Source organism: Massilia sp. TWR1-2-2, assembly GCF_049897565.1.
Taxonomy (GTDB): Bacteria; Pseudomonadota; Gammaproteobacteria; order Burkholderiales; family Burkholderiaceae_D; genus JAFCUW01.
This window is the reverse complement of record NZ_JAFCWM010000021.1, coordinates 1-52,764: the sequence shown is the minus strand read 5'-3', so window position 1 is coordinate 52,764 and position 52,764 is coordinate 1. Positions and strand designations below refer to the sequence as shown.

Sequence of the window (52,764 nt, the reverse complement as noted above, 5' to 3'; positions counted from 1 at the left end):
CGATCTTGGTGGTGCGCGAGGTCGCGCGGGAAGCAGGCGGGACGCTGCTGGGCTCTTGGCGGTCAGGCATGACGATCCTCGGTGTGTGGCTGAAATGAAGCGCTCAGCGTAGCGCAAAGGACAAGTTGTCGATGTGCGCTGACGCACCGAGCGCCGGTGGAATGGACACATTGCTATGTGCGTCAGCGAACCGAGCTTAACAAAGAAACAGCATATAACGTTAATATCACATCAATTAATTGCCACCGGAGAGAACCCATGACCACGCAAACGAAGACCAATCAGTTGTTCAAAGTAGTGTGCGCCGGCGCGCTGCTGTCGCTGGCTGCCTGCGGCACGTCGCAAAAAGCGCCTGCCACGGCCGACGTCGCCGTCTCCCGCAATGCGGTCGAGAACGCAGTGAGCGCCGGCGCGGCCGACCTGGCCCCGGCCGAAATCACCGCGGCGCGCTCGAAGATGATGCGCGCCAACGAGGCGCTCGCGGCCAAGGATTACACCCTGGCGCGCACCCTGGCGACCGAAGCGCAAGCCGACGCCAAGCTGGCCCAGAGCAAGGCCAATTCGACCAAGGCGAACGCCGCCGCCAATGCCCTCGACGCCGACCTGCGCATCCTGCGCGACGAAGTCGAGCGCGCCAACGGCGTCCGCTAACACGCTGCCGGGCAGGGCGGCCGTCGCCGACTGACCGCACAACAACTCGAAATCGACCCTGCGCACAGCACGCGCTTTCTACAAGGACTTGAACATGAACGCCAAATTTTTTAAAGCCACCATCCTCGCCAGCGCCGTCATGCTGGCCGCCTGCAGCTCCACGCCGACCACCACCAATATGCTCGACCAGGCGCGCAACGAGTTCGTCGCCGCCAACAGCAATCCGGCAGTGTCGAGCTACGCGCCGCTCGAATTCAAGCAGGCCAGCGATGCCTTGGACGCCGCCAACGCCGCCGCGGCGCGCCGCGAGAGCCTGGCGCAGATCGACCAGTTGGCCTACCTGGCCAAGCAGAGGATCGCCACCGCCCAGCAGGTCGCCAGCCAGAAGGCAGCCGAAGCCGACATCGCCAATTCGGGCCGCCAGCGCGACCAGCTGCGCCTGGAAGCGCGCACCGCCGAAGCGGACCGCGCCAAGATGGACGCCGAGCGCGCCAAGATGGAAGCGAACCGCGCCAAGATAGATGCGCAATCGGCCCAGGCCCAGGCCAACGACGCCACCCGCGCCGCCCAGAGTGCCGAAGCCCAGACACGCGAAGCACAGGCGCGCGCCGCCCAGCTGGAAGCCCAGATGGCCGATCTGCAGGCGAAAAAGACTGAACGCGGCATGATCATCACCATCGGCGACGTGTTGTTTGCCACCAACCAAGCGACGCTGACGGCCGACGGCGTCAATAACGTGCGCAAGCTTGCCGACGTACTGAACCAGAACCCGAACCGCACCGTGCTGGTCGAAGGGTTTACGGACAGTACCGGCAGTTCGGCACACAACCAGGAGCTGTCCGAGCGGCGCGCCGCGTCGGTGGCCAGCGCGCTGACCGGCATGGGCATCGGCCGCGAGCGCGTCGCCATGCGCGGCTACGGCGAAGCCTATCCGGTCGCCGGCAATGTCTCGGCTGGCGACAGGCAGCTGAACCGCCGCGTCGAAATCGTGCTGTCAAATGAAGGCGTCGCAATTCCGCCGCGCCGTTAATCAACGTAACCGAACAAGGAAATCATCATGGAAGACAATAAAACGCCGCTCGCTCACGGGTTTGACGTCGCCGCGATCCGCGCGGCCGCCGCCAACCTCGACGACGGCGCAGTGACCGACGGCTACCAGGCTGACCGCGAAGCCGTCATTGCCATGCTCAACGACGCGCTGGCAACCGAGCTGGTGTGCGTGCTGCGCTACAAGCGCCACTACTACACCGTTAGCGGCCCCGGCAATGGCCAGGCGCGCGCCGAATTTCTCGAGCACGCGACCCAGGAGCAGGAGCACGCCGACTGGCTGGCCGAACGCATTGTCCAGCTGAACGGTTCGCCGAACTTCAATCCGGCCACGCTGACCGCGCGCAGCCACGCCGAGTATGACGATTCGGACAATGTCGGCGCGATGGTCCGCGCTAACCTGATTGCCGAGCGTGTGGCGATCGAATCGTATCGCCAGATGATCGCCGCGATCGGCGACAAGGATCCGACCACGCGCGACCTGCTGGTCAGGATCATGGCCGTCGAAGAAGAGCACGCCGACGACATGCACGACCTGATGCCAGCCTAAAACCATTTAATAATTTTTTCACCCACCAACAGGAGTTCATCATGTTAGACAACAATACCCGTTCCGCCAGCGCCGCCGCCAACACCGTCAATGGCGCCATGAACAACGCGTCGGCCGACGTCAAGACGCTGGTCAAGGATGCCCAGACCCTGCTGACCGCCGCTGCCGCCCTGACGGGCGAAAAGGCCGAAGAACTGCGCGGGCGCGGCATGGAAATGCTCGACGTTGCAATGGGCAAGGCGAGCCAGGTGCAAGGTCAAGCTATGGTCAAGGGCAAGGAACTGGCGCAGTCGGCCGATGTCTATGTCAAGGACAACCCATGGCGCACCATCGCCGCGGCGGCCGGCGTCGGCCTGCTGCTCGGCGTGATCCTGGGCCGCAAATAATCTTAGCCGGGGGAGCCATGGAAAAAGCTGAAACTATCGTTCATGGTCCCGGCCTGATGAGTGGACTGACCGGCCTGGGGAAGAACCTGTTGGGCCTGGTCGTGTCGCGCGTCGAGCTGGCAGCCATCGAACTGACGGAAGTGCGCAACCACGCCATCGAGCTGGTGGCCTTGTTTGCCGGCGCCGTGCTGGCCATCTGCTTCGCCATCCTGTACGGCACCGCCATGGTGGTGGCGCTGGCATGGGATGCGATGGGCTGGAAAATCCTGCTGGTGATGTTCGCCGTGTTCCTCGCCATAACGGCTATCCTCGTGTTCAAGGGCCTGGCCATGCTCAAGCAGGGCAAGCTGGCGTTCCCGGAAACGATGAAAGAACTTAAGAACGACCGCGACATGCTGCTGTAACGGCAGTCACGAATATCGGAGGTTGCATGGAAACACAAACTGTAGAAGTGATAGCGCCGAAGGAAGACATGCAGGAGCGCAAGGCTCAGCTGATCCGCGAAGGCGAGTTTTACCGCGTCGCGCTGGTGCATGTGAAGGCGCAGGTCAAGCATGCGGCGCGGCCGGAAGTGCTGTTTCACTCGGCGCTCGACCACGCCACGTGGGCGGTGCGCTCGCGCGTCGACAGCCTGCTCAAGCCGACCGGCGCGAGCATGGCCACGCTGGCGCCGATCCTGGTGACGGCCGTGCGCATCTTCCGCAACCGCCGCATGGGCATCGCCGGCATTGCCTTGGCAGTCGCGATGGCCGGCTTCGGCTGGTACATGCAGCAGCGCCGCCTGAAACAGGCGACGTGAATCGTGCGGCGGCCGCGGCAATGCCACGGCGCCGCATCTGATTCCGGCAGCAAAGCCGGAAAGCAGATATGGTGGGGCTTGAACGGCGTCGCAATCGCAGATTCGGCGCCGTTTTTTTTAACCTGTGCCGCGCCAGCGGCGCGGTGTGTCTGAACGGACCACGATGACGGCCAACAAGAATTCACTCAACCCCGAGAATCTGCGCATCGTGCTGGTGCTGCAGGGCGGCGGCGCGCTCGGCGCCTATCAGGCCGGCGTCTACCAGGCCTTGCACGAACACGACCTGGTGCCCGACTGGATCGTCGGCACGTCGATCGGCGCCATCAACGCCGCGCTGATCGCCGGCAATCACAAGCACGACCGGCTCCAGCGCGTCAAAGCGTTCTGGGACCGGGTGGCCCATCCCGACAGCGTCGACATGGGCAACGTCAGCGACGATCAGCGCCGGCGCAGCATCATGCTCAACACCGCCGACGCCTTTGTGCGCGGCGTCCCGGGCTTTTTTGCACCGCGCTATTTCAGCGGCTTCCCGTTAGGCATGACGGTACCGCCGGAGGACGCGTCGTTCTACGACACCCGACCGCTGCACGCCACGCTCGAAGAACTGGTCGACTTCGACTACCTCAACGAAAAAGGCGGCGTGCGCCTGACGGTCAACGCGATCAACGTCACCACGGGCGAATTGCGCGCCTTCGACAGTGTCGACGGCGACCTGTGCGCCTCGCACGTGCGCGCCAGTTGCAGCCTGCCGCCGGCATTTGCGCCGGTGCGCGTCGACGGCCAGCTGTACTGGGATGGCGGGCTGTATTCGAACACCCCGCTCGAGTCGGTGCTGAAAGAGCTGCCGGAAGGCGACACGCTGTGCTTCATGGTCGACTTGTGGAGCGCCAAGGGCGGCGAGCCGGTCACGATGGACCAGGTCAACACGCGGCAAAAGGATGTGACGTACGCGTCGCGCTCGACGCGCCACATCGACGACTACGTCAACGCGCACCGCATGCAGCAAAAGCTGCGCGAGCTGTATGCGCGGGTTCCGGCCAGCGAGCACAGTGAAGCGGACCGCGCCGAACTGGCCGCGCTCGGGGTCGGCTCGACCATGCACATCGTGCGCCTGCCTTACGCCGGCCGCGACTGGAACATGGCGGCCAAGGACGTCAATTTTTCAAAGGGGTCGATCGAATGGCGCTGGGACCAGGGCTACCGGGACGCGCTTCGCGCGCTCAAGCATGCCGGCTGGCTCAACGCGTTTACCGACGACACCGCCGTCGTCGTGCACGAATTACCGAGCCACGACGCCGGCAGCCGCCAGGCCGACTAGCGCCGTTCGGCTGAGGCCAGCGAGGGGGCCGCCGCCATTTCTTGCTGGTAAGTCGCGCGCGCTTCCTTCATGCAGCCGGCGCGCTCGCCGGCGGCCATCTTGCGGCAGGCGCCCTGGGCTTCCTGCAGGCCGGCGGCAATTTCCTTTTGCAAGGTGCGCAGGCGCTGGGCCGCGGTAGCGTCTTCGCGGAACCAGCGCGCCGGATCGCCCTGGGCGATTTCGCGCGCCTGCTTCTGGGCGGTCGCCGGCGGCACGTTCGAGTCGGTCGATTCGGGCGTGACCTGGGCGTGGGCGGCGCCGGCAAGGGCGAGCGCGGCGCAGGCGGCGGCGACGGCGACGGTACTCAGGGTCGAGCGGTGAGGCAGATTCATGGCAGCTCCTATTGTTGTTGTATGTGCGTGCAGTGAAAAAAACGGCGAAAAAAAACCGGCGCGCGGCCGGTCTTGCGAGTGCTGTTACAAGCGCCCGGTGAGGAGCATGATGATCAGCACAATGACGAGTATGCCGGTGATGCCGACCGGGCCGTAGCCCCAGCTGCGGCTGTGGCCCCAGGTTGGCAGGACGCCGATCAGGATGAGAATAAGTACGACAAGCAGAATGGTTCCCATGGGGAGCTCCTAAAATGAATCTAAATTGGTAATCCCGGCGGGAACTAGCGCGCCCGAAGGCGCGCCGGCAAATCAATAACGGTAGACGCGGCCGTCGACCATGCGCACGCGGTTGCCCACGCGAAGGTCATACACGCTGTCCTGGGTGATGCTGCGGTATTCGCCGTTGTCCATGCGGATGTTCAACTGGTACATGTCCTGGCCGTTGTTGTTGCGGTTTGCTTCGACGCTGTTGCCGATCGCTGCGCCGCCGACTGCACCGGCGACGGTCGCTGCCGTACGGCCCGAGCCGCTACCGACCTGGTTACCGACCAGTGCGCCGACGAGGCCGCCGACGACGGCGCCGCTACCGGACGTGCCGCCCGAGCCGCGCACGACCTGGATCGAATCGATCGTGCCGTAGCCCGACGAGACGTTGGTGTTATAACCAGGCTGGCTGTAACCGTTGTTGTACGGGGTCGAGGTGGTGGTGGCGCAACCGCTCAGAACTGCGGTGCTGGCAACGATCAGTGCGGCGATGGTGGATGTGGATTTCATATTGTTCTCCTGGCAAATGTGTAACGTCAGGATAGTCAGCAACATTTCTACGGTCTGTGCGGTGCCGCACTGATTGGTGTTAGTTTGATATTTTACGAAATACACGCTCTGGATGCCGGTTTGGCGAGGGGGATAGGCGTGACCGCAAACTTTGTTGTAAAAATGGCAGCGCGGCGGGAATAAATAATGATGTGTTCGCCAGCGAACAGATGGGGGCTGCCAATCCACGTAAAACGGTAATCAACCGAATTACCTATTGGAGCCGTAACATGAAACAACGCCTGACACCTCGCCACGCCATCGTCCTGCTCGCCGCCGCGCTGTGCTGGAGCGGTAGCGCCAGCGCCGCCACGGCGGAAGCGAAGGCAGCTTACGTGCAAGCCAAGGACGGCGCTGCCGCAGCTTACAAGGCCAGCCGCGCCAGGTGCGACGCCATCACCGGCGCGCCGAAAGATGTCTGCGTCGCCGAAGCGAAAGCGGCGCGCGTGCGTGCCGAGGAAGAAGCCGGCGCCTATTACAAGAACACGCTGAAGGCCTACACCTCGTCGCGGATGAAAATTGCCGACGCTAACTACGACCTCGATAAAGCCAAGTGCGGCGCGCTCGCCGGCAACGACCGCGATGTCTGCGTCAGCCAGGCCAAGGCGACCCTGATCGCGGCCCAGGCCGATGCCAAGGCCGACAAGCGCGCCATTGAAGCGCGCACCGACGCCCGCGACGACAAGCGCTCCGCGCAGTACAAGGTTGCAATGCAAAAATGCGACGCCTTTGCCGGCGCGGCCAAGGACAGCTGTGTCGCCACCGCCAAGGTCGATTTCGGCAAGTAATTCACTGAATAGCAGTTCCCGCAGTAAGCTCATCCCGAGCATGCAACAGATTTTTTTGACCAACCACCCAAGGAGTCCAACATGAAATTCCCACGCCGCTTTGCCAGCATGCTGTTTGCCGCTTCGCTCGTCGCCACCCTGGCCGGTTGCGCGTCGACCCCAACCAAGGAAGGCACTGGCGAGTTCATCGACGACACCGTCATCACCGCCAAGGTGAAAGCATCGATCTTCAACGAGCCGACGCTGAAGGCGACCGAGATCAACGTCGAAACGTTCAAGGGCGACGTCCAGTTGTCCGGCTTCGTGGCCCAGCCACAAGATGCCCAGCGAGCAGTCGAAATCGCCCGTGGCGTCAAGGGTGTAGTATCGGTAAAGAACGACGTCCGCGTTAAATAACAGACCGTCCGCGCCGGCCCCGCCCGGGGTCGGCGATATGGTCGGCGCACTTTGTAAAGTCTCCAATGAAACTTGCAGATCTGAACCTGCCGCCTGCCAAGGATGAATCAGTCATCGTCTCCGCCGGCGTCGCCGCGCACGATGGCGAGATTGCTCCTCCTGGTCACTCCGTCAAAATCCCCATGCATGTCAACGCACGCGGCATGGCGCTCGGCGTTATCGCCACCGTCGCCTTCGTTTGGGCGCTGCAATGGTCTGAAAAATTCCTCGTGCCGCTGCTGCTGGGCGTGTTCATCGCCTATACGCTCAGTCCCGTCGTGCAATGGCTCGAACGCCTGCACATCAAGCGCGTCATCGGCGCCACCCTCGTCACCGTATTCATCCTGGCCGTGCTGGCTGGCGTGCTGTACCGCGTGCAGGGCGAGATCCTCAACATCGTCGACGAGCTGCCGACGATCACGCACAAGGTCACCAAGCTGCTGACCGACAACACTGGCGGCCAGCCGAGCACGATCCAGCAGATGCAGGCCGCCGCCAGCGAGATCGAACGCGCCACCGCGAACGTCGGCTCGGACGCCTCGCGCGCCGCCGCGCGCCGTGCCATGCCGGCCGCTGCCGGCGGCGGCGGTTTCAAGGTGATGGACTGGGTGCTGGCCGGCTCGATCGGCATGGTCACCTTCGTCAGCCAGGCCACGATGGTGGTGTTCCTGGTGTTCTTCCTGCTGCTGGCCGGCGACACCTTCAAGCGCAAGCTGGTCAAGCTGACCGGCCCTTCGCTAACGCGCAAGAAGGTCACCGTCCACATCCTCGAGGACATCAACACGTCGATCCAGGCCTACATGTTCATGCTGCTCGTCACCAACGTGCTGCTGGCCTTGCTGATGTGGCTGGCTCTGTCGGCGATCGGCCTGGAAAACGCCGGCGCCTGGGCCATCCTGGCCGGCCTGCTGCATATCATGCCGTACTTCGGGCCGATCCTGATCACCGCCGCCACCGGCGTGGTCGCCCTCATGCAATTCGAACAGCTGAGAATGGTGCTGCTGGTTGCCGGCGCCTCGCTGGCGATCGCCACCCTGGTCGGCACCATCGTCGCTACCTGGATGACCGGGCGCATCGCGCGCATGAATCCGGCGGCCGTGTTCGTCAGCCTGCTGTTCTGGGGCTGGCTGTGGGGCGTCTGGGGCCTGCTGCTGGGCGTGCCGGTGGTGGTGATCCTGAAGGTCATCGCCGAGCGCGTCGAAGGCATGGAAGTGGTGGCCGAACTGCTGGGCGAGTAAGCTGGGCCGATACTGTCTAGACAGACTGACGCGGCGCCAGCGGCGGATATGCCGGGCAACCGTTTATCTCTTCCAGAAAGCCTTCAGCCAGGTAACGCCGGATCTTGTCGTATTCGCTGAGCACGCGGGCTCGGAACTCCGCGTGCTCGTGCCAAAGCTCGTCAGGAATACCAAAATAGTTCACCGGACACACCGACAAGCGCACGCCAGGCCAGTGTCGCTGCATGGTCATCAGGTAGCGTCGGGTCGAGCACATCTTCCCGATGACGACGACACTGCGGATTGCCGCCAGGTCCATCACCTCGGCCACCCTGGCGCGGCCGAAGCGCACGTTCGCGCCGGTGTTGGTTGCCGCCGTCGCGAGGATGAACGCGGTTTCAGGCACGCCGAGCCCGACCAGTCGCTCAGCGATCATGTCTGCCTCCGCCAGCGGCATTGATCCGGTCCGCCCACCGGAAATCAACAGCCGGTTAAAGATGCCTTTCTGCCAGAGCCGTTGCGCTACCGTGCAAAACTCCGGGACGCCATGGCGGGTGCCGAAAAGAAAACCAAGATCCGAGGCACACGCGGGCAGCGACGGCATGATGTAGGCCGCAATGCGCTGCAATTCGTCGCTCGACATCGGAGTGGCCATAGGGTCGGGTGCAGATCCGTTAGCCGGCGCGCACGGCGCCCTTGTTGTCGGCGCCGGTTTCGTCGGCCGGCTTGTGGCGCAGGCTGCCTAGCTGCAGCGCGTACTGGCGGGCGAACTCGGCGCCAAGGAAAAATATCTGCGCCGAGTAGTACACCCACAACAACATCGCGATGGTCGAGCCGGCCGCGCCGAAACTGTTGGCCACGCCGCTGTTGCCGATGTACAGGCCGATCAGGAATTTGCCCAGTTCGAACATGGCCGCCGTGCCAAGCGCGCCGATGGTAACGTCGCGCCATGACAGCTTGATGCGCGGCAGCAGCTTGTAGATGACGCCGAACAGCGCCGCGATGACGCCGAAGCTGATCAGCCAGGCGATCCACGACAGGATCACGGTGGCGTCCTTGTACAAGCCGCCGACGAAATTTTCCAGGATCGCCAGTGCCGCGCTGACCACCAGCGAAACCATCAGCAAAAAGCCGAGCACCAGGATCAGGCCGAACGAGAGCAGGCGCGTGCGCAGCACTTCCCACCAGGTCGGGCCGGTCGGTTTCGGCACGCCCCATATCTCGTCGAGGCTGTCCTTCAGTTCGGCGAACACGCTGGTGGCGCCGAACAGCAGCAGCGCGGTGGCGATGATGGTGGCGCGCAAGCCGCTTTCCTCGTTGCGCGCACCGGCCAGCACGAGCTGGATCGCCTCAGCGCCTTTTTCGCCCATCAAGCCGCGCAGTTGCCCGAGCAATTGGCCCTGGGCCGCCTCGGCGCCGTAGAAATAGCCGGCCACGGCGATCACCAGCACCAGGATAGGCGCCATCGAAAACAGCGTGTAGAACGCCAGCGCAGCGCCGCGGCTGGCGTCGCGATGGTCGAACCATTCGCTCACCGCGCAGCGCAGCACGTTGAGCACGCGGCCCGAAAAAGGGATCCATTGTTTCACATCGATCATGCTTGTCTCCAAAAAAAATGGGCCCAAGCAGGGCCCATTGAGAGGTCTATTGCAACGTTGTACTTATTGTACGCGTTTCTCGATTGTGATCTGTTCCACTTCAACGCGGCGGTTCGGCTCGAGGCACTTGATCAGCTCGGCCCGTTTCTTCTGATCGCATTGCACCACCGGATTTTCTTCGCCGCGGCCAGACGCTTTCAGGCGACCGCCTTCGATGCCTTTCGACACGAGATAGCTGCGCACGGCATTTGCACGCTTTTCCGACAGCGCCTTGTTGTACTTGCTTGAACCGAGGCGGTCGGCGTAACCGACGATGTCGACGTCGGTGATGCTCGGATCGGCCTGCAGCGCCGCGGCGATCTCGTCAAGACGGGGCTGCGGCATCGTCAGGTTGGCGCTGTTGAAGCCGAACAGTTCGGTTGCCGACAGCGTGACCTTTTCGAAGCGCGGCGGCGGCGGCGCTGGTGGCGGCGGCGGCGGCTGGACGGCCGGCTCCGGCGGTGGCGGCGGCGCCGGTGGCGGTGGCGGTGGCGCCGGCTTGTTGAAGGCGTAGTTGAAGCCGACCGTCAGGTATTTGTTATTGCTGCGGCGAAAGCCGAAATCCTCGCGGTCGAGGAAGCCGCGCACAGAGCGCAGGTCAGCCTGCATCGACCACTGCTCCGACAAGCCCAACTGGAAGCCGAGGCCGGCGGTCAGGAAAGGCGAGGTGGCGCTGCGGCGCAGCAGCGTTCTTTCGAGCTTGTCGCGCTGGGCGCCGATGCCGAACAGGATGAACGGACGGAAGTTTTTGCGCGACAGCATCATCAGCGCATCGGCGCCGACCAGCGTCTGCTTGTAGTCGGTGCCGCCATCTTCGGCGCGGATGTGGCTGGCGCCGATCTGGATATCCCAGCGCTGCGAGATCGGCTTGCCGAACTTGACGGCGCCTCCATAGTCGCGCTCGTCCAAGCCGAACTCGCGGTCTACCTTCACGCCGACCACGCCCGGCTGGATATACCAGGACGGATTGATTTCTTGTGCCAGGCTGATCCCGGCGGAGCATAGCAGCGCAGCTGCCAAGGCAACTTTTTTTGAATTATTCACAGAAAACTCCCGTAACGTTAAAAGAATAAATTGTTCTTCAGCCATCGGAGATGTTGGACGAAGATTTGTCTCGGGAGTTCCGTATCTTGGCGATCGTCTCGCCGTGTTTTGCGCTGGCGCGCCAATTTACATCTTCGCCTCGATGTAGCCGTACAAGTAGTTCGAGCCGCCATTGATATTGCCGAGAATTTGCGAGGCGCCGAAGATGCCGGAGCGATGCGAAATGCCGATCCCCAGGTAGGTTTCCTTGAACCGCTTCGAGCCGAGCAGGTCGCCCACGCTGACGTCGAGCGAAGGGTCGAGATAGTTGAGAAAGCGCGAGGTGTCGCGCCCGCGCCGGGCCTGGTCCTGGAGCTCGACCAGCGGCACCCGTTGCGCCATCGAAAAGCCGGCGCCGAAGCCGACCCGGGTACGCACCGCGGCGCTCCACGGGAAGCCATAGTAGTACGCCTTGATTTGGGCGTCCAGCTGCACGCGGTCGGCGGCGCGGCCGCGTTCGTCGTGCAGCTGCACGCCGATGTAGCCGACAAAGTCGAGCGGCCAGCCGTTGACCCGCTCGACCAGCGGGCGGCCGACGTCGAAGCCCCAGATGCGCGTGTCGTCCGGGGTGCGGGTCGAGCCGCAGCGGAACGTCGCGGCCGGCAGGAAGTTGCACTCGGTGGCGCGCCCACCGTAAATCTTCAGGTGCAGCGGCAGGCCCGGCTCGGAATACGGCTTGTGGCTGCCGAAGTCGTACGCCGCGCCGACCATCGCGTTCGGCTGCAGCTTGTCCTCGACGACCGGGCTGTGGCGCACGCCGTCGGACAGGCGGGTGACGCCGATGCCGCCGAGCAGGCGCCAGCGCTGGCTCAGCTCGTAGTAGCCGTACAGGCTGGCGGTCCAGTCGACCCCGCTGCCGGGCAAGTACGCGGGCCGGTCGGCGCGCGCCTCGCTGGCGCGCACGCCGTAGTAGTAATTGTTCAGATTGGCGCTGCGGCGCGCGATCGCCACGCTTGGGCGCAGGTGCAAGCGGCCGTTTTGCAGGTCGAGGCTGTAGCCGAGCCGCGCTTCGGTGCCGTGGCTGGCGTTGTTGGCGTCATGCAGCACTTCGACGTCGAGGTTGCCCCAGCTTTTGCGCTTGCGGTAGGCGATGCCGACGTCGACGCCGGCATTGCGGCGCGCCATGCCCTGCAGCAGCGGCGGCGTCTGGTCAGCCGGAAAACCTTCGAAGCGGTAGTCGACAAACACTTCCAGGTCGTGCTCGGCGCGCTCGCTGAGCTTCCAGCCGGCGCGGGTGGCGTGCAGGTAGACCTGCTTGCCTTCATACATGTACAGCGGCACCAGGTCTTGGCTGACGGCGGCGCCGCGGTAGGGCGAGTACGCCCGCCGCTGGATGGCGCCCAGGCCGGCGCTGCCGGGGATGGAAAGAAAGTCGACCAGCACGTCCGAGCCGGCCGGGCCGGCGCTGGCCGGTAGCGGCATCAGCGAGATCAGGGGGCAAAGCAGCAGCAGGCGGGTTCGCATAGGTAACGCTTTAATGGTTCAGGTCCGCAAGTTTAGCTCTTTTGCAATGTCGACGAAGAAAAACGCCGCGACGGACCAAGTCCGCGGCGGCGCTTTTTGCAATTCACAGCCCCGCACAGGGGCCGCAGTTACTTAGCGGGTTTTTTCGGGAACGACGATGACGGTGTCGCCAGCTTTGCCAGGCTCACCGGCTTTGCCGTCGGCGCCAGGGGCACCAGGAGCGCCAGGCGCGCCCGCAGGACCTGGAACAGGCACTGCGACTGCTGGGCCAGGAACGGCAACCGGCGTTTCAACCGTTGGGGTTACGACGGTGGTCGTTGCAGGTGGGTTGACGGTGGTTTTTTCGCATGCGGTCAGGCCGATAACGGCGAACATTGCTACGAGCAGGGTAGTTTTCATGGTGGGTCCTCTATATAAGTTATGACATCTGTATCGATGCGCACGCAATTTCACGCGAACGGCCCCATCTTAAACAGCTACGTACCGCCGATCTGTACGCCAACGCACAGTGCAATTGCCCGAACGCCCTTTTTACACGCCAAAACATGAATCATATGAAAATGTTCGATGGCGCACAGACCAGTGTCCATGACACAGGCAATCTGGGTACAACGTAAGGGGAACCGCGATGTTGTTGTGCTGGTCAAACACCATAACCGACGCGATCCCGGACCAATGAACAATCTCTTTCATGGAGCACTTAACATGCATGCACCGACAAACCATAACGCAAAGCAAGGCGACCTGGGCGCAATGCACAATTCCGGCAATTCGGCCCTGATCGAGCGCATCGCGCCACAGCCGACTGAACGGGCGCCGATCTCGATGGCACCGATCGAGCGTGTGCGCTCGACCTCGGCAACCCAGCGCCGCATCGAAAACATGCAAAAACTGATAGGCGAACTGTCGACTCACGAAATGCTGGCCGACGAAATTGCCTGGTTCCTCAAGTTTTCGCCGTCCGGCGCGCGCAAATACATCCGCGACCTGCGCGAAGCCGGCGTGATCGAACTGGCACGCTACATCGAAGGTACCGCCACTTACCTCGGCAAGGCGGTGTACCAGATTTCGCCCGATCCTGACCGGGTCAAGGCATTCCTCGCCGCCATCGTGCAGCCAAAGCGGGAAGGCGCCGCCCCGCGCAAGGAGCGTCCAGGCCTGCGCGAGCAGAGCATGGCAGGCACCGGCCGCCACTTCCACATCCTGGCCGACGACACCCACTATGCGATCCGCGTCAACCGCAGCCCGGTTGCGCGCGATCCGCTGGTGGCCGCGCTGTTCGGCGCGGCGCCGTCCGCCAACAAGGACCACGCGTAACGATTTACCGGTAGTTCCCCGGGTCGGCACTGTCCGACCCGGCCTTCCAGACCAACTTGCGCCGGTTTGCCGGGCCGCCTCCGCTTCGCTCTCCTGATTGAAAATACAATAACGATCCCCACTTGCTGCGAGTGTGGCAGGCCGTGCCTGTCTTTTCCCTCGCTCACAGAAAGGCCACCCATGTCACCGACTTCGCCCTCGTGGAGCCGCCGATGCAAGCGCTGATTGTCACTGTCGTCATCGTGCTGGCGCTGGTCGCCGCGATGCTGGCGCCGGGCTGGCGCCTGAAGCGCGCGCTTGGCCGGCCGATGCCGCCGCAGCACGTCGATATCTTGCGCCGCAACATCCCGATCTACGCGCGCTTGCCGGCGCCGCTGCAGGAACAGTTGCGCCAGCGGGTACAGCAATTTTTGTATCAGAAAAAATTCGTCGGCTGCGACGGCCTGGTCGTCGACGAAGAAATGCGGCTGACGATCGCCGGCCAGGCGTGCCTGCTGCTGCTGAACCGGACCAGCCGCGTGTATCCGGGGCTCGACACGGTGCTGGTGTATCCGAGCGCGTTCCTGGTGCCGCGCAACCAGGTCGACGACGCCGGCGTGGTGACCGAAACGCGCCAGGACCTGCTGGGCGAATCGTGGGGCGACGGGCGCGTCGTGCTGTCGTGGGACCACGTGCGGCGCGGCGCGTCCGACTGGACCGATGGCCAGAATGTCGTGTTGCACGAGTTCGCCCACCAGCTCGACAGCGAGTCGGGCAGCAACAACGGCGCCCCTTATCTGGGCAGTTCGGCGCGCTACCGCGAGTGGGCGCAGGTGCTGTCGCGCGATTTCGCCAGCCTGCGCAGCGACGCCTACTACCAGCAGCACAGCGTGCTCGACCACTACGGCGCGACCAGCCCGGCCGAGTTCTTCGCCGTCGCTACCGAAACGTTCTACGAAAAACCGTGGCAGATGGCGGAGCATCACCCGGCCCTGTTTGCCGAATTCCAGAAATATTACCGTGTCGATCCGCGCGAGTGGCAGGACGCGCCGCCCGCTGTCCCGGAGCAAGAGGCCGGCTATGGCCAGTGGCGCTAGGCGATCGGCGTGCTAAGTACGCTGGCGAACAGAGTTTGTGCGCAGGGTGGCGCATGCTTGCCACATCATTAATGCAGGAGGAATACAGCATGTCGACAATTATTGCAGGTCATTTTCAGACGCAGGAAGAAATCGACCGGGCGCGCAGCGAACTGGTCGGTGCCGGCTTTCGTGACGAGCACATCAGCGGCTTTTTCGTCAACCAGCCAGGTCAGCACGACATGACGCCGATCGGCGGCGACAACCTGCAGTCGCCGGGCGCCAAGGAAACACCGGAAGGCGTGCTGGAAGGCGCCGCCGCCGGCGGTGCGGTGGGCCTGGCAATTGGCGCGGCCACCTCGGTCGTCACCGGTCCGGTCGGCCCGATCATCGGCGGCCTGGTCGGCGCGCACGTCGGCTCGCTGTACAGCTTCAGCAAAATGAAAGAAAAAGGCGAAGCGGAAGAGGGCGGCGAAAATTACGTCGAGCCGCGCAAAGCGGGCATGTTGCTGGCCGTCGCGCTGAACGATGCCGGCCAGGAAACGCGCGTGCTGGAAGTGATGCGCGACCTGGGTGCCCATCACATCGAACGCGCCGAAGGCAGTATTGTCGATGGCGACTGGGTCGATTTCGATCCGCTCAGCACGCCGCGCATCGTTCCCTGACCTGACCGCGGGCGACGCACCACCCCGTTTCGTTGCGAAGGCGCCATCTTGACGTTGTAGCACCGGCCTTGATATTTCTCAATATTGTCTCGGATGAGCCTCCTAGACTTGATCGTTCGCACCGCACCCGTGGTGTGCAAAGAACAATTGGGGATGGCCGAAGCATGGAAAAGCGCAAGGTAGCACTGGTAACAGGTGGAATGGGCGAGCTCGGAACGGCGCTGTGCAGGCGGCTCGACGCGGCCGGGTTTCACGTCGCAACGACGTACTCGCCGAATAATCCCAGTCCGGAAGGCTGGCTGGCAGCGCAGCGCGATGAAGGCTGCCGCGTGCGCGCCTACAAGGTCGACGTGTCCGACTTTGCCGACACCGAGTGGATGATGCAAAAGCTCCTGGCGGAAATGGGCCGGATCGACCTGCTGGTCAACAATGCCGGCATCACGCGCGACTGCACCTTGCGCAAGATGGCCCGTGCCGACTTGGACCTGGTGCTACGGACCGACCTCGACAGCGTTTTCAACGTCACGCGCCAGGCGCTCGAACCGATGACCGAGCAGTGCTGGGGGCGCGTCATTAACATTTCCTCGGTGAACGCACAGCAGGGCGGCTTCGGCCAGGTCAACTACGCGGCGGCGAAAGCCGGCATGCATGGCTTCACCAAGGCGCTGGCGCTCGAAGTGGCGCGCCACGGCATCACCGTCAACTCGGTGTCGCCCGGCTACTTGCGCACGCGGATGGTGGCGATGCTGCCGCCCGACATCCTCGAGACAAAGATATTGCCGCAAATTCCGGTCGGCCGGCTCGGCGAGCCGGCCGAGGTGGCGGGGCTGGTCGCTTACCTGGCGTCCGACGCGGCCGCATTCATCACCGGCGCCAACATTGCCATCAACGGCGGCCAGCACATGTGCTGAGACCCGTGCTGAGACCCGCGCTGAGACCCGTGCTGAGACCCGTGCTGAGACCCGTGCGGAGACCCGTGCCGGGATTGGCTAGCCGGCGCGGCGCTTTTCGGCCCGCGTCTGGCAGGAGATGCACAGGCGCGCTTCCGGCCGCGCCTGCAGGCGCGAGAAGCCGATCGGCTTGCCGCATTCCTCGCATTCGCCGTAGCTGCCGTCGTCGAACCTGGCCAGCGCGCGCTTGAGAATGAGCATCTGGGCGGCGTTGTGGCCGGCGGCCTCGAGCGCCAAATCGTTGAGCAGGCGCACCGTCGCCTTGTCGGCCGGCGACGTTTCCACTTCCTGCACCGGCAAGTCGCGTGCGCCGGCGTCGGCGCCAACGGATTGCGCCGACAGCGCGGCGAGGCGCTGCTCGATCATCGATTTCAGCAGTGCGAGCTGTCCCGGTTCCAGGCCGTTCATCGTTTGCCTTTCAGGATCGATAGATGGAGCCCGGGGCGGTGACTGGGCTGTCGCAAGTGTAGCGCGTTCGGGGCGCCATGAACATGGCCGCACGCTACGGCGGAGGCGCCCCGCGGGCGGGGCGGGTATCGCGATTGACCGTTCAGGCCGGCTTGACGGGCGGCTTTTTCGGGGCGCTGGCGTTGACCGCATCGACCTGCTTGTCGATTTTGGCCAGCGCGACCAGGATGGGCGCGGCCTGGCCGGTGGCGGCCGCGCCGGCCAGCGACAGCAGGCCGGCGACGAGGCCGACGACGTCGCCGATCCGGGTGATCTGGCGGATTTTTTCGGCCGCCTGCGCCGTCAGTTCGATCACATGCTGCTGCGGCTTGCCGAGCGTCTTGACGACAAAGGTGGCCGCGTCGGCGTACAGGCTGTTGGCGCGCTGGCGCAGCAGCAGCTCGTCGTCGAGCAGCGCGCGCGCGGTCGCCTGCTCGGCGTCGGTGAACGGGCCGCTGTGGCCCTTGATGTCGTCGATCACGCGCGCGTGGATCTGGTCGGCGCAGGCCGACAGCTGGTCGGCCAGTGCCTCGACCTGTGCTACGCTGCCCAGGCCGCCTTGCTCGGTGTCCTTGTTCATCGCCACTCCCTGGATCATTTAATTGCCGGACAGGCCGGAGCGGATCATGTCGATGTCGCGCACATAGCTCGACAGGACGTTGCGCACTTCGACGCTGTGCAACGCGCCGAGGTTCTCGCGCATCTTCTGATGCCCGAGCGATACCTTGGTCAAGCCCTGCGCCGCCAGCTCATAGCGCTTGTCGAGGATCTTGTATTCGGACGACTTGTTCAGGTAGTGCACCTTGGCCAGCGTCACCAGCATGCGCTCCTTCGGCTGGTTGGCGAACGGGATTTCGATGTCGAAAATGCCGAGGATGGTTTTCTTCTCGTTTTCGTGCGTCTTGGCATAAAAGCGGGTCAGCGTCAGCATGCCGTCGAGCAGCAGCTGCAGGTCGTGGTCGCCGTCGCGCACCATCGTCTCGACGCTGCGGTTCTGGTAGCCGGAGGCGATCGCGCGAGTCAGCAGGCGCGTCAGGCCGGTGTAGGCGGTGACGTGGCGCTGGTCGAGCGGGCTGTCGAGGTTGGCCTTGATGCCGTTGCCGAGGCCGTCGAGCTTGTCGCTGAGGTCGTAGCGGGCGTCGCCGGCGAGCATGCTGAGCGTTTGCATGTAGAGCACGACCGCCTTCTGCGCGCTGACGAAGTCCTCGTACACCGCGCGCCGCTTGGCGTCGGTGTCGCGGCCGATCTTTTCGGCCGCCGGCGGCAGGTACAGCTGTTCGCGCGCGTAGGTGTCGCGAAAGCGGGTCGACAATTCGGCGTAACCGCCCAGCTTGGCCGACTGGTCGGCAAAGGCGCGCACTTCCTGCAGGCTGACGTTGTTGGTGGCGCAGCCGCCCAGCAGCAGGCAGACGCACAGGGCAAACCAGGAAAATAGACGGCGGAGGAAAGGCATGGGTCCTTTCTGGCCGCGCGGGAAGGCGAGCCGGAAGGAGACATTCTTGCCCTTCTATCCGGGGGACATCTTGCTCGAAGTCAAGTTAGCGAACCTTGGCCAGGTCGAAGTGGGGATTCTGGACCACGCCGAGCCGGTTGCCGTACGGGTCGAGCAGGACGGCGACGAGGATGCCGCCGCCGACGTCGGCGACCGGGCTGTCGATGGTCGCGCCGAGCGCGGCGATGCGCGCTACGTCGGCGACGATGTCCTGCGTGCCCCAGTAGGCGGTGGCGCCGGTGGCGCCGGGCACGCCGTCGGGAATCAGGCCGAGCTCAAAGCCGCCGACCTCGAAGCCGACATAGAACGGCTCGTTGAAATACGGTTCGCGCTCGAGCACGCGCTTGTACCACGCGGTGGCGTCGGCGATGTCGGTGACGGGGTAGACGACGGTACGCAGGCCTTCAATCATGTTGTTCCTTTTACTGTGATGGTGGCAGCCATGGCGCGCGCCAGGCCAGGCTGTCGGCGCTGTCGCCGCGGGGAATGTATTCGCAGCCGATCCAGCCATCGTAACCGATCTCGTCGAGCAGGCCGAACAGGAACGGATAGTTGATCTCGCCGGTGCCCGGCTGGTGCCGGCCGGGCGTGTCGGCAATCTGGATGTGGCCGATGCGCGCCAGGTTGGCGCGCAAGGTGTTGGCCAGCTCGCCTTCCATGCGCTGCATGTGATAAATGTCGTACTGCAAAAACAGCTTGTCGGCGCCGACCTCGTCGATGATGCCAAGCGCCTGGCGCGTGCCGCTGAGGAAGTAGCCGGGCATGTCGAAGGTATTGATCGGTTCGATCAGCAGGCGCACGCCGCGCGCGCGGCAGGCGGCGGCGGCGAACTTCAGGTTCGCCACGTACACCTCGTGCGCCCGTTCGTGCGGCACGTTCGGTGGTAACTTTCCGGCCAGGCAGTGCAGCTGGCGCACGCCGAGCTCCTCGGCGTAATCGAGGGCCAGCGTCACGCTGGTTTCGAACTCGGCGGCGCGGCGCGGATCGCAGGCCAGGCCGCGCTCGCCGGCGGCCCAGTCGCCGGCCGGCAAGTTGAACAGCACCAGCTGCAGCTGGTGGCGGGCCAGCCGCTTGGCGATCTGTTCCGGCTCGAAGGCGTACGGGAACAGGAACTCGACGGCGTCGAAGCGGGCTGCGCGGGCGGCGGCGAAGCGGTCGAGAAAATTTATTTCCCCGAACATCATGCTCAGGTTGGCTGCAAATTTCGGCATGCTTTATCAGGTCAAGGCGCAGAACCCGATATCGTAGCCGATTTCGCATCGTTCATCACGCGCATCGGTGTCAGCGCGAACGCGCACGCGGCGCCGACGAGCAGGAAGGCGCCGGCGCCGATAAACAGTTGCGCCAACGTCAGGTACTGCATCAGCCAGCCGGTGACGGACGCCGCCAGCGGCGCCAGTCCCAGCAGGATGAACATGAAGATGCTCATCGTGCGGCCCAGCATATTGCGCGGCACGCGCCGCTGGATCCACGTAAACACCGCCACCTGCATGAAGCCGCTCAGCGCGCCGAGCAGCAGCATCAGCGCCGTTGCCTGCCAGGCCGTGTCGACGCCACCCATCAACATCAGCACCAGGCCGGCGGCCGCGTCCGCTGCCAGCAAGGTCGTGCCGAGCGTGCCGATGCGCAGGTCGCTCTTGATCGACGACAAGGTCATGCCCAGCAGGCTGCCGGCCGCGTGGCCGCCCATCACCAGGCCGAGTGCCGCGGCGCCGCCGAGCCGGCTGCTGGCCAGCACCGGCATCGCCACCTGCATGGCGCCGCCCACCACCAGCGAGATCACGCCCCAGTACAGGAAGGCGGCGCGCATTTCCCGGTCGCGCCAGACCATGGCGATGCCGCCTGCGATGGCGCGCAGCGCGCGCTCGGGCGCGGCGCGCACGGCGCTGGCGTGCATCGTGACCCGGTGCAGCGTCCAGATGGTGGCGGCAAACGTCAGCGCATCGAGCGCGAAGGCAATGCCCAGGCCGCGGCTGTCGGCGATGGCGCTGGCGTCGTGGCCGGAAAACGCGATCAGCACGCCGGCCAGCAATGGCCCTGCCAGCGAAGTCAGCACCCGCGTGCTCATCATGATGCCGTTCGCCAGCTGCAGCTGGTCCGGCGCGACCACGCTCGGCAGCATAGCCGTGCCGGCCGGGATGCTGAAGGCCGACGCCAGGCCGATGCCGAGCGCCAGTGCATAGACGATCGGCATGGTGACCTGGTGGCTCAGCACCAGCAGCGACAGCAGGCTGAGCAGGAATGCGTTGGCGTACTTCGACAGCATCATCACGCGCTTGGGCGAATAGCGGTCCACCAGTGCGCCGCCGACGAGGATGAAGATGGCGCGCGGCACGCCCATCACGGCCAGTACCAGGCCGAGCGCGAACGGATCGCCGGTCATCTGCAGTACCAGCCACGGCAGCGCGATCAAGGTGAACTGGTCGCCCAGCATCGAGATCGCGCCGCCGGCCATCAGCCAGCGGAAATTCGTGTCGCGCAGCAGCGCGGTGCGTGCGGGGGCGGCAGGGCGCATGGTGGATCCGGTCAGCAGTTCGAAGCGTTGATGCCGGCCAGCTGGCCGAGCAGTGCGGACATCGCGTCGAGGTCGGTTGCGGCCACGCCTTGCAGCAAGTCGCCGCTGATCAGGTTGGTGGTGGCGGTGGCGTTGACCACCAGCTCCTTGCCGACCGGCGTGATGGCCGCATAGCCGACGCGGGCGTCGCGCGGATCGGTCTCGCGGGCGACGAGGCCAATTTTCTCGAGCGGCAGCAGTGCGCGGGTGACGCCGGAGGCCGTCAAGCCGAGACGCTCGGCCAGGTCGACGCGGCGCAGGCGGCCGGCGGCGGCGCGGCTGAGGTGATCGAGCAGCTGGAAGTCGCCGAAACTGATGCCATGCACGCTGCCGAGCGAGCTGTCGAAGCGGCGGATCATCGCTGCATGGGCCCGCGCCATGCGCAGGCAGAAGTCGGTGGTGGTGGAGCTGGTCATCGGAATATCCTTTATAGATACTGCATATGTGTTTGAGTACGCAAGTATATATCAATTACTTGCGTAGTCAATTGCGACTTTTAAGCTGGGGTCTGGTCTGACAATCGGACAAAAGCTGGGGTCAGGTCTCTTAAGCCCCCTCTGTCAGACCTGACCCCAGCAAAATGTCCGAATGTCAGACCTGACCCCAGTATTGCAAGCAAATTTCCAGGCGAAAAAAAACCGGGCGGACCCGGTTTCTTGTGCGACTTAACGGCCGCGGCCGCCCGAACGGTGCGGCGCTGCGGGACGTGGACCGCGCCCGCCGCCGCCTGGGGCAGCAGTGCCGCCGGCGCTGCGCGGCTTGGCCGTGCTGCGTCCACCGCCGCCGCCGACTTTGACGACCTGGCCGCCGGAGCGACCGCCGCGTCCGCCGTGGCCTGGCGCGCCGCTGCGCAGCTGGATCGCCTGCGCACGCGCAGTCGGATCCGGCTCGAAGCCGGCAATGACCTCGCGCGGCAGGGTCTGCTTGATGAGCTTTTCGATGTCTTTCAACATTTCGTGCTCGTCCACGCAGACCAGCGACACCGCTTCGCCGGTGGCGCCGGCACGGCCGGTACGGCCGATCCGGTGCACATAATCTTCCGGAATGTTCGGCAGGTCGTAGTTGACCACGTGCGGCAACTGGTCGATGTCGATGCCGCGCGCGGCGATGTCGGTTGCCACCAGCACTTGCAAGGCGCCATCCTTGAACTCGGACAGCGCCTTGGTGCGCGCCGACTGGCTCTTGTTGCCGTGGATCGCCATCGCGCCGATGCCGTCGCCATTGAGCTGCTCGACGAGCTTGTTGGCGCCGTGCTTGGTACGCATGAACACCAGCACCTGGGTCCAGTTGTTGGTCTTGATCAGGTGCGCCAGCATCTGGTGCTTCTTGTCGCGGTCGACCGGGTGAATCTTCTGCTGGATCACTTCCACGGTCGAATTGCGGCGCGCCACTTCGATCATCGCCGGCTTGTTCAGCAGGCCGTCGGCCAGCGCCTTGATCTCTTCCGAGAACGTGGCCGAGAACAACAGGTTCTGGCGCTTCGGCGGCAGCACTGCCAGTACTTTCTTGATGTCGCGGATAAAACCCATGTCGAGCATGCGGTCGGCTTCGTCGAGAATCAGGATTTCGACCTTCGACAGGTCGACGGTGCGCTGTTCCATATGGTCGAGCAATCGGCCGGGTGTCGCCACCAGGATGTCGACGCCATGCTTGAGTTGCTTGATCTGCGGGTTGATGCCGACGCCGCCGAAAATGACGGTCGAATTGAGGTGCGTGTACTTGCCGTACGTGCGCACGCTTTCCTCGACCTGCGCGGCGAGCTCGCGCGTCGGGGTCAGGATCAGCGCGCGCACGGCGCGGGTCGACGTCTTGCTGGTGAGCGCGGCGCCGATCTTGTCGGTCGACAGGCGGTTCAGGATCGGCAAGGTGAAGCCGGCGGTCTTGCCGGTGCCGGTCTGCGCGCCTGCCAGCAGGTCGCCGCCGGCCAGCACGGCAGGAATGGCCTGGGTCTGGATCGGCGTCGGGACGGTGTAGCCGTGCTCGGTAACAGCGCGAACGATGGCATCGGACAGGCCGAGTTGGGAAAAGGACATGGGTAACTTTATGGTGAGATCGGCCCGTCGCCACAACTTGGAGGCGCCAGTGGCAGGCAATCAGATTAGGAAATCAAGGCGGCAGACACACTGGATACGTTGCCGCTGATATTGCATTATAGTAATTATCGCCCGGCTTGTCGAGCCGGCGATGCGGGCAGCCGGGGCGGGCAGTTCACTGCGCTAGCCCGGTATCGATGCTTGCCCGTATTCTACGTCATTACGCGAATGGCGACAGCAGGGTGATCATCTGGCCGAACACCTTCGGGCTGGCGGCGATGATGTCGCCCTTGTTCAGGTACTTCGATTCGCCGTTGAACTCGCCGCAAATGCCGCCCGCTTCGGTCACCAGCAGCGCGCCGGCCGCCATGTCCCAAGGCTTCAGGCCTTTTTCGAAGAAGCCGTCGCTGCGCCCGGCGGCCACGTTCGCCAGTTCCAGCGCGGCCGAGCCGGCGCTGCGGATGCCCTGGCAGCGTTCGGCCATGACCTGGTACATGCGCAGGTATTCGTCGAGCGCGCGCGGGCCGGCGCCGTGGCCGGCCGAGATCAGTGTGTTGGTCAGCCGGTCGTGCTTGGTGACGCGGATGCGTTTTTCGTTGAGGAAGGCGCCGGCGCCTTTCGACGCGGTGTACAGGTCGTTACGGACCGGGTCGTAGATGACGGCCTGCGTGATGATGCCGCGCTGCTGCAGCGCGATCGATACGCAATAGTTGGGATAGCCGTGCATGAAGTTGGTGGTGCCATCGATCGGGTCGATGATCCAGGCGAATTCGCTGTCGTCGTTCATGTTGGCCGAAGCGCCCGATTCCTCGGCCAGGACCGCATGGTCGGGATACGCCTTGAGCAGCGTCTCGACGATGGCCTGCTCGGCCGCCTGGTCGACATCGGTGACGAAATCGTTGTGTTGTTTTTCGGTGATCGCGATGCGGTCGACGTCGAAAGCGGCGCGATTGATCACGGTGGCGGCGCGGCGGGCGGCCTTGATCGCCGTGTTGAGCATTGGATGCATGATGGTCTTTTCCGTTGTAAGAACGCTAACGCCACCGCGCTGGCAAGCGCCGGAAACGATAATGAGCAAGAGTGAATTAAAGAGCGGGGCAGCGCCGAAATGGTTAGAATTCGCGGGCCAGTGTGGCCTGCTTGTTAACGTAATCGAACTGCGCGATAGCGCTATTTTAAATGAACCAGCCCGAAACCAACATCTCTGTTTTCAATCGCCTGCGTTTTGTGCTGGTCGAAACTAGCCGCGCCGGCAATATCGGCGCCGTCGCGCGCGCCATCAAGACGATGGGTTTTTCCGACCTGGTGCTGGTCAATCCGCGTTTTCCGCACGCCTTGCAAGACCCCGAGGCGATCGCCTTTGCCAGCGGCGCCCAGGATGTGCTGGAAGGGGCGCGCATCGTCGGCGACATCGCCCAGGCGCTCGAAGGCTGCAACTTCGCCGCCGCGGTGTCGGCGCGGCTGCGCGAATTTTCGCCGCCGGTGTGGACGCCGCGCGCCTTCGCCGGCCACGTCGCCGGCCACACCGAGGGCGAGGGCGCCCTCACCACGGCCCTCATTTTCGGCAACGAGCGTTTCGGCCTGCCAAACCAGATCGTCGAGCAGTGCAATGTGCTGATCAACATCCCGGCCAACCCTGCCTACTCGTCGCTGAACCTGGCGCAGGCGGCGCAGGTGCTGGCCTACGAGTGCCGTGTCGCCGCCGACAGCGATGCGGCGCCCGCCAGTCCGGTGGGCTTTCACGGCGACGCCGCCAGCCGCGCCCAGGTCGACGGCATGTACGCCCACCTCGAACAGGCGCTGGTGGCGATCGACTTCCTCGACGCCGACAATCCGAAAAAATTGATGCCGCGCCTGAAGCGCCTGTTCGCCCGCACCGAGCTCGAAACCGAGGAAGTCAATATCCTGCGCGGCATCGCCAGCCACATATTGAAGCTCGCCAAACGGTAGATGGCCGGGTGCTTTCGCGTACACTGGCTATCACCGACAACATAAGAAGATCGACATGGCGCTATCGCGCAGGCGTTTCCTGACAATTGGTGTGGCGGCGGCGCTGGCGCTGGCCGCCGGCGGCGCCGTCTACCGGCTGGCGGCGAAGCAGCCGGGCCGCTTCGTGCTCGACGGCGAAGCGCGCGCCGCCATCGACGCCATCGTGCCGGCAATGCTGGCAGGCGCGCTGCCGCCGGCCGACGCCGAACGCCGCGCCGCGATTCCGCTTGCCACCGAACGCGTGCACCAGGCCATCCTCGGCTTGCCGCTCGCTACCCAAAAAGAGATCCAGGATTTGTTCGGCCTGCTGGCGCTGGGGCCGGCGCGGCGCTTTCTGGCCGGCGTGCCCGTCAGCTGGTCCGATGCCAGCGCGGCGCAGGTCGGCGCCTTCCTGCAGGACTGGCGCGCGCACCGCTTCGCCACGCTGCAGGTGGCCTACCACGCGCTGCACGACCTGGTGCTCGGCGCCTGGTATGGCGACCCGTCGGCGTGGGCCGCGATCGGCTACCCCGGCCCGCCGAAGGGCTTGAGCGCATGAGCGGGCCGATTGCCGATCCGATCCAGGCCGGGCTGGCGCGCGGCTGGGACGTCATCGACGGCGCGCGGCTTCGCGCCGGCCGCACCATCGAGGCCGACGTCGTCATCGTCGGCAGCGGCGCCGGCGGCGGCGTCAGCGCCGAGATGCTCGCGCAGGCGGGCCTCAAAGTAGTCATCGTCGAGGAGGGCGCGCTGAAGTCTTCCAGCGACTTCAAGATGCGCGAAGCCGAGGCCTACCCGGCGCTGTACCAGGAGTCGGGCGCGCGCAAGACGCGCGACAAGGCGATCAACATCCTGCAGGGGCGCACCGTCGGCGGCTCGACCACGGTCAACTGGACGTCGAGCTTTCGTACGCCCGACGCCACGCTCGCGCACTGGCAGCGGCGCTTCGGCCTGGCCGACTACTCCAGCGCCGCGCTGGCGCCGTGGTTCGCCCGCATGGAGGCGCGCCTCGGCGTGGCGCCGTGGCTGACGCCGCCCAACGAAAACAACGACCTGCTGCAGCGCGGCGCCGCCAGGTTGGGCATCGCCACCGGCGCCATCCGGCGCAACGTCAAGGGCTGCTGGAACCTCGGCTATTGCGGCATGGGCTGCCCGACCAACGCCAAGCAATCGATGCTGGTGACGACCATCCCGTCGGCGCTGGACCACAAGGCCACCCTGATCACCCGCATGCGCGCCGAGCGGCTGGTGTTTCGCGGCGACGCCGTCGATCACCTGGTGTGCAGCGCGCTCGGCGCCGATGGTCTGGCGCCGACCGGCCACACCGTCCTGCTGCGCGCGCGCCACTTCGTCGTCGCCGGCGGCGCCATCAATTCGCCCGCTCTGCTGCTGCGTTCCAGGGCGCCCGACCCGCACGGCCTGCTCGGCCGGCGCACCTTCCTGCACCCGACGGCGGTGTCGGGCGCCGTCTTCGCGCAGCGCGTCGACGGCCACGCGGGCGCGCCGCAGACGATTTATTCGGACCATTTTCTCGACAGCGTGCCGCTCGGCGGCGCCATCGGCTACAAGCTCGAAGCGCCGCCGCTGCACCCGCTGCTGCTGGCCACCACATTGGCCGGCTTCGGCCAGGCGCACGCGCAGATGATGCAGCAGTTCCCGCACGTGCATGCGTTGCTGGCGCTGCTGCGCGACGGCTTTCACGCCGAATCGGCCGGCGGCAGCGTCGCCTTGCAGGCCGACGGCGCGCCCGTGCTCGACTATCCGGTCACGCCCTACGTATGGGACGGCGTGCGCCGCGCGCTGTTGTCGATGGCCGAGATCCAGTTCGCCGCCGGCGCCACATCGGTGCAGCCGATGCACGAGATGGCCGCCAACTACACCAGCTGGGCGGCGGCGAAGCAGGGCATCGCCGGTCTGCCGTACCGCAGCCACGTCACGCGCCTGGTGTCGGCCCACGTGATGGGCGGCTGCGGCATGTCGCCCGACCCGCGCCTCGGCGTCACCGGGCCGGACGGCCGCTACCACGGCGTGCGCAACCTGTCGGTGCACGACGGCTCGCTGTTTCCGACCTCGATCGGCGCCAATCCGCAGCTGACGATTTACGCCGTCACCGCGCGGCTGGCCGACGCGCTGGCGCGTTCGCTTGCCAGGGCGCGCGCCTAGGCCATGCGCGCCCGTTCGTTGCTGCGATGGCTGCTGCTGGTGCAGGCCGTGGCCGCACTCGGCATCGGCGCGGCCGCGGTCAGCTGGCTTGGCTGGAACCGCTGGGCGGGCCTGGCCGCCGGCCTCGCCGCCGTGCTGCTGGTGCGCTTGCTGATCAACGCCAACAACTTCCGCCTCAGCAGCCGCTCGGCCAGCGCCACGCCGGAGCGCTTCCGGCTCGGCGCCGCCGCCCGCCTGCAGCTGTTCGGCGAAGAATTCACCGCGTCGATGCTGCAGTCGTCGTGGACCATGCCGCGCGCGCTGGCGCGCCAAGTGGTGTTTGCCGAATCGACCGCGCCGCCGGTGCTGATGCTGCACGGTTACGGCTGCAACAGCGGCTACTGGAGCGCGCTGGCGCCGCGCCTCGACGCCGCCCGCATCAGCTACGCCACGCTCGACCTCGAGCCGATCGGCGGCGCCATCGACGACTACGCGCCGCTGGTGCAGCGCGCCGTCGAACAGCTGTGCGAGCGCACCGGCGCGGCGCAGTTGGTGATCGTCGCCCACAGCATGGGCGGCCTGGTGGCGCGCGCGTGGATGCGGCGCCACGGCGCCGGGCCGGTGGCGCGCCTCATCACGCTCGGCACGCCGCACCACGGCACCTGTCTGGCCAGTTTCGGGCTTGGCCAAAACGCCGCGCAGATGCGCCGCGCCCGCGCTGCCGACGGCACCGCAAACGACTGGCTGTGCCAGCTCGCCGCCAGCGAAAGCGATGCCACCCGCGCGCTGATCACGTCGATCTACACCCACCACGACAACATCATCTCGCCGCAGACGTCGAGCCGGCTGGAAGGGGCGCGCAATGTCGAATTCGGCGGCGTCGGCCACGTCGCGCTGGGGCGCAACCGCCGCGTGCTGGCGATGGTGATGCGCGAGATCGTCACGGCGGCATGGACAAAACCGCACTCGCGCAGGTAAGCTGAAGGTCCGTTCCCAGTTTCAGGATCCCCGTGGCGCGCATTCTTATCATCGAAGACAATCCCACCAACATGGAGTTGATGTCTTACCTGCTGACCGCGTTCGGCCACACGCCGCTGATGGCGTTCGACGGCGAGTCGGGGGTGCGGCTGGCGCAGGCCGAACTGCCCGACCTGGTTTTATGCGACGTCCATCTGCCCAGGCTCGATGGCTACGGCGTGGTCGCGCAGCTCAAGGCCGACCCGCGGCTGCGCCGCACGCCGGTGCTGGCGGTGACGGCGCTGGCCATGCTGGGCGACCGCGAGCGATTGCTGGCCGCCGGCTTCGACGGCTACATCGGCAAGCCGATCGAGCCGGAGCAGTTCGTCGGCGAGCTGGCGCCGTTCCTCGCGCCGTTCCCCCTTGACGTGGCGGCCGCCGGCACCTTGCTGATCGTCGACGACGACCCCTTCATGGTCGACATCCTGCGCGACTTCCTGGCGCGGGACGGCTACACGATCGTCTCGGCCTCCAACGCGGCCGACGCCATCGCCCTCGTTGCCGGCGGCGCGGTGCAGGTGGTCGCCTGCGACCAGTGCATGCCGCTGATGAGCGGCACCGCGTTCTTTGAGCGCGCCCGCCAGCTGCGCCCGGACTGCTACCGTATCATGCTCACGGCGCTGGCCGATTCGGCCGCGGTGACGTTGGCGATCGAGCGCGGCGACATCGACCGCTGCTTTCCAAAGCCTTGGGATGGCGCCGAACTGCGCGCCGCGGTGCGTGAGGGGTTCGAGGTGCAGGCGCGGCGCGCCGCCGCCTAGTTTTGCCGCATTCGGTGTTATGCTTCGGGGAGTAAAAACCCACGTCGCCCGCCATGCTCCAGAAAGCTCCACGCCGCACCCGCGAACGCATCCTCGAATTGTCGTTGCGGCTGTTTAACGAGTTTGGCGAGCCGAACATCACGACGACGGTCATTGCCGAAGAGATGAATATCTCGCCGGGCAACCTGTACTACCATTTTCGCAACAAGGACGACATCGTCAACTCGATCTTCGCCAAGTTCGAAGCCGAGATCGAACGCATCCTGACAGTGCCGGAAGGGCGCCGCTCGAACATCGAAGACGTCTGGCTGTACCTGCACCTGATGTTCGAGCTGATCTGGCGCTACCGCTTTTTCTACCGCGACCTGAACGACCTGCTGTCGCGCAACCGCAAGCTCGAACTGCACTTCAAGCTGATTTTGGCGCACAAGATCAAGGTCGCCAAGCAGCTGTGCCTCGACCTGCGCACCGAGCAGTCGCTGGAAGCGTCCGACGCCCAGATCGACGCGATGGCCACCAACATGGTAGTGGTGGCGACGTACTGGCTGTCGTACGAATACGTGCGCAATCCGCGCAACTACACCGAGCAGCAGGCGATGGCCGACGCGCTCGCGCGCGGCTGCTTCCAGGTGCTCTCGCTGGTCGGCCCGTACCTGCGCGGCGACACCCACACGCTGTTCGAGAAGCTGTCGCAGGAATACCTGAAGAAACTGAAGTGACACAAGGAGACCGCCATGGCATGGACCGCATTTCCGCACCCTGATGACGCCTACGTTCACGAAGCCGCTTCGCTGAAGTCGGCATGGAACCGCCTGCATGTCGGCGACGCCGAGCCGTTTCCCGGCAAGGCGGTGCTGGTGGACGCCTGGATCGCCTTCCACGCCGGCCAGTTCGAACAGGCGATGCGCCTTGGCCTGTCGGCCGGCATCGACGGCTACTCGGTCGCCCACAAGGCCACCTGCACCCACGCCAGCTACCTCGAGCCGAGCGAGAAAAAGCAGCTGGCGCTGTTCGAGGAGGTGGCCGAGCGCTGCGAGCGCCACCAGGCCGAGCAGCCCGACAACCCGGCCGGCTACTACTGGCAGGCTTACGCGATGGGACGCTACTTCCAGCGCATCTCGATCGTCAAGGCGCTCACCCACGGCATCGGCACCAAGGTGCGCAACTGCCTGGACCGCACCATCGCGCTCGCGCCCGGCCACGCCGATGCGCATACCGCGCTGGGCGCCTATCACGCCGAGATCATCGGCAGCGTCGGCGCGATGATCGGCGGCCTGACTTACGGCGCCCGCAAGGACGAATGCCACCGCGCGTTCCAGCAGGCGCTGGTGCTCAATCCGGCGTCGGCCGCCGCCCGCATCGAATACGCCAACGCGGTGGTGCTGCTCGAAGGGCGCAAGAAGATGGACGAAGCGGCCAGGCTGCTCAAGGAAGCGGCGGCGCTTGCGCCGCAAGACGCCAAGGAGCGCCTCGAAGTCGAGGCGGCCAGGGCACAGCTGGAAAACGGATAGGAAAACGATGAAGTCGATCTGTGTGTATTGCGGCGCCTCGCCAGGCGCCGATCCGCTGTACGCCGACACCGCCCGCGCGCTGGCGCAGGTGCTGGTGTCGCATAACATCGGCCTGGTCTACGGCGGCGGCAACGTCGGCCTGATGGGGGTGCTGGCAGACGAAGTGCTGCGCCTCGGCGGCGAAGCGACCGGGGTGATTCCGCGCGCGCTGGTCGAGCGCGAAGTCGGCCACACTGGCCTCACGCGCCTGTTCGTCGTCAAGGACATGCATGAACGCAAAGCGATGATGGCGGAGCTGTCGGACGGCTTCATTGCCATGCCGGGCGGGATGGGCACGCTCGAAGAACTGTTCGAGATGCTGACCTGGTCGCAGCTCGGCATCCATGCCAAGCCGGTCGGCGTGCTCAACGTGAACGGCTTCTACGATGGGCTGGTCGGCTTCATCGGCCACCTGCGGGCCGAAGGCTTCGTGCGCGCCGAACATGCCGCCCTGATGCTGGTCGAGGTTACGCCGCAAGCGATCGTGCAACGGTTGCAGGCAAGCGGACAGGCATCGATACCGCGAACGTAATTTTTGTAACTTATCTCTAACGACGTTGCGTGAACTAAGCGGCCGGCGCCTCGATCGGGATCACCTGGTTGCGCCCCGACGCCTTGGCGATGTACAGCGCGCGGTCGGCGCGCGAGATGGTGCCGGCGAACGGCTCGTCGGCGCTGCGCTCGGCCAGGCCGGTCGAAAACGTCACCGTCAGTTCGCCATCGAGTTCGCCGATGCGCATCGTGCGCACGCGCTCGGCCATCCGCTGCAGCACGGCCGTGGCGTCGGCCGGCGTGGTTCTGGGCAGCATCAGCAAAAACTGCTCGCCGCCACCGCCGCCAGCAGTTCCTCCTTCTGGCGCTTCAGGCGCACCCGCAGCTTGCCCATTTCGCCCGTCAGCTGCGACAGCTCCAGCAGCGACGCGGCGACCAGCGCGAAGTGGACGATTTCGACGTCCAGCGGAAAATGCAGCGGATCGCTTGCCACCAGCCAGTCCATGGTCGCGCCGGACATGGCGGTGGTGGCACCGCACGGCGCCAGCGTCTGACGCGGTCGCAGCGAAAAGGTGCAGGACACGATCATCACCAGCGGCAGCATCAGCGTGGCGCCGCGAATCGGTCCGGTGATCGCATAGCTTGCCGCGTTGCAGCCAAACGCAATGAGCGCCTGCAAGGCCGCCATCACCGACGGCGCGATGCGCAGCGCGTGGCTGGCGCGGATCATCGCATAGCAAGCGGCCACGCACGCCGTGCCGAACCCGATGCGCGCGGTGCCCGCTTCGCGCTCGACGTTCCCAATCCGTATCTGCAGCTACATCAGCCACATGGTGAACATGTAGAACACGCCCGTCGCCGCCCAGTAGCCGAGCAGGCGGCGCAGTTTCGGATCGTCGCCCGTGAGCAGCCGCAGCAGCCGGCGCCGCAAGTCATGCGCCTGCCACATCGCACAGCTGCTCGGCCGACTGCAGCGTCTGAGCGCGCAGCATGTCGGCCACGGCGTCCGGCGGCAGCGGACGGCTGAACAGGTACCCCTGCATCTCGTCACAGTCGTTGCGGCGCAAAAAGTCGCGCTGCTGTTCGGTCTCGACGCCTTCAGCGATGACGCGCAGGTTCAGCTTGTGGCCGAGCGAGATGACCGCCATCGCAATAGCCTGGTCGTCGGCATTGTCGGCCAGTTCGCTGACGAACGACTTATCGATCTTCAGGCTGCTGATGGGGAAAGACTTGAGCGCGGACAGGCTCGAATAGCCGGTGCCGAAATCGTCGATCGACAGCGAGATGCCCATCGCCTTCAGTTCGCCCATCTTGCCGACCGACTGCGCCAGGTCGCGCATGATCAGGCTTTCCGTCACTTCCAGTTCGAGCCCGTCGGCCGGCAGCATGCTGTCCTCGAGCGCAAGGGCGACACGCTCGACCAGTCGCAGCTCCTCGAACTGGCGCGGCGAAACGTTGACCGACATGCTGATCGGCGCCAGTCCGGCGACGCGCCACGCCATGTTCTGGTGGCACGCGGTGCGCAGCACCCAGTCGCCGATGGCGACAATCAGGCCGCTTTCCTCGGCCAGGCCGATGAAGCGCAATGGCGAGATCATTCCGTGTTCCGGGTGGTGCCATCGGATCAGCGCCTCGACGCCGAAAATGAGGCCGCTGCGAAGGTCGACCTTCGGCTGGTACAGCAGGCTGAACTGCTGTTGCTCGATGGCGTTGCGCAGCCCTTCGAGCAGCAACAGCTTTTCTTCCACGCGGGCGTTCATTTCCCGGGTGTAGAACAGCAGGCGGTTGTTGCCCGTCTCCTTGGCGCGGTACATGGCGGCGTCGGCGTTCATCATCAGCGTGTTCGGCTCGGCGCCGTCGCGCGGATACATCGCCACGCCCGTGCTGCACGATACCTGCACTTCCTGGCCGCCGAGCTGCATCGGGCGCGTCACCGCCTGGCGGATGTTCTCGAGCACCTGCACGATCACCAGCGCGTCGTCGCCAAGGTCGGCGAGGATGATGACAAATTCGTCGCCGCCGAAGCGGCCGACCGTGTCGTCGGCCCGCAGGCAGCTTTGCATGCGGGCGCCGACCACTTGCAGCAGCGCGTCGCCGGCGTTGTGGCCGAGGCCGTCGTTGACGAGCTTGAAGCTGTCGAGGTCGATGAAGGCGACCGCCACGCAGCGGCTCTTGCGCTGGGCATGCAAGATGGCCTGGTCGAGGCGATCGCGGATCAGGCTGCGGTTGGGCAGGCCGGTCAGCTCGTCGTGGTGGGCCATGTGGTAAATGCGTTGCTCGGCCAGCTTGCGCTCGGTAATGTCGCGCACGATTGCCACCAAGCCGTCTTCCACCGCCACCACCTGGCGGTGCATCCACATGTTGCCGGTGCGCGCCGTCCCGCCGCTCCATTCGGCTTCGCGCATGCCGCCGGAGCGAACGGCATCGACCAGGTCGTCGAAGATGCCGTTCTGGCGGTAGCTCGGCATCAGCGCCAGGACGGTAGAGCCGATCAGCGATGTGCGGCTGCGCCCAGTGAGCAGCTCGGCGCGCCCGTTGATCGCCTCGATGCTGAAGTCGACGATCGCGCCGCTATGGTCGCGCACGCTGCGCATGACGAAAAACGCATCCAGGCTCGCTTCGGAAGCGGCGGCGAAGGTCTCCTGCGCGCGCCTGCTGCGGCGCTGGGTGCGCGTCAGTTGCCACGACCACAGGCACACCAAGGTCACGATCAGCACCAGCAGGACGCTGCCGATTGCCGCGCCCCACAGGTAGGTGCGCCCGCGCAGGTCGAACGGGGCGACCTGTTCGTCACGGTCGAGCGCGACCATCGCGCTGAGGGGGAAGCCGTGCAGCGGCCGCACGCTGATGTAGCGCGCCACGCCGTCCCATGGGCTGGCGACTGGCGTGGCAGTGCTCTCGACCGCGGCAAGTCGGGTCGTCTGACCCCAGCTGACCTTGTCGCCGCTGCGCATCGCTCGCATCACGCCATCGGCGCCGATCATGGCCAGCACGCCCCGCTCGCCCTGGCGCGACCGCTCGTAGCCGCTGGTGAAGTAGACCGGATCGGCTTCGACGATGACGATGCCGGCGAAGCGCCCGTCGGCGTCGTTGAGGCGGCGCGTGAAATGCATGTGCCCCTCGTTCTTGCCGGCGTCGCGCAGCGTTTCGCTGACAAACACGGTGTCGCTGTCGCTGTTGCGGTGGAACTTGAAAAAGCTGTCGCCCGACAGCTTGGACGGCGGCGCCGGCGGATTGCTCGCCAGCACCATGCCGTCGCGGTCGGCGATGGCGACGACGAACACCAGGCCGGAGGGCAGCAAGCCCTTTTCGTTCAGCGTCGGCAGGGCGGCGCCGGCGCCTTTGAGTTCGACGACGTACTTGAGCACCTTCAGCGTCTGGTCGATGCCGCCCAGGTTGCGCGCCAGTTGCGCTTCATAGGTATCGATCAGTTCGCGCACCGAATCGCGCGCCGCATTATGGGCGGCGGCCTGCTCGATGCGCACGAAATGGCTGGTGACCATCCAGATCGCTGCCAGCAGCGGCAAGGCGAACAGCGGCAGCGAGATGTGGGTCTCGAGGCCGCGGCCGAGCCAGCGCCGCAGCAATGCCGGGAACAGCGCTGGCGCGCTGGTCGACACGGCGCCCACCGATTTGGCCGCTTGCATGCGTCGGTCAGTGCAGCGCCAGCACCGGTTTCACCGACGCGTCCAGCGCGGACCTGTCGATGTAACCGATCAGCGACGGATTGTCGGCCACGAGCTTGCGAATTGCCGCGCTGCTGGGCGCTTCGCGCGGCGGTTGGCCGCGGCCGGTGAAGATCATCTTGCTCCAGTACGCCTTCACCAGCGCCGGCGTCTTGGCCGCCACCTTGGTGTAGAACTCGTCGCGCTGGGCCGAGCCGATGCCCTGGTCGAGGGCGACGGCCTCGCCGCCGTCGGGGAAGCGGCCGACCTGGCCGAGAAAGATATCGGCGACCTGGTCGGCGCGCAGCGCCGCCACCGGACTCTTGGCCGAGACGATCACGACCAGCTCGCCGGCGTTGGCGCCAGGGGAGAGCAACGCCAGCACGACAGGAAACAGCAGGTGCCGCAGGGAGGGAAATTTCATCGGCGCCCTCTTAGAAAACAAAGTCAAGCAGCGCGCTCGCGACGTTCACGGCGCTGCCGGAGCGAAAGCCTGGCTGGACATTGGTGAAGGTGCCGCGCGAGCCGTCCTGCGGGGTCGCGCGATCGAGCTGAAGCTTGAGTGCGACGTCGGTGCCACAGTCCCAGCGGGCGCCGATGCTGATCGTGCGCTGCGCCGGAACGGTCGTCAGCAGCGCGTTCAAGCTGCCATTGAGGATGGTGCCGGCGCGCGCCGCGGCCGGCGGCAAACGCGACAGATCGAGGCCACGCTCGGTGGTGGCGCTGTCGGCCTTGACGCGCGCATAGGCGACGTAGGGCGTGAAGGCGCCCAGACGGTAGCCGGCCGTGGCGTACAGTCCGGTCGTGTCGCCGAGCAGGGAGCGCGTGCGCATGCGCCCCACTTCGCTCATGACGAACCAGCGGCCCGGATCGTAGTTGGCGCCGACGCTAAGCGCGGTCACCTGTTTGTTGTCGAGCGCGTAACGCTCAGCCAGGCCAGCGCCTTGCGGGCCGAACTGGCGCAGGCCGTCGAACAGGTCGCGCAGGATGTCAATCGTCAGATCGGTGCGCAGCATGCTCACGCGCACGCTGGCGGCGCCGTATTCGGTGGTGTTGGCAAAACCGGCCAGCCGCTTCGCCTCGATGGCGCCGCCGGCCGGTAGTGCCAGGCGGGTCTGGCCGAAAAACACCTGGGTGACGTTCTTGACCGCGCCGCGGTTGAAACGGTAGGTCGCGTCGATGCCGTCGCTGCTGGTGAGCGGGATGACGCCATACACTTCCACCGGCGAGCGCGCCCAGGGCAGAGCGTAGCCGACCTTGCGGTAGTCGGCTGCCAGGAACATCGGCAGCGCGATGCGCCCGACCCGCAGCGCCAGGTCGGCACTGGCCTGGTACTTGACGTTGGCCCATTCGATGACCGGCCGGTAGCTGTTGTCGAGGCGCTGTTCGGTGACGGCCTGCACCACGGCGGACCACTGGTCGTTTGCCGTGTAATTGAGTTGCGCACCGAGCCGGCTGTCGAGGCTGGTGCTCCAGCGGCCGCTCGCGCCGACGCCGTCGGGCTTGAGTGCCGACGTGATGTAGTCAGCGTGGGCATGGTTCGAGTACGCCACGCCGGCGCTGCCAAAACCGCTGAACGACCATGCCGGTTTCGCCAGCTCGTCGGCGTGGGCGCACGCCGCGCAGGCGAAACCGATCAGGGCCGCGCCGAAACGCAGAACTGGCCGCGGGCCTCTGGCGCTGGCGGTTATTCGGAGCTCTGCCGGTTGCTTAACGTGCATTGAAATGTTCTCATCAGGACAGGTGGGGCGAAAACTTGCGCCCTCGCGCAGCGGTAATTCAAGCGGCGCGAAGGGTCGTCCTAAGATTGTGACGGGATCGTTGTGCGCATTGCATGGGACACGAAGAGGACACCGCCGACTAGCTATTGCATACACGAAGCAAAGTCTGAATTGCCAAAGTTCACTCAATGTTGCAAAATGGATACAACCCGCGTCAGCTCCACAGGCGCTCGCCCGACGTGTCGAGCACGGTGAGAGCCAGGCGCAAGTCAAATTCGTACTGGTGGTACTGCGGCTCCATGTGGCAGCACAGCTTGTAGAACGTCTTGTCGTGCTGCTTTTCCTTCACGTGCGCCAGTTCGTGCACGGCGATCATGCGCAGCATTTCGAGCGGCACGGTCTTGAAGACGGTGGCGATGCGGATCTCGTGCTTGGCTTTGAGCTTGCTGCCTTGTACCCGCGAGATCGACGTGTGCAGCCCGAGCGCGTGCTGGATCACCTGGATCTTGTTGTCGAACGCGACCTTGCTGATCGGCTCGGCGTGGCGCAGGAACTCTGACTTCAGGTCCTGCACGTAGTCGAACAGCGCCTTGTCGGTGCGGATCGCGTGCGCGTGCGGATAGCGCTGGCGCAGCACGGCGGCGAGCTTGTCGTCGGCGATCAGCTGCGCCACCTGGGCGCGGGTCTGCTCCGAGTAGGCGCTGAGGTATTTCAGTGTAGGCATAGGCCGGCGAATGTACCACATCGCGTCGGCGCCGGTGGGGCGGGCGGGAAAAATGCCGGGCGCGGAAGAGCGCTTCCCGGCCCGGCGCAAATAGCGGATACGACTAGCTGATCGCAGCAGCAGCAATGCAACGTGACACGTTATTCAAAGCGATGCCGGTCCGGCATGCCGGCGCGAAGGCGCCTGCAGCACAGGCCTATTCCTCCTTGTTGCCTTGGCGGTTGCCTTTCGGTGCGTTGGCGGCGGCAGCTGCCGCGGCGGCGGCGCGGTTGGCCGACTGCCGGCTCTCGCCGCCTTTGCGGCCGATGTCGGCCATGTGTTCACGGTCGCGGCTGACCGCCTCGCCGCCTTTTTGTCCGGCCCGACGCGCTTCTTCCGAGTCGAATTCGTGCGCGGTTCCTTTCTGGTGTGCGGCCTGGCCACCCTTGCTGGCGATCTCCCGCTGCTGGTTGTGGTCCATTGCGGCAAAGCCGCGCTTGGCCGTTCCGCTTTTCTGGGCGTTGCCGCCCGAGGTGGCGCCTTTGCCACCGCTACTGTCTTTGCTTGTCGCCATGTCGATCTCCTGGTGTGCACACTGTGCTGAAAACCGGGGGGATGGTCCCGCGCCGGGCGCGCGCATTGATGCGCTCGTGGATTTAGAGGTAGGGGAAGGCCTTTAGTTCCGCCCTAGTTCGGGGCGCGCGGCTGGCGGCGCGCCCCTTCGTGCGGCGCCATCGCGTCGATCGTCGACGGCGGCGACGACAAGTCTTCCTCAAGTTCTTCCTTGCGCGACGCGAGCTGCTCGCCAAGGTCGTCGAGGTCGATGCCGGCGTTGCGCGCCGCGTCGAACAATTCGCTCTCTTCTTTGTCGATGTGGTGCGCGACTTCTTCGCCGAGCACGGTGACGGTGGCGTCGAAGTGGTCGTCGCCGGGCATCATCACTTCGAGCTGTCCGATCAGCTCGCGTGCGCCGGCGTGCTCGATGTCGGCCTCGTCGAGCAGTTCGTCGTCATCGATCGCGCTGCGCAGCACCGGGTAGAAGATCTCTTCTTCGAGCATCGCGTGCAACGTCAGCTCGTAGCAGATTTCGTCGACCAGTTCGGTCTTGCGGCGATCGTCGTCGTCCTTGCCCTTGAGCGTGTCGAACTCGCGGAACATGGTCTTGACCCTGTCGTGGTCGGCCCTGAGCAGCTCGAGTGCAGTGGCTGCGCCGTCTGTCTGTTTGCGTTTCATGGTGAGCTCCTGATGTGCGTGGTAGTGGCGGTCAGTGCATGGCGCCGCTGGCGTCGTCCGGCACATCGCCGCCGGCCGCGCGGGCGTAGCGGCTCGCTTCCGGAATGTGCGCTTCGGCCGCGCGCGTGAAGTCCTGCTGGGCGCCGGCGATGACGCCGAGCAGCTGCTGATGGTAGGCGCGCATGCGCTCGTTGGCCGGCGGCACCTGCTTCATCGCCGTCTCGACAAACTTGGCCGGGTCGCTGCACGAGAGCAGTTCACGGCCGGTGTACAACGCGCTTTCGGTGCACTGGCGCGCCAGTTTCAGGTTGATGTCGCTCAGCTGGCGCATGGCGTCGTAGGCCCGCTGGGCAAATTCGGTCATGAAGTCGACCTGCGATTCGAGTTGCGCACGCAGGGCGGGGTTGTCGTTGAATAATTGCATGTTGTCCTCAGCTTCAGTCGGTCGGAAAAGAGCGCCGCATGGCAGCGATGCGCGTGCCCAGGAATGGACTTCAAATAGACGTCGACTGACGCGCCAAGTTCAGGCAATTCGAGCTGCGAGTGAGATAGGTCAAGCGAGGGCAGCGAAGCGGGAACGATGCGGGTGCTGCGGTGGTCTGACCTATAGGTCAGACCTTTTCAAGCGAGTGGTGCGGATCGGTGAAGGGGCTGGCTAAGCGTCGGCGAGCTTGAGTACGAGCTTGCCGAAGTTTTTTCCGGTAAACAGCATCAGCAGCGCGTCGGGGAAATTCTCCAGGCCTTCAACGACGTCCTCGCGGCTCTTGAAGTTGCCTTCCTTGAGCCACTTGCCGATCGCCGCCACGCCCAGGGGGTAACGGTCGGCGTAATCGAACACGACGATGCCTTCCATGCGCGCGCGGTTCACCAGCAGCGACAGGTAGTTCGACGGACCCTTGACCGGCGCGGTGTTGTTGTATTGCGAGATGGCGCCGCAGATGACGATGCGGGCGCGCATGTTGATGCGGGTGAGGACGGTGTCGAGGATCTCGCCGCCGACATTGTCGAAATACACGTCGACGCCGTTCGGGCAATATTCTTTCAGGCCGGCACGCACGTCGCCGGCCTTGTAGTCGATGCAGGCGTCGAAGCCGAGTTCCTTGACGACGAAGTCGCACTTGTCCTTGCCGCCGGCAATGCCGACCACGCGGCAACCGAGCTGCTTGGCGACCTGGCCGACGGTCTGGCCGACCGCGCCGGCCGCGCCCGACACCACGACCGTTTCGCCCGCTTTCGGCTGGCCCACTTCGAGCAGGCCGAAGTAGCCGGTCATGCCGGGCATGCCGAGCGTGTTGAGCCAGGTCGGCAGCGGCGCGATCGCCGGATCGATCTTGAAGTAGGCGCCGTACTTGTCGTCGGCCGCGCCGACCCAGTAGCGCTGCACGCCGATTGAACCGGAGACGTGATCGCCGACGGCGAACTTCGGCGACTTCGACGCCACCACCACGCCGACGCCGCCGGCGCGCATGACGTCGCCGATGCCGACCGGCTTGATGTACGACTTGCCTTCGTTCATCCAGCCGCGCATGGCCGGGTCGAGCGACAGGTACAGCGCCTTGACGACGATTTCGCCGTCGGCGATGTCGCGCACCGTTTCGCTCGTCATCTGCCAGTCGGTCGGCTTGGGCAGGCCGACCGGCCGCGCGGCGAGGCGAAATTGCTGGTTCAGCAGGGTGGTGTCGGACATGGCGCTTCCTTGGTGGGGGATGGAGCGAACAATATACCGTAAATTGCACGGTCGTGCTATTTTGCCATGATGGAAAATTCGCCGTCGCGTGCGACAATGGCGGGCTTGCCCGACCCACTTCTTGCAACGTTGACGCCCATGACGCAGCCCGAATACATCCTGACCCTTTCCTGTCTTGACCAGCGCGGCATCGTCCATCGCGTGTCCGGTTTCCTGGCCGAGCACGGCTGCAACATCATCGACTCGGCCCAGTTCGGCGACGCCGAGTCGAACCTGTTTTTCATGCGCGTGCATTTCGCGCTGGAAGATGGGGCGGTGAGCGACGCCGGCCTGCGCGGCGGCTTTGCCGCCATGTGCGCGCCGATGCAGATGACGTGGCAGCTGCACGACGCGCGCGCCAAGCCGCGCGTGATGCTGATGGTGTCGAAGATCGGCCACTGCCTGAACGACCTGCTGTTTCGCTACAAGAGCGGCTTGCTGCCGGTCGAAATTCCGGCGATCGTGTCGAACCACATGGACTTTTACCAGCTGGCGGCGAGCTACAACATCCCGTTCCACCACCTGCCGCTGGCGACCGGCGCCGACGAAGCGGCCAAGCTGGCGCAGGAAGCGAAGGTGCTCGAGCTGATGGCCAACCACCGCGTCGACCTGGTGGTGCTGGCGCGCTACATGCAGATTTTGTCGCCGGGGCTGTGCGAGGCGATGGCCGGCAAGGCGATCAACATCCACCACTCGTTTTTGCCAAGTTTCAAGGGCGCCAAGCCGTACGCGCAGGCGCACCGGCGCGGCGTCAAGCTGATCGGCGCGACGGCGCACTTCGTCACCGGCGACCTCGACGAAGGCCCGATCATCGAGCAAGATGTCGAGCGGGTCGACCATGCGATGACGGCCGAGACGCTGACGGCGATCGGGCGCGACGTCGAGTGCGTGGTGCTGGCGCGCGCTGTCAAGTGGTTCGTCGAACACCGCATTTTGCAAAACGGCGACAAGACTGTCGTCTTCAAATAACCTTACCTTCATCGAGCATCAATGGCACTTAAAGCGACAATCTACAAAGCCGAACTGCAGATTGCGGACATGGACCGCAACTACTATCAGCAGCACTTGCTGACCTTGGCGCGCCACCCGTCGGAAACGGACGAACGGATGATGATCCGGCTGCTGGCGTTCGCCATCAACGCGAGCGAATCGCTGACGTTTACCAAGGGCTTGTTCGACACCGATGAACCGGACCTGTGGCAGAAAGACCTGACCGGCGCGATCGAGTTGTGGGTGGAAGTGGGCCAGCCGGACGACAAGCGCCTGCTGAAGGCGTGCGGGCGCGCCGCGAAGGTGGTGGTGTACAGCTACGGCGCGACGAGCCATATCTGGTTCAAGCAGATCGCCAACAAGCTCGAACGGGCGAAGAATCTGTCGGTGATCAACATTCCGAGCGAGGCGGCGGTGCAGCTGCAGAAAATGGCGAACCGGAACATGCAGCTGCAGTGCACCATCCAGGACGGCCAGATCTGGCTGACCGACAGCGTCGACACCGTGCTGGTGGAGCGCGAGCTGTACAAGGAAGAGCGCTGATCACCAGAAGTGGTAGCGATGCCCGCCTTCGCGGGAAGTCGGGTTTGCCAATGGCGAGCATGACGGTTTTCAAGCTGACGAATGTGGTTCGCGTCTGGCGGCTGCAGGCAAGTACACGACAGCGCCTGCGCTATAATCGCTGCACCATCTGTCTATTTACTTGTCCGGGAACCGCAATGAAAAAGCCACTCTTCGCGCTGATCGCTTCGATCGCGTTTGCCTCCACCGCGCTTGCCCAGACCACCGTCAGCGAGCCCTGGGTGCGCGCCACGGTGCCGCAGCAAAAGTCCAGCGGCGCCTTCATGCATGTGCGCTCGGCCGATGCCGCGCGGCTGGTGTCGGCCAGTTCGCCGGTGGCCAAGTCGGTCGAAATCCACAAGATGGAGATGGTCGGCCAGATGATGAAAATGCGCGAAGTCGATGGCATCGACCTGCCGGCCGGCGAAACGGTGAACCTGGCCTCCGGCGGCTACCACATCATGCTCGTCGGCCTGAACAAGCAACTCAAGGAAGGCGAAAGCGTGCCGCTGTCGCTGCTGGTCGAGCGCCAGCAGGGCAAGCGCGAGACCGTTGTCGTCGACGCGCCGGTCAAGGCGCTGACGTATGCGGCGCCGAAAGCGCCGGCGGCTGGGCACGCGCACCACTAAGACATTCAGCGTGGAGTGCCGGCTAATTTGTTGGCGGCGCCCGAGCCACCGACCGTGGTGCTCACGCGCGGGTCGCCGTAGTAGTTGACGTCGCCGGAACCGGCGATGATCACTTTCAGCTGGTCGCGTACGGCGATGGTGGCGTCGCCCGAGCCGGCGATGTTGACGCTGGCGTCGGTGCTGTGCAGCCGGCCCATGTCGACGTCGCCGGAGCCGGCAATCGACACGCTGAGCCTTTTGGCGGCGCCGCCGAGCACCTTCAGGTCGCCGCTGCCGCCGATGTTGACCGACAGCGACTCGCTGTCGATGCTGTTGACGTTGATGGAGCCGGAGCCGCCGATGGCGACCGTGACCTTCGAGCCGCGCAGCGGGTCGGCGTTGATCGAGCCGGAGCCGTCCACCGCCAGCGTGTCGACGCCCTTGGCCTGCACCACGAACCTCATGCGCCGCGTGTCCAAATGGACGTTGCGCCTGGAGGCGCGAATCTTCAGGGTGCCGTTTTCGACCACCGTCTCGATCAGCGGCAGCAGGTTGTCGTCGGTTTCGATGGTGACGCTTTCGGTATTGCCGATGCGAAGTTCGACGCTGCCCGGCAGCGCCAGCGCGACGCCATTGAAGTGGCCGAGGGCGCGCGCTTCGGTCTTGACCTGGCCGCTGCCCTTGACGCGCTCGGCGTTCCAGCTGCCCGCTTGCGCGGCTGCGGCGGCAACGACGACGCCAAGGCTGCACAGGGCGAGCATCAGGGCGTTCAGGGGACGGGTCAGGCGAGTGTTCATGGCGATTTTTCCTTGTTTGTAGTAACTGACCCCATAGTAGAAAAGCGCGGCGCCGGACGCCGGCGGTTTGCGACAGACTGCAGGCAACGCCGGACAGAATGCATTTTTCCCGCCTCCAAGGCGGTATCATGGCGGGGCCGGGCAGGCGCCCGGCATCAATTCACTGGAAACTCATGCTTATCATTACCATCAAACAGGGCAAGGAAAAGAGCCTGCTGGCCGGCGAACCCTGGATTTACGCCTCCGCCATCGACAGGGTCGACGGCAAGCCGAACGAAAAGATGAAGCCCGGCTCGACCGCCGTGGTGCAGTCGTCGGCCAAGAAGTTCCTCGCGCGGGCGGCCTACAATTCGAAGTCGCAGATCCGCGCCCGCGTCTGGACGTTCGACGAGGCGCAACCGGTCGACCATGCGCTGATCAAGGGCCGCGTGCAGGCGGCGCTGGCCAACAGCGCGCCGGCGGCGAAGAAAGCCAGGCCGGACCAGGTCGTCAAGCTGGTCAACGCCGAGGCGGACGGCTTGCCCGGGCTGCTGGTCGAATCGTTCGGCGGCAAGGACGGCTACCTGATTTGCCAATTCCAGGCCGGCGGCGTCGAGGCGTGGAAGGTGCCGATCGTGCAGGCGCTGCTGGCCGGCACCGTCTGCAAGAACGTCTACGAGCGCTGCGACGACCTGGTGCGCAAGGGCGAAGGTCTGCCGCTGGTGGCCGGCGCGCTGGCCGGCGACGAGCCGCCCGACGAAGTGATCGTCACCGATGGCGGCGTCAAGTTTTCTCTCGACCTGAAGACCGGGCACCGCAACCGCGTCCGCTAGGCGCTTGCCGCCGCCGTCAGAATGTGCCGCCCATCAGGCGCCTGATCTCGCCCACGCACATGGACGAGAGCCGCTCGGTCTCCTCGGGGTCGTCGAGCGCGCGCTGGCGCGATTCGACGCCGGCCATTTCGGCCTTGATCAGCGCGGGCAGCCAGCTATTGATGTTGTCGTGCAACATGGCGACGCCCTGGTCGCGCGGCGCGCACGCGCTCATCGATGACGGGCAGGCTGTCGGCATCCACCTTCACATGGCCCATTTCGTCGGCGAACACCTGGCGGTACGAACACGACGCCGGCGGCAGTTCGCGCGCAACGTGCACCTCGAACGGCCGGTAACCGGGTTCGACGGTGATACGCGGCGCCAGGCACTCGCGCTTGCCGATGACGTCGACCAGGGCGGCGCCATCGATGACGATCTCGGCGCGCGTGGTGCTGGACGTGAGGCCCATCATCGACCCCGGCCCGTCCTGGCGCCAGCAGCAGCGCGGAAAGCCACATCATCGACGGGAAACTCCAGTGATGGTGCGAAGGGTTCACGGCTGCGTCCATGGGATGTGGACCGGGTGAGCTCATGCTGCGTCTCCCGAAGAGGTTTGACAAGCGAAATCAAAGAAATATCTTTCGATAATGCAATCTTTTTACTGTTGGCCGTCTTATAATTGGCGCCACCCACTGATTGACCTGCCGAGACCGCCCGATGGAAAACCACCAGTCCTCCCAGATTCGCACCCTGTCGTACGTCGAAAATGAAGACCATCCGGTGTTCGGCACGCTGGTCGAGCAGATCCTGCACCTGCTCAACTCGCGCCTGATCTTTTCCGACGTCATCATCCACCAGAACAGCCCGCTGATGCTGCGCCAGCCGAAGGGCCTGGTGGCGGTGACCGATTCGCCGATCACCAAGGAGGAGCTGGAAGAGTTCTTCGAAGTCATCGAGCCGAACTGGTCGGAGCGGATCGCCGACCGCGCGTTCGACCGCTCGATCGACCTGCACACGGCGCGCATCCGCGCCAACTGTTTTACCTTCCAGGGCAAGAAGCGGCTCGGCTGCGTGATCCGGCGCTTTCCGAAGGAACCGGTGGCGCTGGCCGAGCTGGGGCTGCATCGCGACGAGCAGGAATTCGCCAAGCTCACCAGCGGCCTGGTGCTGATCATCGGCGACACCTGCCAGGGCAAGTCGACGACGATCGCCTCGATGCTCGACGAAATCAACAAGCAGCGCTCGGGCCACATCATCACCATCGAAGACCCGGTCGAGACCTTGATCCCGCAGCGCAAGTGCATCGTCACCCAGCGCGAAGTGGGCGTCGACGGCGACGTCGAAAGCTATTACCTGGGCGCGCTCGACGCGCTGCGCGAGCGTCCGGACGTGATTGTCATCGGCGAAATTCGCGATGCGCAGACGGCGCAGGAAGCGCTGGCGCTGGCCGAATCGGGCCCGCTGGTGCTCGCCTCGCTGCACGCGCGCTCGACCGAGCTGGGCTTGCAGAAGATGATTCGCCTGCTGGGCAACTCGGAAGCGCAGTCGCAGGCGCTGGCGCATGCGTTGCGCGGCGTGCTGTGCCAGGCGCTGCTGCCGTCGAGCGAGGGCAACCGCTACCACCTGGCTACCGAGTGCCTGACGCCGGGGCCGGCGTTGACGCGCATGCTCGAGACGGGCAACATCTCCGGCATCCGCGCGCACATGAACGCCACCACCGACGCCGGCTGCCACACGATGAATGCGTCGCTCGAAGTACTGCTGTCGGGGCACAAGATCAGCGTCGACGACGCGCGCAACGCTACCACCGACCGTCTCGGCTTTGCCGACATGGTGTAAGTTCTGGTGTCAGGTCTGACATTCGGACATTTCGAGAGCGAAATGTCCGAATGTCAGACCTGACACCGGCTTTTGACTATGCGCACTCCTGGTTGCATGGTGGGACCCAGGCGCACTCTATGTTTTCGTGTCTGACGACGACCTTGATGATCGAATGCTTGAGCTCGAGCGCGATGAGCAGCGTCATGATCATCCCGAAGACGAGCTGGAACGTCTCGTGCGACAGCGGACTGAGCGACTGGGTGATCGGCAGCAGGTAGACGATGCGGATCAGCTGTACCAGGGCCACGACGATGATGACCGCGATCACCATGCGCGGAATCGCCGCGACGATCTGCTCGAAACGCTCGTAAATTGTCATCACGGCCCAGGAATGGCGGCGCCGGGGGACCCTGGCCTCAGCCGGCGCCAGTCCATCTTGATGATTCATTCTCACCTCCAATCGCGCCGCAGGGCTGGCCCGCACGCCGCGCTGAGACCTTGCCGACTCCATTTTGACAACATGGGCCGAAAAGATTCCCCGCTTCGGCCGCATCGCGCTAGTCGAGCGGCGTGCTGCGGTAGCGATTTACTTCCGCGCTGCTGACCGGCGGCGCCGTGTTGCCCCAGCTGGCGCGGATGTAGCTCACCACCGCGGCCACCTCGGCGTCATCGAGCACATGGCTGAACGGCGGCATGCCGTACGGGCGCGGATTGCCGGTCGTGCCAGGCGCGAAGCCGCCATTGAGCACGATGCGCACCGCATTGACCGAATGATCCATTGTGATGGCGCGATTGCCGGCCAGCGGCGGGTAGGACAGCGGCAGGCCTTTGCCGTCGGCGCCGTGGCAATCGATGCAGTGGGTGTCATACAGGTTCTTGCCTTGCGCTACAAGCTGGTCGACCTGCTGCCCCTTGATCGGCTCGCGCACCGGGGCCGGCATGGCGGGCAGCGATTTGAGGTAGGTCGCCATCGCCGCCACGTCCGGTTCGCTGACGTGCTGCAGGCTCTTGAAGACCACTTCGGCCATCGGCCCGAACACGGTGGCGCGCGGCGACTGGCCGGTTTTCAACAGCTGCACGATTTCCGGCACCGCCCAGCTGCCCAGGCCCGCTTCCGCGTCGGACGTCAGCGACGGCGCGTACCAGCCGATGGTCGGAATCAGGCCGCCGCCAAGGCCGCCTTCGATGGCGCCGGCGGCGTTGCGCGGGCTGTGGCAAGCGCTGCAGTGGCCGAGTCCGTCTACCAGGTAGGCGCCGCGATTCCACGCCGGCGACTGCGCCGGCACCGGCTCGAACACGCCGGGCGTGAAGTACATCAGGCGCCAGCCGGCCAGCGCGACCTGCTGGTTGTACGGGAAGTTGAGCCGGTGCGGCGTGTTCGCCCGCTTGACGGCGGGCACGCTGCGGAAAAAGGCGTACATCGCATCGGCGTCGGCGCGCGTGAGCTTCGTGTAGTTGGTGTACGGGAAGGCCGGATACAGCAGGCGGCCATCGCGCGACTTGCCGTTGTGCAGCGCGCGCCAGAAATCGTCCGCGCTCCAGGCGCCGATGCCGGTGTCGCGGTCGGGCGTGATGTTCGGCACGTACAGCGCGCCGAACGGCGTTTCCATCGCCCGGCCACCGGCGTATTGCTCGCCGCCACGCACGGTGTGGCAGGCCATGCAGTCGCCGGCGGCGGCGAGGTAGGCGCCGCGCGCGATGTTTTCCGGCGTGGCGGCGACGGCAGCTGGCGCGGCCGACGGCACGAATTGCTCGCGCGGCCAGGCGACGATCACGGCCAGCAGCAAGGCGGCCGCCAGGGCGGCGAGAACGATCAGGATCTTACCGGTCATGGCGGTCTCAGTCCGGCGCGCTGCCGCAGGCGAGCGGCAGCGGGCGGGCAATGGCGGCGGCCGGCGCCGGATCGGCCGGCAACGCTCGCGCGCCGAGCCAGCTCGAGATGGCGGCGACGTCGGCCAGGCTCAGGCGATTGGCGATGTCGGCCATGCAATCGGGCGCATGGGCGCGGCGCGCCTTGTTGCGCCACGCGCCGAACTGGGCGTTGACGTAATCGCGCGGCAAGCCGGCCAGGCCGGGAATGGCCGGCGCAACGCCGGTCAGTTTCTCGCCGTGGCAGGCGATGCAGGCGGGCACCTTGATGGCGGCGTCGCCCTGCAGCACCAGCTGCTTGCCGCGCTCGAGCACGGCCTGCGACACGGCAGTCGGCTGGATCGGCGGCGCCGGCAGGTGCTGCGCGGCGAAGTGCTCGGCGATCTCGCGCAGGTAGGCGTCGGGCAGGTAGTCGACCATGTAGGTCATCAGGGGATACTGGCGGCGGCCTTCGCGAAAGTTGATCAGCTGGTTGTACAGGTAGCCGGCCGGCTTGCCCGAGATGCGCGGGAAAAACGCATCGGTCCCCTGGTCCTTGGCGTGGCACGACGTGCAGGCAATGACGCGCTGCGCCATGGTATCGGGCAGCACCGCCGGGCGGTCGGCGGCCAAGGCGGGCAGGGCGCCGATGAACAACAGGACGGCGATGCGGGCCGTGCTAGCGGTGGAGGGCATGGGAAACTTTGCTGGAAATATCGCGCTGGGGCGCCAAGGCTCAAGGATAACGTGTTTGGCAAGATAAGGACGCGTTCACGCTTCACGCGGGCTTCACGATGCCCGCACATTGCTGCGCGATGATGGCGGCGAACCCACATGCCGGAGCAAGCAATGCGGACCTCGAAGGCGAAGCTGCACAAGCCGGCCGCGAAAACCGCCGCAAAGGCGTCAAGCGTGTGGTCGAGTTCCCGCTGCTGCGGGCCAGGTGCGAGCCTTGACTGGACGGCTTTACTGCGCGGCCTGATCAATGCGCCAGCGGCGATAAATTTTCAGCGCGACATGGGCGTCGTCGGCCGCGTACAGGATCTGCTTTTCGGTCAGCCGCGGCAGCGCCCAATTGGTGGTGGTGATTTTCTTCGATTTTTGCAGCCGCTGGCCGAAAAAGCGCGCAACGGCCGTCTTGGCACCGAGCGTATTGCGCTCGTTCTTGCGCAGCGCCGTCGACAGGTCGAGCACGTTGCTCGTTTCGATGCCGAGCTTGGCCCTCAGGCGCTTGACGTCGTCCGACAAACCGAACCCGACCTTGAGGATCGTGGTCGATTCGAGCACCGCCTTGAGCACCTCGACGGCCGGCATGGCGCCGATCTGGAACAGATAGGCTGCCTCGTCGGTGGCGAGCTGCACCAGGTGTGGTCCGGTCGACACTTCGCCTTTCAGGAATGTCGGCTTCGATTCGGTATCGAAGCCGAGCACGTCCATCGCCAGCAGCGCCTTGAGCGCGTCGGCGGCGTCGCGCTCGGACTTGACCATGCGCACGTCGGTCAGCTTGATGCCGTCGTAAGGCGGCAGCAATTCTTCCTGATCGGTCAGCATGAGCCCGTTAGGTGCGCGAGAACTTCGACGCCAGTTGCAGCAGCTTTTCCTGGCGCATCCGGTTCGCTTCCTCGGCCTGGGCGGCGTCGCGCTCGGCCTTTTTGCGCTCGGCTTCTTTCTTGAAGCGCTGCTGCAAGACTTCCTTGGCGTGCAGGCGGTGGGTGTCGGTCACTTCCGCGCCGGCGGCGCCGTCGAGGTCGTAGCGCACCGTCGCTTTCTCCATCGCGCGCAGGTAGCGCAGCGAGCCGGTGTGGATGCCGAGCGCGGCGCGCATGGTCTTGCGGTCGAGGTCGGGCAGGCGCGCCAGCAACTGCTTGTCGATGCCAATGGCAAGCGGCAGGCAATTGCGGAAGGCGGGAAACTGTTGCTGCAGTTGTTTGAGCAGGGTACGCGCACTCATTGCCGCCGGTGCGGCCGGTGCGGGGGCCGGGGTGTCGACGACTTCCTCGACAGGGCTAGTTGTATTCATTGACTTCATTGTAAGAGCTGGAACCGGAAGGATAGCATGGGTACTTTCGTATGTGCGGCCGCAATTGGACGACGTGTTGTTTTGCCACTGCCGCGGGCGGGGCAGAAGTCGTCGCCGGCGAGCGACGCCAGGCGAAATCGTGTATCATCCGCCCCTTGCTCTGCGCACAACTTGAGGCAGCGCAGACGTACCGGAGAGCTTGGAAGAAACAGGTGTTGCCCCTTAGTATAAGTTTTCGTTATAACGGTTATGGGTTCTTTTCATTATCGTGATGCGTTTGCTTCGGGCATAATTGCACCTGTCTCCTCTATTCTCTTAGGAAAATAGATTCAAGCCCGGTCCCGTATCGGGCTTTTTTTTTCTGCCATGCATAGCGCCACTTTGATCACAGCACGCCCGATTTCGCCCGGCCCCACTCGGCACCACCGCGTTCCGTCAAGCTTGATTTTGGGCAGCCTCGCCCTCAGGTAGGGGTATTCCCGAACACCTTCCATCGGGCCCGGCACTTCGGGCTCGGGTGGATTTTTGACTTCGCTGGCGCGCACCGCCGCGACTGGAGAGTTATTAATGACCAAGAACACCGCCAAGACCCTGACACTGACCGCCAAGAAGGCACCGCGCAAAATTGCCGCGCCGCTGGCCGTGTCGAAAACTGCGACCTCGTACTTCCTCGAGACCGAGGACGCCGCCCCGGTGACCGTCGTCAAGACCCGTTCGCGCCTGGCGGAGGCCCCTGCAGCAGCCGAAGCGCATTCGGCGCCGATCGATGACGCGCTCGAGGCTGACGCAGCGCCGGCGCCAACGGTCGTGCGCAAGCGCGTCTCGAAACTGGCCGCCGTCAAGGAGGCCGAGGTCGTGGCCGAGGAAGTTGTCGCGCCGGTCGCGGCCAAGGTGGCCAAGCTGCGCATCCGCAAGACCGACGTCGAGCCGACCGTGATCATCACCGGCGGCCAGTCGGTCAGCCAGACAACCGATGCGGCCACTTTGGCGGCGATCGACACGTCCGGCTACCTGCTGCCGTCGGTCAAGGTGCCTGGCCGCCGCGGCCGCAAGCCAAGCGAATTCACGCCCGAGAACGACGAAGTGGCCGCCCTCAACGCGGTCGAGCGCGCCGAACTGAAGGCCGTGTCGAAACTGAAAGAGCGCAAGGCCAAGGGCGGCCTGGCCGGCGCGCTGGCGGCCGATCCGAAAACCTCGGAAGCGGACCTCGAGCGTCGCCGCAACCAGATCAAGAACCTGATCAATATGGGCAAGGACCGCGGCTTCCTGACCCACGCCGAGATCAACGACCAGTTGCCGGAAAATATCGTCGATCCGGAGGCGATCGAAGGCATCATCGCCACCTTCAACGACATGGGCATCGCCGTCTACGAGCGCGCCCCTGACGCCGACACGATGATGTTGAGTGACAACGTGCCGACCGCCACCAGCGACGACGAAGTCGAAGCTGCCGCCGCCACCGCGCTGTCGACGGTCGACTCCGACTTTGGCCGCACCACCGACCCGGTCCGCATGTACATGCGCGAAATGGGCGCCGTCGCGCTGCTCACGCGCGAAGGCGAGATCGAAATCGCCAAGCGCATCGAAGGCGGCCTGAAGGACATGGTGCAGGCCATCTCGGCGTGCCCGACGACGATCGCCGAAATCATCGCGCTGTCGCACAAGATCGAGCGCGACGAGATCAAGGTCGATGAAGTGGTCGACGGTTTCGTTGACCTGAACGAGCCGTCGACGCCGCAAACGCCGGCGCCGCACGTGGCCGCCTCTGACGACGATGAGGAAGACGACGAGGAAGTCGAAGAAGAAGACGGCGACGCCAATGGCGGCGCGGCCGGCTTCTCGGCCGAGCAGCTGAACCAGCTCAAGCGCGGCGCGCTGGAGAAATTCCACCTGATCGAAGCGCAGTTCGAGAAAATGGCGAAGGCGTTCGAGAAGGAAGGCTACGGCTCGAAGCCCTACGTCAAGGCGCAGGAAGTGATCTCCAACGAACTGCTGGGCATTCGCTTTACCGCCAAGGTGGTCGAGAAGCTGTGCGACACCTTGCGCCACCAGATGGACGAAGTGCGCCACATCGAAAAAGCCGTGCTGGCAATCTGCGTCGACCGCTGCGGCATGCCGCGCGCGCACTTCATCAAGGTATTTCCGGGCAACGAAACCGATCTGGACTGGGTCGACGGCGAAGTCAACGCCAACTATCCGTACAGCGCGGTGCTGGGCCGTAACGTGCCGGCCATCAAGGAACACCAGAAGCGCATGATCGCCCTGCAGGCGCGCGTGGCGCTGCCGCTGGCCGACCTGCGCAAGATTAACAAGCAGATGGCCGCCGGCGAAAAGCGCGCGCGCCACGCCAAACGCGAGATGACCGTTGCCAACTTGCGCCTGGTGATTTCGATCGCCAAGAAGTACATCAACCGCGGCCTGCAGTTCCTCGACCTGATCCAGGAAGGCAACATCGGCCTGCTGAAGGCGGTCGACAAGTTCGAATACCGCCGCGGCTACAAGTTTTCGACCTACGCGACCTGGTGGATTCGCCAGGCCATCACACGCTCGATCGCGGACATGGCGCGCACGATCCGCGTGCCGGTGCACATGATCGAGACGATCAACAAGATGAACCGCATCTCGCGCCAGATCATGCAGGAAACCGGCAGCGAGCCGGACCTGGCGACCTTGGCGCTGAAGATGGAAATGCCGGAAAACAAAGTGCGCGAAATCATGAAGATCGCCAAAGAGCCGATCTCGATGGAAACGCCGATGGGCGAGGACGGCGATTCGCAGCTGGGCGACTTCATCGAGGACAACGCGACCCTGGCGCCGCTCGACGCCGCGCTGCACGCGTCGATGCGCAACGTCATCAAGGAAGTGCTCGATTCGCTGACCCCGCGCGAAGCGAAGGTGCTGCGCATGCGTTACGGCGTCGAAATGTCGAACGACCACACGCTGGAAGAAGTGGGCAAGCAGTTCGACGTCACGCGCGAGCGGATTCGCCAGATCGAAGCGAAGGCGATGAGCAAGCTGCGCCAGCCATCGCGCTCGGACAAGCTGAAGAGCTTCCTGCACAACCACTGATCGGTTGCTCGCTTGACAAAAAACCGCCAGTCCGACTCGTTCGGCTGGCGGTTTTTTCATGGCTGCGACCGAGGGGGCGAGGGGTCTGACCTGACCCTTCCCCTCATATTCCGACCCTCATGACCATGGATGCCAGCGCATGCAACGCCTCATTGAGTTGTTGTCTCGGCTGAAATGATTGCGGATGTTCGCTAATCCAACTTTGTGC

The 52,764-nt window shown here is 65.0% G+C and carries 65 protein-coding genes (1 of these 65 only partly in view); 28 read left to right on the top strand and 37 right to left on the bottom strand.

Annotated features, from left to right (window positions below; all coding sequences use genetic code 11):
- A protein-coding gene (locus ACP7DD_RS19050; protein ID WP_426176376.1) for an AsmA family protein crosses the window boundary here: on the bottom strand, nt 1-70 show its start. It extends 2,000 nt beyond the left edge of the window; the window shows 70 of its 2,070 coding nt (coding positions 1-70); the start codon lies at nt 68-70; its stop codon lies off the left edge, out of view.
- A gap of 188 nt (nt 71-258) precedes the next feature.
- On the opposite strand from ACP7DD_RS19050, the gene ACP7DD_RS19045 reads away from it, so the two are divergent.
- The 7 genes from ACP7DD_RS19045 to ACP7DD_RS19015 all read left to right on the top strand — a co-directional run bounded on the left by ACP7DD_RS19045 (nt 259) and on the right by ACP7DD_RS19015 (nt 4,751).
- Nucleotides 259-651 carry a DUF4398 domain-containing protein gene (locus tag ACP7DD_RS19045; protein WP_426176375.1) on the top strand — a complete coding sequence of 131 codons (393 nt, stop codon included), beginning with the start codon at nt 259-261 and terminating at the stop codon, nt 649-651.
- A gap of 94 nt (nt 652-745) precedes the next feature.
- A complete protein-coding gene (locus ACP7DD_RS19040) occupies nt 746-1,681 on the top strand; it encodes an OmpA family protein (RefSeq protein WP_426176374.1) in 936 nt (311 codons plus the stop codon).
- Between the two features lie 27 nt (nt 1,682-1,708).
- On the top strand, nt 1,709-2,248 hold the full coding sequence (locus ACP7DD_RS19035) for a ferritin-like domain-containing protein (protein ID WP_426176373.1): 540 nt from the start codon (nt 1,709-1,711) through the stop codon (nt 2,246-2,248).
- A 41-nt stretch (nt 2,249-2,289) separates the two neighbouring features.
- Nucleotides 2,290-2,634: a DUF883 family protein gene (locus ACP7DD_RS19030; protein WP_426176372.1), complete on the top strand. Its 345-nt coding sequence runs from the start codon at nt 2,290-2,292 to the stop codon at nt 2,632-2,634.
- Between the two features lie 17 nt (nt 2,635-2,651).
- A complete protein-coding gene (locus ACP7DD_RS19025; RefSeq protein WP_426176371.1) occupies nt 2,652-3,038 on the top strand; it encodes a phage holin family protein in 387 nt (128 codons plus the stop codon).
- A 26-nt stretch (nt 3,039-3,064) separates the two neighbouring features.
- Complete coding sequence (locus ACP7DD_RS19020) at nt 3,065-3,433, top strand: hypothetical protein (protein ID WP_426176370.1); 369 nt, start codon at nt 3,065-3,067, stop codon at nt 3,431-3,433.
- A gap of 163 nt (nt 3,434-3,596) precedes the next feature.
- A complete protein-coding gene (locus tag ACP7DD_RS19015; RefSeq protein WP_426176369.1) occupies nt 3,597-4,751 on the top strand; it encodes a patatin-like phospholipase family protein in 1,155 nt (384 codons plus the stop codon).
- Here ACP7DD_RS19015 and ACP7DD_RS19010 read toward each other — a convergent pair.
- The 3 genes from ACP7DD_RS19010 to ACP7DD_RS19000 form a co-directional block, all read right to left on the bottom strand.
- Entirely contained in the window at nt 4,748-5,122 is a 375-nt protein-coding gene (locus ACP7DD_RS19010; RefSeq protein WP_426176368.1) for a hypothetical protein, read from the bottom strand. The two genes, ACP7DD_RS19015 and ACP7DD_RS19010, sit on opposite strands and share 4 nt — an antisense overlap.
- An 84-nt stretch (nt 5,123-5,206) precedes the next feature.
- Nucleotides 5,207-5,359 (bottom strand): DUF3309 family protein, encoded by a 153-nt coding sequence (locus tag ACP7DD_RS19005; RefSeq protein WP_099790149.1) that lies wholly within the window; start codon nt 5,357-5,359, stop codon nt 5,207-5,209.
- Between the two features lie 72 nt (nt 5,360-5,431).
- Nucleotides 5,432-5,896, bottom strand: a complete 465-nt coding sequence (locus tag ACP7DD_RS19000; RefSeq protein WP_426176367.1) for a glycine zipper 2TM domain-containing protein — start codon at nt 5,894-5,896, stop codon at nt 5,432-5,434.
- A gap of 269 nt (nt 5,897-6,165) precedes the next feature.
- Between ACP7DD_RS19000 and ACP7DD_RS18995 the strand changes: the two genes are divergently transcribed.
- The 3 genes from ACP7DD_RS18995 to ACP7DD_RS18985 all read left to right on the top strand — a co-directional run bounded on the left by ACP7DD_RS18995 (nt 6,166) and on the right by ACP7DD_RS18985 (nt 8,396).
- Nucleotides 6,166-6,723, top strand: a complete 558-nt coding sequence (locus ACP7DD_RS18995) for a hypothetical protein (RefSeq protein ID WP_426176366.1) — start codon at nt 6,166-6,168, stop codon at nt 6,721-6,723.
- A gap of 81 nt (nt 6,724-6,804) precedes the next feature.
- Nucleotides 6,805-7,119: a BON domain-containing protein gene (locus ACP7DD_RS18990; RefSeq protein WP_426176365.1), complete on the top strand. Its 315-nt coding sequence runs from the start codon at nt 6,805-6,807 to the stop codon at nt 7,117-7,119.
- Between the two features lie 65 nt (nt 7,120-7,184).
- Nucleotides 7,185-8,396, top strand: a complete 1,212-nt coding sequence (locus ACP7DD_RS18985; RefSeq protein WP_426176364.1) for an AI-2E family transporter — start codon at nt 7,185-7,187, stop codon at nt 8,394-8,396.
- A gap of 16 nt (nt 8,397-8,412) precedes the next feature.
- Here the strand turns inward: ACP7DD_RS18985 and ACP7DD_RS18980 are convergent, their stop codons facing one another.
- From ACP7DD_RS18980 to ACP7DD_RS18960, 5 genes are all read right to left on the bottom strand, one after another.
- On the bottom strand, nt 8,413-9,018 hold the full coding sequence (locus ACP7DD_RS18980) for a YdcF family protein (protein WP_426176363.1): 606 nt from the start codon (nt 9,016-9,018) through the stop codon (nt 8,413-8,415).
- A gap of 31 nt (nt 9,019-9,049) precedes the next feature.
- Nucleotides 9,050-9,973, bottom strand: coding sequence for a YihY/virulence factor BrkB family protein (locus ACP7DD_RS18975; RefSeq protein ID WP_426176362.1), 924 nt, complete (start codon nt 9,971-9,973; stop codon nt 9,050-9,052).
- 63 nt (nt 9,974-10,036) lie between these two features.
- Nucleotides 10,037-11,056, bottom strand: a complete 1,020-nt coding sequence (locus ACP7DD_RS18970) for an OmpA family protein (protein WP_426176361.1) — start codon at nt 11,054-11,056, stop codon at nt 10,037-10,039.
- A 126-nt stretch (nt 11,057-11,182) separates the two neighbouring features.
- On the bottom strand, nt 11,183-12,559 hold the full coding sequence (locus ACP7DD_RS18965) for a MipA/OmpV family protein (protein WP_426176360.1): 1,377 nt from the start codon (nt 12,557-12,559) through the stop codon (nt 11,183-11,185).
- A 132-nt stretch (nt 12,560-12,691) separates the two neighbouring features.
- Nucleotides 12,692-12,958: a hypothetical protein gene (locus ACP7DD_RS18960; protein WP_426176359.1), complete on the bottom strand. Its 267-nt coding sequence runs from the start codon at nt 12,956-12,958 to the stop codon at nt 12,692-12,694.
- A 306-nt stretch (nt 12,959-13,264) separates the two neighbouring features.
- Between ACP7DD_RS18960 and ACP7DD_RS18955 the strand changes: the two genes are divergently transcribed.
- The 4 genes from ACP7DD_RS18955 (at nt 13,265) to phbB (ending at nt 16,507) form a co-directional block, all read left to right on the top strand.
- Entirely contained in the window at nt 13,265-13,876 is a 612-nt protein-coding gene (locus tag ACP7DD_RS18955; RefSeq protein ID WP_426176358.1) for a winged helix-turn-helix domain-containing protein, read from the top strand.
- Nucleotides 13,877-14,088: 212 nt separating this feature from the next.
- Nucleotides 14,089-14,952 carry a zinc-dependent peptidase gene (locus tag ACP7DD_RS18950; RefSeq protein WP_426176357.1) on the top strand — a complete coding sequence of 288 codons (864 nt, stop codon included), beginning with the start codon at nt 14,089-14,091 and terminating at the stop codon, nt 14,950-14,952.
- Between the two features lie 89 nt (nt 14,953-15,041).
- A complete protein-coding gene (locus tag ACP7DD_RS18945; RefSeq protein WP_426176356.1) occupies nt 15,042-15,596 on the top strand; it encodes a glycine zipper domain-containing protein in 555 nt (184 codons plus the stop codon).
- Nucleotides 15,597-15,760: 164 nt separating this feature from the next.
- Nucleotides 15,761-16,507 (top strand): acetoacetyl-CoA reductase, encoded by a 747-nt coding sequence (gene phbB / locus ACP7DD_RS18940; RefSeq protein ID WP_426176355.1) that lies wholly within the window; start codon nt 15,761-15,763, stop codon nt 16,505-16,507.
- A gap of 78 nt (nt 16,508-16,585) precedes the next feature.
- On the opposite strand, the gene ACP7DD_RS18935 is transcribed toward phbB, so the two are convergent.
- The 9 genes from ACP7DD_RS18935 to ACP7DD_RS18895 form a co-directional block, all read right to left on the bottom strand.
- Nucleotides 16,586-16,954: a TraR/DksA family transcriptional regulator gene (locus tag ACP7DD_RS18935; RefSeq protein WP_426176354.1), complete on the bottom strand. Its 369-nt coding sequence runs from the start codon at nt 16,952-16,954 to the stop codon at nt 16,586-16,588.
- A 142-nt stretch (nt 16,955-17,096) separates the two neighbouring features.
- Nucleotides 17,097-17,573, bottom strand: a complete 477-nt coding sequence (locus ACP7DD_RS18930; RefSeq protein ID WP_426176353.1) for a hypothetical protein — start codon at nt 17,571-17,573, stop codon at nt 17,097-17,099.
- Nucleotides 17,574-17,591: 18 nt separating this feature from the next.
- Nucleotides 17,592-18,446, bottom strand: coding sequence for a hypothetical protein (locus ACP7DD_RS18925; RefSeq protein WP_426176352.1), 855 nt, complete (start codon nt 18,444-18,446; stop codon nt 17,592-17,594).
- A gap of 85 nt (nt 18,447-18,531) precedes the next feature.
- Nucleotides 18,532-18,897: a VOC family protein gene (locus ACP7DD_RS18920; RefSeq protein WP_426176351.1), complete on the bottom strand. Its 366-nt coding sequence runs from the start codon at nt 18,895-18,897 to the stop codon at nt 18,532-18,534.
- A 10-nt stretch (nt 18,898-18,907) separates the two neighbouring features.
- Complete coding sequence (gene hyi / locus ACP7DD_RS18915; RefSeq protein WP_426176350.1) at nt 18,908-19,696, bottom strand: hydroxypyruvate isomerase; 789 nt, start codon at nt 19,694-19,696, stop codon at nt 18,908-18,910.
- An 11-nt stretch (nt 19,697-19,707) separates the two neighbouring features.
- On the bottom strand, nt 19,708-21,000 hold the full coding sequence (locus tag ACP7DD_RS18910) for an MFS transporter (protein ID WP_426176349.1): 1,293 nt from the start codon (nt 20,998-21,000) through the stop codon (nt 19,708-19,710).
- A gap of 11 nt (nt 21,001-21,011) precedes the next feature.
- Nucleotides 21,012-21,455 carry a MarR family winged helix-turn-helix transcriptional regulator gene (locus tag ACP7DD_RS18905; RefSeq protein WP_426176348.1) on the bottom strand — a complete coding sequence of 148 codons (444 nt, stop codon included), beginning with the start codon at nt 21,453-21,455 and terminating at the stop codon, nt 21,012-21,014.
- Nucleotides 21,456-21,704: 249 nt separating this feature from the next.
- Nucleotides 21,705-23,072 carry a DEAD/DEAH box helicase gene (locus ACP7DD_RS18900; RefSeq protein WP_426176347.1) on the bottom strand — a complete coding sequence of 456 codons (1,368 nt, stop codon included), beginning with the start codon at nt 23,070-23,072 and terminating at the stop codon, nt 21,705-21,707.
- A gap of 220 nt (nt 23,073-23,292) precedes the next feature.
- Nucleotides 23,293-24,072: an inositol monophosphatase family protein gene (locus tag ACP7DD_RS18895; protein WP_426176414.1), complete on the bottom strand. Its 780-nt coding sequence runs from the start codon at nt 24,070-24,072 to the stop codon at nt 23,293-23,295.
- A 179-nt stretch (nt 24,073-24,251) separates the two neighbouring features.
- On the opposite strand from ACP7DD_RS18895, the gene ACP7DD_RS18890 reads away from it, so the two are divergent.
- From ACP7DD_RS18890 to ACP7DD_RS18855, 8 genes are read left to right on the top strand one after another with little or no spacing between them, the layout of a single operon-like run.
- The gene (locus tag ACP7DD_RS18890) at nt 24,252-25,022 is read left to right on the top strand and encodes an RNA methyltransferase (protein WP_426176346.1); all 771 of its coding nucleotides are present in this window, start codon (nt 24,252-24,254) and stop codon (nt 25,020-25,022) included.
- A 55-nt stretch (nt 25,023-25,077) separates the two neighbouring features.
- On the top strand, nt 25,078-25,599 hold the full coding sequence (locus tag ACP7DD_RS18885) for a hypothetical protein (protein ID WP_426176345.1): 522 nt from the start codon (nt 25,078-25,080) through the stop codon (nt 25,597-25,599).
- Entirely contained in the window at nt 25,596-27,203 is a 1,608-nt protein-coding gene (locus tag ACP7DD_RS18880) for a GMC family oxidoreductase N-terminal domain-containing protein (RefSeq protein ID WP_426176344.1), read from the top strand. The genes ACP7DD_RS18885 and ACP7DD_RS18880 overlap by 4 nt, the downstream gene beginning before the upstream one ends.
- 3 nt (nt 27,204-27,206) lie before the next feature.
- Nucleotides 27,207-28,160: an esterase/lipase family protein gene (locus ACP7DD_RS18875; protein WP_426176343.1), complete on the top strand. Its 954-nt coding sequence runs from the start codon at nt 27,207-27,209 to the stop codon at nt 28,158-28,160.
- Between the two features lie 32 nt (nt 28,161-28,192).
- Nucleotides 28,193-28,960 carry a response regulator gene (locus ACP7DD_RS18870; RefSeq protein ID WP_426176342.1) on the top strand — a complete coding sequence of 256 codons (768 nt, stop codon included), beginning with the start codon at nt 28,193-28,195 and terminating at the stop codon, nt 28,958-28,960.
- A gap of 53 nt (nt 28,961-29,013) precedes the next feature.
- Nucleotides 29,014-29,679, top strand: coding sequence for a TetR/AcrR family transcriptional regulator (locus ACP7DD_RS18865; protein ID WP_426176341.1), 666 nt, complete (start codon nt 29,014-29,016; stop codon nt 29,677-29,679).
- A 15-nt stretch (nt 29,680-29,694) separates the two neighbouring features.
- On the top strand, nt 29,695-30,471 hold the full coding sequence (locus ACP7DD_RS18860) for a hypothetical protein (RefSeq protein WP_426176340.1): 777 nt from the start codon (nt 29,695-29,697) through the stop codon (nt 30,469-30,471).
- A 7-nt stretch (nt 30,472-30,478) separates the two neighbouring features.
- Nucleotides 30,479-31,042, top strand: a complete 564-nt coding sequence (locus ACP7DD_RS18855) for a TIGR00730 family Rossman fold protein (RefSeq protein ID WP_426176339.1) — start codon at nt 30,479-30,481, stop codon at nt 31,040-31,042.
- A 34-nt stretch (nt 31,043-31,076) separates the two neighbouring features.
- Here the strand turns inward: ACP7DD_RS18855 and ACP7DD_RS18850 are convergent, their stop codons facing one another.
- The 11 genes from ACP7DD_RS18850 to ACP7DD_RS18800 form a co-directional block, all read right to left on the bottom strand.
- Nucleotides 31,077-31,319, bottom strand: coding sequence for a diguanylate cyclase domain-containing protein (locus tag ACP7DD_RS18850; RefSeq protein WP_426176338.1), 243 nt, complete (start codon nt 31,317-31,319; stop codon nt 31,077-31,079).
- Nucleotides 31,319-31,750: a hypothetical protein gene (locus ACP7DD_RS18845; protein ID WP_426176337.1), complete on the bottom strand. Its 432-nt coding sequence runs from the start codon at nt 31,748-31,750 to the stop codon at nt 31,319-31,321. Before ACP7DD_RS18845 ends, ACP7DD_RS18850 begins: the two co-directional genes overlap by 1 nt.
- A 69-nt stretch (nt 31,751-31,819) precedes the next feature.
- Nucleotides 31,820-31,951, bottom strand: a complete 132-nt coding sequence (locus tag ACP7DD_RS18840) for a hypothetical protein (protein ID WP_426176336.1) — start codon at nt 31,949-31,951, stop codon at nt 31,820-31,822.
- Nucleotides 31,935-34,649: a bifunctional diguanylate cyclase/phosphodiesterase gene (locus ACP7DD_RS18835; protein ID WP_426176335.1), complete on the bottom strand. Its 2,715-nt coding sequence runs from the start codon at nt 34,647-34,649 to the stop codon at nt 31,935-31,937. The genes ACP7DD_RS18840 and ACP7DD_RS18835 overlap by 17 nt, the downstream gene beginning before the upstream one ends.
- 7 nt (nt 34,650-34,656) lie before the next feature.
- Entirely contained in the window at nt 34,657-35,091 is a 435-nt protein-coding gene (locus ACP7DD_RS18830) for a phosphate ABC transporter substrate-binding protein (RefSeq protein ID WP_426176334.1), read from the bottom strand.
- A 10-nt stretch (nt 35,092-35,101) separates the two neighbouring features.
- Complete coding sequence (locus tag ACP7DD_RS18825) at nt 35,102-36,388, bottom strand: porin (protein WP_426176333.1); 1,287 nt, start codon at nt 36,386-36,388, stop codon at nt 35,102-35,104.
- Nucleotides 36,389-36,602: 214 nt separating this feature from the next.
- The gene (locus ACP7DD_RS18820; protein WP_426176332.1) at nt 36,603-37,112 is read right to left on the bottom strand and encodes a YgjP-like metallopeptidase domain-containing protein; all 510 of its coding nucleotides are present in this window, start codon (nt 37,110-37,112) and stop codon (nt 36,603-36,605) included.
- A gap of 196 nt (nt 37,113-37,308) precedes the next feature.
- A complete protein-coding gene (locus ACP7DD_RS18815) occupies nt 37,309-37,665 on the bottom strand; it encodes a KGG domain-containing protein (protein WP_426176331.1) in 357 nt (118 codons plus the stop codon).
- 113 nt (nt 37,666-37,778) lie between these two features.
- Nucleotides 37,779-38,324 (bottom strand): hemerythrin domain-containing protein, encoded by a 546-nt coding sequence (locus ACP7DD_RS18810; RefSeq protein WP_426176330.1) that lies wholly within the window; start codon nt 38,322-38,324, stop codon nt 37,779-37,781.
- A 31-nt stretch (nt 38,325-38,355) separates the two neighbouring features.
- Nucleotides 38,356-38,748, bottom strand: coding sequence for a phasin family protein (locus ACP7DD_RS18805; protein ID WP_426176329.1), 393 nt, complete (start codon nt 38,746-38,748; stop codon nt 38,356-38,358).
- A gap of 231 nt (nt 38,749-38,979) precedes the next feature.
- Nucleotides 38,980-40,011 (bottom strand): NADP-dependent oxidoreductase, encoded by a 1,032-nt coding sequence (locus tag ACP7DD_RS18800; protein WP_426176328.1) that lies wholly within the window; start codon nt 40,009-40,011, stop codon nt 38,980-38,982.
- Nucleotides 40,012-40,149: 138 nt separating this feature from the next.
- Between ACP7DD_RS18800 and purU the strand changes: the two genes are divergently transcribed.
- The 3 genes from purU to ACP7DD_RS18785 all read left to right on the top strand — a co-directional run bounded on the left by purU (nt 40,150) and on the right by ACP7DD_RS18785 (nt 42,230).
- On the top strand, nt 40,150-41,019 hold the full coding sequence (purU, locus tag ACP7DD_RS18795) for a formyltetrahydrofolate deformylase (protein ID WP_426176327.1): 870 nt from the start codon (nt 40,150-40,152) through the stop codon (nt 41,017-41,019).
- 21 nt (nt 41,020-41,040) lie between these two features.
- Nucleotides 41,041-41,583: a YaeQ family protein gene (locus ACP7DD_RS18790; RefSeq protein ID WP_426176326.1), complete on the top strand. Its 543-nt coding sequence runs from the start codon at nt 41,041-41,043 to the stop codon at nt 41,581-41,583.
- A 176-nt stretch (nt 41,584-41,759) separates the two neighbouring features.
- Nucleotides 41,760-42,230, top strand: a complete 471-nt coding sequence (locus tag ACP7DD_RS18785; protein WP_426176325.1) for a copper chaperone PCu(A)C — start codon at nt 41,760-41,762, stop codon at nt 42,228-42,230.
- Between the two features lie 5 nt (nt 42,231-42,235).
- Here ACP7DD_RS18785 and ACP7DD_RS18780 read toward each other — a convergent pair whose 3' ends face one another.
- Nucleotides 42,236-43,006: a head GIN domain-containing protein gene (locus ACP7DD_RS18780; RefSeq protein WP_426176324.1), complete on the bottom strand. Its 771-nt coding sequence runs from the start codon at nt 43,004-43,006 to the stop codon at nt 42,236-42,238.
- Between the two features lie 173 nt (nt 43,007-43,179).
- Between ACP7DD_RS18780 and ACP7DD_RS18775 the strand changes: the two genes are divergently transcribed.
- Nucleotides 43,180-43,818, top strand: coding sequence for an SAM-dependent methyltransferase (locus tag ACP7DD_RS18775; RefSeq protein WP_426176323.1), 639 nt, complete (start codon nt 43,180-43,182; stop codon nt 43,816-43,818).
- A 16-nt stretch (nt 43,819-43,834) separates the two neighbouring features.
- On the opposite strand, the gene ACP7DD_RS18770 is transcribed toward ACP7DD_RS18775, so the two are convergent.
- On the bottom strand, nt 43,835-43,996 hold the full coding sequence (locus ACP7DD_RS18770) for a hypothetical protein (protein ID WP_426176322.1): 162 nt from the start codon (nt 43,994-43,996) through the stop codon (nt 43,835-43,837).
- On the bottom strand, nt 43,974-44,270 hold the full coding sequence (locus tag ACP7DD_RS18765; RefSeq protein WP_426176321.1) for a hypothetical protein: 297 nt from the start codon (nt 44,268-44,270) through the stop codon (nt 43,974-43,976). The genes ACP7DD_RS18770 and ACP7DD_RS18765 overlap by 23 nt, the downstream gene beginning before the upstream one ends.
- Nucleotides 44,271-44,515: 245 nt before the next feature.
- Here ACP7DD_RS18765 and ACP7DD_RS18760 point away from each other — a divergent pair, with 245 nt between their 5' ends.
- A complete protein-coding gene (locus ACP7DD_RS18760) occupies nt 44,516-45,637 on the top strand; it encodes a type IV pilus twitching motility protein PilT (protein WP_426176320.1) in 1,122 nt (373 codons plus the stop codon).
- Between the two features lie 76 nt (nt 45,638-45,713).
- On the opposite strand, the gene ACP7DD_RS18755 is transcribed toward ACP7DD_RS18760, so the two are convergent.
- The 5 genes from ACP7DD_RS18755 to ACP7DD_RS18735 all read right to left on the bottom strand — a co-directional run bounded on the left by ACP7DD_RS18755 (nt 45,714) and on the right by ACP7DD_RS18735 (nt 49,487).
- Nucleotides 45,714-46,067 carry a phosphate-starvation-inducible PsiE family protein gene (locus tag ACP7DD_RS18755; RefSeq protein ID WP_426176319.1) on the bottom strand — a complete coding sequence of 118 codons (354 nt, stop codon included), beginning with the start codon at nt 46,065-46,067 and terminating at the stop codon, nt 45,714-45,716.
- Nucleotides 46,068-46,176: 109 nt separating this feature from the next.
- A complete protein-coding gene (locus tag ACP7DD_RS18750; RefSeq protein ID WP_426176318.1) occupies nt 46,177-47,451 on the bottom strand; it encodes a c-type cytochrome in 1,275 nt (424 codons plus the stop codon).
- Nucleotides 47,452-47,458: 7 nt separating this feature from the next.
- The gene (locus ACP7DD_RS18745; RefSeq protein WP_426176317.1) at nt 47,459-48,163 is read right to left on the bottom strand and encodes a c-type cytochrome; all 705 of its coding nucleotides are present in this window, start codon (nt 48,161-48,163) and stop codon (nt 47,459-47,461) included.
- Between the two features lie 270 nt (nt 48,164-48,433).
- Nucleotides 48,434-49,018, bottom strand: coding sequence for a 3'-5' exonuclease (locus tag ACP7DD_RS18740; protein ID WP_426176316.1), 585 nt, complete (start codon nt 49,016-49,018; stop codon nt 48,434-48,436).
- A gap of 7 nt (nt 49,019-49,025) precedes the next feature.
- Nucleotides 49,026-49,487: a ProQ/FINO family protein gene (locus tag ACP7DD_RS18735; protein WP_426176315.1), complete on the bottom strand. Its 462-nt coding sequence runs from the start codon at nt 49,485-49,487 to the stop codon at nt 49,026-49,028.
- Nucleotides 49,488-50,054: 567 nt separating this feature from the next.
- Here ACP7DD_RS18735 and rpoD point away from each other — a divergent pair.
- Nucleotides 50,055-52,556 carry an RNA polymerase sigma factor RpoD gene (gene rpoD, locus ACP7DD_RS18730; RefSeq protein ID WP_426176314.1) on the top strand — a complete coding sequence of 834 codons (2,502 nt, stop codon included), beginning with the start codon at nt 50,055-50,057 and terminating at the stop codon, nt 52,554-52,556.
- Nucleotides 52,557-52,764 lie beyond the last annotated feature (208 nt).

Bases quoted from the DNA above. Each gene is read 5' to 3' on its own strand.
- ACP7DD_RS19045 (WP_426176375.1), top strand. From the start codon at position 259: ATGACCACGCAAACGAAGACCAATCAGTTGTTCAAAGTAGTGTGCGCC.
- ACP7DD_RS19040 (WP_426176374.1), top strand. From the start codon at position 746: ATGAACGCCAAATTTTTTAAAGCCACCATCCTCGCCAGCGCCGTCATG.
- ACP7DD_RS19035 (WP_426176373.1), top strand. From the start codon at position 1,709: ATGGAAGACAATAAAACGCCGCTCGCTCACGGGTTTGACGTCGCCGCG.
- ACP7DD_RS19030 (WP_426176372.1), top strand. From the start codon at position 2,290: ATGTTAGACAACAATACCCGTTCCGCCAGCGCCGCCGCCAACACCGTC.
- ACP7DD_RS19025 (WP_426176371.1), top strand. From the start codon at position 2,652: ATGGAAAAAGCTGAAACTATCGTTCATGGTCCCGGCCTGATGAGTGGA.
- ACP7DD_RS19020 (WP_426176370.1), top strand. From the start codon at position 3,065: ATGGAAACACAAACTGTAGAAGTGATAGCGCCGAAGGAAGACATGCAG.
- ACP7DD_RS19015 (WP_426176369.1), top strand. From the start codon at position 3,597: ATGACGGCCAACAAGAATTCACTCAACCCCGAGAATCTGCGCATCGTG.
- ACP7DD_RS19010 (WP_426176368.1), bottom strand. From the start codon at position 5,122: ATGAATCTGCCTCACCGCTCGACCCTGAGTACCGTCGCCGTCGCCGCC.
- ACP7DD_RS19005 (WP_099790149.1), bottom strand. From the start codon at position 5,359: ATGGGAACCATTCTGCTTGTCGTACTTATTCTCATCCTGATCGGCGTC.
- ACP7DD_RS19000 (WP_426176367.1), bottom strand. From the start codon at position 5,896: ATGAAATCCACATCCACCATCGCCGCACTGATCGTTGCCAGCACCGCA.
- ACP7DD_RS18995 (WP_426176366.1), top strand. From the start codon at position 6,166: ATGAAACAACGCCTGACACCTCGCCACGCCATCGTCCTGCTCGCCGCC.
- ACP7DD_RS18990 (WP_426176365.1), top strand. From the start codon at position 6,805: ATGAAATTCCCACGCCGCTTTGCCAGCATGCTGTTTGCCGCTTCGCTC.
- ACP7DD_RS18985 (WP_426176364.1), top strand. From the start codon at position 7,185: ATGAAACTTGCAGATCTGAACCTGCCGCCTGCCAAGGATGAATCAGTC.
- ACP7DD_RS18980 (WP_426176363.1), bottom strand. From the start codon at position 9,018: ATGTCGAGCGACGAATTGCAGCGCATTGCGGCCTACATCATGCCGTCG.
- ACP7DD_RS18975 (WP_426176362.1), bottom strand. From the start codon at position 9,973: ATGATCGATGTGAAACAATGGATCCCTTTTTCGGGCCGCGTGCTCAAC.
- ACP7DD_RS18965 (WP_426176360.1), bottom strand. From the start codon at position 12,559: ATGCGAACCCGCCTGCTGCTGCTTTGCCCCCTGATCTCGCTGATGCCG.
- ACP7DD_RS18960 (WP_426176359.1), bottom strand. From the start codon at position 12,958: ATGAAAACTACCCTGCTCGTAGCAATGTTCGCCGTTATCGGCCTGACC.
- ACP7DD_RS18955 (WP_426176358.1), top strand. From the start codon at position 13,265: ATGCATGCACCGACAAACCATAACGCAAAGCAAGGCGACCTGGGCGCA.
- ACP7DD_RS18950 (WP_426176357.1), top strand. From the start codon at position 14,089: ATGCAAGCGCTGATTGTCACTGTCGTCATCGTGCTGGCGCTGGTCGCC.
- ACP7DD_RS18945 (WP_426176356.1), top strand. From the start codon at position 15,042: ATGTCGACAATTATTGCAGGTCATTTTCAGACGCAGGAAGAAATCGAC.
- phbB (WP_426176355.1), top strand. From the start codon at position 15,761: ATGGAAAAGCGCAAGGTAGCACTGGTAACAGGTGGAATGGGCGAGCTC.
- ACP7DD_RS18935 (WP_426176354.1), bottom strand. From the start codon at position 16,954: ATGAACGGCCTGGAACCGGGACAGCTCGCACTGCTGAAATCGATGATC.
- ACP7DD_RS18930 (WP_426176353.1), bottom strand. From the start codon at position 17,573: ATGAACAAGGACACCGAGCAAGGCGGCCTGGGCAGCGTAGCACAGGTC.
- ACP7DD_RS18925 (WP_426176352.1), bottom strand. From the start codon at position 18,446: ATGCCTTTCCTCCGCCGTCTATTTTCCTGGTTTGCCCTGTGCGTCTGC.
- ACP7DD_RS18920 (WP_426176351.1), bottom strand. From the start codon at position 18,897: ATGATTGAAGGCCTGCGTACCGTCGTCTACCCCGTCACCGACATCGCC.
- hyi (WP_426176350.1), bottom strand. From the start codon at position 19,696: ATGCCGAAATTTGCAGCCAACCTGAGCATGATGTTCGGGGAAATAAAT.
- ACP7DD_RS18910 (WP_426176349.1), bottom strand. From the start codon at position 21,000: ATGCGCCCTGCCGCCCCCGCACGCACCGCGCTGCTGCGCGACACGAAT.
- ACP7DD_RS18905 (WP_426176348.1), bottom strand. From the start codon at position 21,455: ATGACCAGCTCCACCACCACCGACTTCTGCCTGCGCATGGCGCGGGCC.
- ACP7DD_RS18900 (WP_426176347.1), bottom strand. From the start codon at position 23,072: ATGTCCTTTTCCCAACTCGGCCTGTCCGATGCCATCGTTCGCGCTGTT.
- ACP7DD_RS18895 (WP_426176414.1), bottom strand. From the start codon at position 24,072: ATGCTCAACACGGCGATCAAGGCCGCCCGCCGCGCCGCCACCGTGATC.
- ACP7DD_RS18890 (WP_426176346.1), top strand. From the start codon at position 24,252: ATGAACCAGCCCGAAACCAACATCTCTGTTTTCAATCGCCTGCGTTTT.
- ACP7DD_RS18885 (WP_426176345.1), top strand. From the start codon at position 25,078: ATGGCGCTATCGCGCAGGCGTTTCCTGACAATTGGTGTGGCGGCGGCG.
- ACP7DD_RS18880 (WP_426176344.1), top strand. From the start codon at position 25,596: ATGAGCGGGCCGATTGCCGATCCGATCCAGGCCGGGCTGGCGCGCGGC.
- ACP7DD_RS18875 (WP_426176343.1), top strand. From the start codon at position 27,207: ATGCGCGCCCGTTCGTTGCTGCGATGGCTGCTGCTGGTGCAGGCCGTG.
- ACP7DD_RS18865 (WP_426176341.1), top strand. From the start codon at position 29,014: ATGCTCCAGAAAGCTCCACGCCGCACCCGCGAACGCATCCTCGAATTG.
- ACP7DD_RS18860 (WP_426176340.1), top strand. From the start codon at position 29,695: ATGGCATGGACCGCATTTCCGCACCCTGATGACGCCTACGTTCACGAA.
- ACP7DD_RS18855 (WP_426176339.1), top strand. From the start codon at position 30,479: ATGAAGTCGATCTGTGTGTATTGCGGCGCCTCGCCAGGCGCCGATCCG.
- ACP7DD_RS18850 (WP_426176338.1), bottom strand. From the start codon at position 31,319: ATGCTGCCCAGAACCACGCCGGCCGACGCCACGGCCGTGCTGCAGCGG.
- ACP7DD_RS18840 (WP_426176336.1), bottom strand. From the start codon at position 31,951: ATGTGGCAGGCGCATGACTTGCGGCGCCGGCTGCTGCGGCTGCTCACG.
- ACP7DD_RS18835 (WP_426176335.1), bottom strand. From the start codon at position 34,649: ATGCAAGCGGCCAAATCGGTGGGCGCCGTGTCGACCAGCGCGCCAGCG.
- ACP7DD_RS18830 (WP_426176334.1), bottom strand. From the start codon at position 35,091: ATGAAATTTCCCTCCCTGCGGCACCTGCTGTTTCCTGTCGTGCTGGCG.
- ACP7DD_RS18825 (WP_426176333.1), bottom strand. From the start codon at position 36,388: ATGCACGTTAAGCAACCGGCAGAGCTCCGAATAACCGCCAGCGCCAGA.
- ACP7DD_RS18820 (WP_426176332.1), bottom strand. From the start codon at position 37,112: ATGCCTACACTGAAATACCTCAGCGCCTACTCGGAGCAGACCCGCGCC.
- ACP7DD_RS18815 (WP_426176331.1), bottom strand. From the start codon at position 37,665: ATGGCGACAAGCAAAGACAGTAGCGGTGGCAAAGGCGCCACCTCGGGC.
- ACP7DD_RS18810 (WP_426176330.1), bottom strand. From the start codon at position 38,324: ATGAAACGCAAACAGACAGACGGCGCAGCCACTGCACTCGAGCTGCTC.
- ACP7DD_RS18805 (WP_426176329.1), bottom strand. From the start codon at position 38,748: ATGCAATTATTCAACGACAACCCCGCCCTGCGTGCGCAACTCGAATCG.
- ACP7DD_RS18800 (WP_426176328.1), bottom strand. From the start codon at position 40,011: ATGTCCGACACCACCCTGCTGAACCAGCAATTTCGCCTCGCCGCGCGG.
- purU (WP_426176327.1), top strand. From the start codon at position 40,150: ATGACGCAGCCCGAATACATCCTGACCCTTTCCTGTCTTGACCAGCGC.
- ACP7DD_RS18790 (WP_426176326.1), top strand. From the start codon at position 41,041: ATGGCACTTAAAGCGACAATCTACAAAGCCGAACTGCAGATTGCGGAC.
- ACP7DD_RS18785 (WP_426176325.1), top strand. From the start codon at position 41,760: ATGAAAAAGCCACTCTTCGCGCTGATCGCTTCGATCGCGTTTGCCTCC.
- ACP7DD_RS18780 (WP_426176324.1), bottom strand. From the start codon at position 43,006: ATGAACACTCGCCTGACCCGTCCCCTGAACGCCCTGATGCTCGCCCTG.
- ACP7DD_RS18775 (WP_426176323.1), top strand. From the start codon at position 43,180: ATGCTTATCATTACCATCAAACAGGGCAAGGAAAAGAGCCTGCTGGCC.
- ACP7DD_RS18770 (WP_426176322.1), bottom strand. From the start codon at position 43,996: ATGTTGCACGACAACATCAATAGCTGGCTGCCCGCGCTGATCAAGGCC.
- ACP7DD_RS18765 (WP_426176321.1), bottom strand. From the start codon at position 44,270: ATGATGGGCCTCACGTCCAGCACCACGCGCGCCGAGATCGTCATCGAT.
- ACP7DD_RS18760 (WP_426176320.1), top strand. From the start codon at position 44,516: ATGGAAAACCACCAGTCCTCCCAGATTCGCACCCTGTCGTACGTCGAA.
- ACP7DD_RS18755 (WP_426176319.1), bottom strand. From the start codon at position 46,067: ATGAATCATCAAGATGGACTGGCGCCGGCTGAGGCCAGGGTCCCCCGG.
- ACP7DD_RS18750 (WP_426176318.1), bottom strand. From the start codon at position 47,451: ATGACCGGTAAGATCCTGATCGTTCTCGCCGCCCTGGCGGCCGCCTTG.
- ACP7DD_RS18745 (WP_426176317.1), bottom strand. From the start codon at position 48,163: ATGCCCTCCACCGCTAGCACGGCCCGCATCGCCGTCCTGTTGTTCATC.
- ACP7DD_RS18740 (WP_426176316.1), bottom strand. From the start codon at position 49,018: ATGCTGACCGATCAGGAAGAATTGCTGCCGCCTTACGACGGCATCAAG.
- ACP7DD_RS18735 (WP_426176315.1), bottom strand. From the start codon at position 49,487: ATGAATACAACTAGCCCTGTCGAGGAAGTCGTCGACACCCCGGCCCCC.
- rpoD (WP_426176314.1), top strand. From the start codon at position 50,055: ATGACCAAGAACACCGCCAAGACCCTGACACTGACCGCCAAGAAGGCA.